We start from the raw sequence: 48815 nt of genomic DNA on the forward strand, positions 1-48815 counted from the left end.
ATCGCCGAGAGTTTGTCCTTCCATTCCGGGCGGACCTTGTAGACGATGATCATGAACGGCACCTCGTGATCCCCGCGGAAGCAGGTGCTCAGCTTTTCGAGCCGCACGACGGGCGCGAAGGGGCGGAAAGGCTCGCGGTTCTTGATGCGCGCGTTCAGCGTGGCCTTCATCCCCGGCCAGCCGGGGTGGCAGAGGATGCTGCGATTGCCGAGCGCCCGCGGGCCCCACTCCTCGCGCCCCTGGAACCAGCCCACGATCTTGCCCTCGGAGAGCGCCTGCGCCGCCGCCCCGAGCAATTCGTCCCGGCCGAGCTTGCGGAACGGGAGGCCCGAATTCACGAGCGCCGCCTCGATTTCGTCGTCGCGGAAGCTCGTCCCCCAGTACGCATGCCGCACCTCGGGTGTCCGCGCCTCGCCGTGCACGCCGTGCTTCACCCAGAGCGCCGCGCCCACGGCCGTGCCGTCGTCCGAGGCCGCAGGCTGGAAATAAGCCCGATCCACCCAGCCCTCGGTGATCATTCGACCATTGCCGACCGAATTCAGCACCGAGCCGCCTGCCATCGCCACGCTGCGCACGCCCGTGCGTTCGACCGCGTCCGCCACGAGCGCGAGATACACCTCCTCGAACCGCGTCTGCAGCGACGCCGCGACGTCACGCTCCCGATCCGTGATCGGATCCTCGCGCCGACGCGCCGGGCCGAAGAGCGAGGCCATCGCGTCCGACCAGAGCCGCGGGACCTGGATCTCCGCGCCGTCCACGGTCTCCATTCCCTCGCTCGTCTTGTGGTGCCTAAACCACGTCAAATCGAGCCGGATGCCCTGCTCCGGATCCCAGCGCACGACGCGGCGCATCTCCCGGGCGAATCGATTCACGCCGTACGCCGACAAACCCATCACCTTGTATTCCTCGCCGAACCTGTCGAAGCCGAGGAACTGGCAGACGGCCGTGTAAAACACGCCGAGCGAGTGCGGCCAGAGGTTCTTGCGCAGGATCTCGATGCGATTGCCCTGGCAAAGGCCGACGAGGCTCGTCGCGAAATCGCCGGCGCCGTCGCAGGTGATCGCCGTGGCCCGGTCGAACGGCGACCAGTAAAACGCGCTCGCCGCGTGCGCGAGGTGGTGCTCGACGCGGTGGAATTTCGCGCGGATCGAGGCCTCCGGGACGCCGAGCGCCTCGGCGACGAGCCCGCCGCTCGTCGCGACCTCGCGGTGCACCGCGAGCCGCTTCACCGCGCTCGGGACGCCCGTGAACGGCCTCGACGCGATGAACGCGACCTTCGACGCGACGTTCGCCCGCGGATCACGCGCGACGGCGATGTCCGTGAGGTCCCCCGGCGTCGCCCCGGCGAGGCGCAGGACCTCGGCCACGGCGAGGCGCGGGAAACCTGCGCAGTGCTTTTTCCGGTTGATCCGCTCCTCGGCGATCGCCGCGAGGATGCCCCCCTCACCGATGAGCGCCGCCGACGCATCCCCGTGGGCCGAATTGATGCCCAAGACCAGACGAGACATTCATTTCTCCGTTGCGCTCGCGTCGCGCGGAGGCGAAAGGTAGCGATCGAAAGCGGGCAGCGTCAAGCCGGCTCGGCCCGGGCCCGCGGGATCTCCTTCGCATGCGCGTCGTCGCCGTCAACCAATTTTATGCCCCCGACCACGCCGCCACCTCGCAGCTCCTCACCGAGCTCTGCGAGGACCTCGCCGCCGCGGGCGACGACGTGACGGTCATTGCGAGCCGCGGCGGATACCTCGGCGGCGAGGCGCTGCCCGCCCGCGAGCGCATCCGCGGCGTCGACGTCGTCCGCCCCTTCGCCACGCGCTTCGGCAAGGCCACGATGGCCGGCCGCCTCGCCGATTACCTGTCGTTCTGGGCCACGAGCGTGCTCGCCGCCGCCCGCGAAGCCAAACCCGACGTGCTCGTCGTGCTCACGACCCCGCCCATGATCGCCGCGGGCGGCGCGCTCGTCGCGCTCGCCCGCCGCCTGCCGCTCGTGACGTGGGTGCAAGACGTCTATCCGGAGGCGGCGATCCAGCTCGGCTACCTCGCGCCCCGCGGCCCCGCGTCGCTCGCGCTGCTCGGCCTCGGACACGCCACGCACCGCGCCGCCGCCCGCATCGTCGCGCTCTCCGAAGGCATGGCCGACCGCCTCGTCGCGCAGGGCGCGCCCCGCGAGCGTATCCGCGTCCTGCCGAACTGGTCCGACGGACGCCTCGTGTCGCCGCGCGGACGCGAGGACCATCCTTTCCGAAAAACCCACGGTTTGGACGGACGATTCGTGGCGATGTACAGCGGCAACCTCGGCATCGGGCACGACGTCCGGACGTTCGTCGAGGCCGCACGACGCTTGAAAGACAGGCTGCCCGAGCTCGTCGTGCTGTTCATCGGCGACGGCGCGCGGCGCGCCGAGGCCGAGGGACTCGCGAAAGGCCTCGAAAACGTGCGTTTCCTGCCGTATCAGCCCCACGACGCGATCGGCGAGAGCCTCTCGGCCGCGGACGCGCACCTCGTGTCACTGCGCGAAGATCTCGAAGGTCTGCTCGTCCCGAGCAAGCTTTACGGCGCGCTCGCCGCGGGAAGGCCGGTGATCTACCTCGGACCGCCGCGCTGCGAGGTCGCCCGCGTGGTGCGCGAGGACGATCTCGGCTGGACGGGCCGCCCCGGCGACGTCGAGGGCCTGTGCCGCGCGCTCGAGGACGCGGTCACGCGGAGGGCGGCGTGGGACGAGAAGGGCGCGCGGGCCCGCAGGATCTTCGACGAACGGTACGATCGTCCCGTATCCTCGGCCCGCTTCCGCGCCCTGTTGCAGGAGGCGTCGAAGGACAGCCCGTAGTAACCGCTCGGGGGCTACGCTCCGGCGAGCGGAGCTACGCCCCCGAACCCCCGTCGCCTCGCGCGCGTGAATGTGGAAGACCCACCGCACAACCAAGATCCAGCGATGATGGGAGGCATCGGCTCATGAGGACCTACCTGGCGGCGTTCGCGCTCTCGGCGCTCGTCAGTGGGATTTTCACGCCGCTCGTGCGCCTCCTCGCGTTCCGGCTCGGCGCGGTTTCACGTCCCGGCGGCAGGCACGTGCACCGCCACGAGACGCCGAGGCTCGGCGGCCTCGCGATTTGCGCGGGCTTCTTCGCGCCGCTCGTGGGCCTGTTTTTCGTGCAATCGGTGGTGGCGCAGGCGTTCACGCAGGACGTACGCAAGGTCATCGGCCTCTTCGCGGGCGGCGCGATCCTCTGCGCCGTGGGCGCGATCGACGACACGCGTGGCCTCCGCGCGCTGCACAAGCTTTACGCGCAGGTCGCGGTGGCCGTGCTCGCGTTCGCCTGCGGATTCCGGATCGAGGCGATCTCCTTGCCTTTCGTGGGCGAGCTCTCGATGGGCATCTTCGCCCTGCCCATCACGGTGCTCTGGATCGTGGGCATCGTGAATGCGGTGAACCTCATCGACGGGCTCGACGGCCTCGCCGCGGGCGTGGTGTTTTTCGCGGCCCTGACGAATTTCGTCGTCGCGTATCTATCGTTCGGCACGCTGCCCGCGCTCTTCATGGCGACGATGATGGGCGCGATCATCGGGTTTCTCTTTTACAATTTCAACCCCGCGCGCATCTTCATGGGCGACTCGGGGAGTTATTTCCTCGGCTACGTCATCGCCGCGACGTCGCTCATCGGCGCGACGCAGAAGGCGTCGACCACGGTCTCGCTGCTCGTGCCCGTGGTCGCCCTCGGCGTGCCGATCTTCGACACGCTCTTCGCGATGGTGCGGCGCTGGCTCGAGCGCCGGCCGCTGTTCTCCCCGGATCGCGGGCACATCCATCACCGCCTGCTCGACATGGGCATCACGCACCGCCGCGCGGTGCTCATCATTTACGGCGTGAGCGTGCTGCTCACGGTGGCGGCGATCGGCATCTCGCTCGGCCGGAGCTGGCAGGTGGGGCTCGCGCTCGTGGCGAGCAGCGTGGTGTTCATCGGGCTCGTGCGCACCGTGGGGTATTTCGAGCAGGTGCACGGGCGGCGGCGGCAAAAAGAACGGCTGCGCTCGCGCGACAGCGAGATCCTGCGCCGCCTCTTGCCCCGGCTTCCCGCGCGTTTCGAGGCGGCGCGATCCGAGGCCGACGTGCTCTCTACGATCGGGACCTTCGCGCTCGAAGGACATCTCGCATACGTCGAGATTCTCCCCGTGATCGAGGGCGAGCCCACGGCGTTTCGCTGGACGAACCCGACGGACGAGGATCCTTACGGCCGCGACGTGGTGTCGGCGCGTTATCCGATCGGCCGGGACGACGCGGCGCGCGCGGAGCTGAAATTCGGCCTGCGCAGCGATTTCGGCGACGTCTCGCCGCAGACCGAGGTGCTGCTCCAGGTCGTGACGGACATGGTGGAGGCGAGCCTCTCGCGCGTGAAGAGCCGCCTCGCGCCGCGGGTGCTCGCCGAAGCGGAGGCGGCCGAAGCGCCGGCGCTCGAGGCCGCGTCGGGGACCTGAGAGGGCTTGACGGCCGCTTTCGGATGGCCAACGCTGCCCCGCGGTGATTCTGCTTTATCATCATATCCTGCCCGAGGGCGACGCCGCGGGCCTCTCCGACGAGGATGGGCTCTTTTTCCGGCACAGCCCCGAGGCCTTCCGATTTCACCTGGAGGAGCTTCAGCGGCGGGGATATCGGTTCGGCTCGCTCGATGGCCTCGTCCGCCAGATCGACGACGGCATCGCGGAGGACGAGCGCTCGGCATTCGTGACGTTCGACGACGGATGGCGGAACCAGTACGAGCACGCCTTGCCGATCCTGCGGGCGCTCGGGATCCCGGCGACGTTTTTCGTCACGACGGACCACCTGCGGAAGGGCGTTTCGTGCACGAAGCGGATGGGCCCCGCGGAGCTCGGGGCGCTCGTGGATGCGGGCATGACGATCGGCTCGCACACGCGGACGCATCCGGATCTCGTGCGCCTCGACGATACGCGGCTGGAAGAGGAGCTCCGCGGCAGCCGGCAGGATCTCGAGGATCTGCTCGGCAGACCCGTCACGCTTTTCGCCTATCCGGGCGGCTCGCTCTCCGCGCGCGTGGTCCGCGCCGTGCGCCGCGCCGGCTACGAGGCCGCATGCTCGAGCTTCGGTCCGGCGCGGAACGACGCGACCTCGATTTTCTGGCTTTACCGCGACGTGATCAGCGCGTCGATGCAGAGCCCGCGGGATCGGTATCGTCTCTCGCCCGTCGCGCGGCAGCTCCTCACGTTCCGCGTCGAGCGCCGCTTGCGCGCGAGCCTGCACCGCCGCGCCTGAGGAGCCATGACGGAGCTTTTGGTTCGTGCATTCGCGCGTGACGAGGTGAGGGATCACGTCGCGTCGTTCGCGCTGCTCCACGGCGTGCGGCCGGAGGAATTCGACGCCGATTTCATGGACTGGTGGTTCTTCCGGAACCCCACGCACGAGGGGCTGCTCTCGGGCGCGTTCGACGGCGACGCGCTGGTCGGTTACGTGGGTTTCGCGGCGCAGCACCTCCGCGTGAACGGGCGGCGCGTCTCGGCCGCGATCCTGAGCAGCGCGTTCACGCATCCCGATCATCGCGGCAAGGGGCTCTTCCAGCGATTGATCCGGTTCCTCGTCGAGGCCGCGGGCGCACGGGGACACGAAGCCGTCTTCGGCTGGCCCAACGAGACCGCGCTGCGGATTTATCTGGGCCGCCTCGGCTTCTCGGCCATGTTCCCCGTGGACCGATCCGCCCGTCCGGTGTCCTTCGGCCCGCTCGGCGCGCGGTTCGGCAAGCCCGGCGTCTTCGTTGCGGAATGCGCGGGCGCCGCGTTCGACCGAGTGCTGCCGCTGCGCCTCGGACGCTATCGGTACGAGATCGGGCCGGCCAGCGAGCACGAATGGGAAGGCTTCATGGCGAGGGTGCTCGCCGCCTCCGATTGCATGCTCGAACGCCCGCACGCGTACGTCCGCTGGCGCCTGTCCCGTCCACGGCGCGAATACATCGAGGTGCGGATACGCGACGAGCGTGGCGTGCTCCGCGGCTGGGCCGCGGCCCGCCTGCCCATCCCGAGCGAGCCGCCGCGCCTGCACGTCGGCGATTTCCTCGTCGACCCGCGGAGCCCCCGCGCGCTTCGGGCGCTTTTCGCGGCCTGCGCGATGGAGGCTCGCCGCCGTTCCCTCGAGCAGGTTTATACGATCGCGCGCTCGGCCCGGATCGGGAGCACGCTCGCGACGCTGGGGTTTGTATCGCGGCGCTCCGCGACGCCCATCGTGGGGATCGCGACGTCGAACGCGGACCTCTCGCCCTATCACGCGTGGGAGTACCGCGACGCGGACATGGACATGTTCTGAGCCGCGCGCGGGCGGGTCGATCCGGGCGAGGACGACGGGACTACGGCCCCTCGCTCCGCCGATAGAGGTGATACTCGCAATCCGCGCAATCGCGCAAATACGGCGGATGGCTCCGATTTGCCTGAAAGACCGCCACGTGCTCATAGGTCGAGAGGGCATCGGGCGTCTCTCGGAGGATGGCGTCTCGCTCGGGCGGGCGCAGGCTCACGTACTGCGGCTTCAGCTGCTTCATGAGCTCGCCGTAGGACCAGACCCCGGAGCGCTGCACGATCGCGGAGACCTTCGGCTCCACGAGCCCCGGGAAATCGATCACCTTCCGGCCGCGCAGCCCCCACCCGACGTGACCGAGCGGCTCCAGCATCAGCACGTCATCCGGGGCCGCGTTCGCCTCGACGTATTTCACCAGCGGCCACTTCACCTCGTCGACCACCGTACGCTCCAGCCGATGGTGATGGTTCACCACGACGACCCCGGCGACCGCGAAGGCCACGGCGGTGAGCGCTGGCACGCCGAGCCTCACGCGGGGATGTGCGCGGAGCGCCGGCAAACCGAACCAGCCGATGGCGGAGAGGACCAGCACCGCGGCGCGTGTGGGGAGGAAATACCAGGCGTGCATGGCGCTGGTGAGGATCGCGTACACGGCGAAAAAAAGGATGTACGCGGCCAGCACGAACGCCACCCGGCGCGTCGGCTCGGGCAGGTTTTTCCAGGCGATGACGAGCGAGACGAGGCCGAGCGCGATCGAGAGGACCGCGCCCTGGTTGAAGAGAGAATGGTCCAGACCGGGCGCGCCGAGCCCGAGCGAGAGGGTCGACGAGAGAAAGCCCTTCGTGTTCGCCACGAGCTTCGACGCGTCGAGCGTCTGGGCCGCGAAATAGACGGCGCGTTTGGCCAGGACCGACTGGGGCACGGGCGTCCCGTACAGGAGCGTCGCGCAACCGATCCAGCCCGCGAGCAGCGGTAGACCCGCCGCGAGCACGCCGGCGAAGTAACGCGGGCTCCTCGTGGTCGAGAGCCGCGCCAGAAACCAGCCGGGGACGAACCATATCGTGTCCGGGCGCGTCAGGCCGAGCAGCGCGAGCAGGAGCCCCTCCGCGACGGGCCGCGGCTCACGGGTCAGGAGCAGGAGGCTCGACGCCATCAGCGCGAGGACGAGCGGCGTCTCCAGGCCCGCCAGGCTGCCCTCCAGGAAGGGGCCATTGCAGAGGAGGACGAACGTGGCGAGCGCGCGCTCGATGGGCCGGAAACCCAGCCTCGCGAGCAGGCGCGCGAGGACGAACACGAATGCCGCGAGGACGACGACCGCAAAAACAGGGCCGATCACGGGCATCTCGACCGGAAGCAAGGCGCGGAGCAGCGCGAGGCTCATCATGTGGAGCGGGGACGTGAAGCCCATGACGGGCTCACCCGCGTTGAACCCCGGTTCTCGGCGCTCCACGAGGTTCCAGACGTGACGATAAGTGATATAGGCGTCCTCGCTGGAGTCTTTCCACGCCGCAATGGCTCCGGCCATGACGAGGTACCCGAGCCCGATCCACAGAAAATCGCCCTCGAATACAAATTCACGGAGTCGCCGCGTGCTCGTGGATACCATTCTGGTACCGCCTCGCCCTTCCGCCAAGGTTTGCGCCGCCCCGAGCCGCGGACGCCGGCCGATTCAAGCCGGTGGAGCGCTTCCCGCGCCTTGCTCGTCCTCGGGGGCCGACGGCTGGGTCCTCTTCCGTGAGGGGCGCGCCGCCGGGACGGCGTCGTCCTTGTAATACCCGTCGCGGCGGTAATAATAGTATCGATACTTGTATTCGTGTTTGTTGAAGTTCACGGCGTTCAGCACCGCGCCCGCCTTCGTCGCGCCGATGTCCTGCAGCGCGCGCACCGCGTGCCGCGCGAGGTCCTTCGTCGTCTTGAACGCGCGCACGACGAGCACCGTGCCGTCGACCAGCGTGGAGAGGACGGCGGCGTCCGTGACCGGCACGATCGGCGGGCTGTCGATGATCACCCGATCGAAGCGCTTCTTCACGTCGTCGAGGAACTTCTTGAACTTCTCGCTATGGAGCAGCTCCGCCGGATTCGGCGGGATCGGGCCGGCGGGTATCACCCACAGATTCGGCACGTCCGTGTCGAGCACGGCCTCGTCGAGCGAATCTTCGAGCATCGCCGTCGTCACGCCGACCTCGGAGCTCTTGCGGAAGACGCGGTGCACGCGCGGCCGGCGCAGATCACAATCGATGAGCGCGACCTTCTGCCCCGCCTGGGCCATGACGATCGCAATGCACGTGGCCACCGTGGTCTTGCCCTCCGAAGGCCCCGCGCTCGTGACGAGCAGGGTGCGGTAGGGTTTGTCCGGGGCCATGAAGAGCAGGTTCGTCCGGATGGTGCGCGCCGCCTCCGCGATGCCGCTCGTCGGCTGCTCGTGCACGATGAGCTCGGAGTTCGTCAGGCGCACCGGCTTGCCGCGCTGCCGCCTGGGCGCATACGAGCCGGGCTTCCCCCCGTCGTCGATCTCGGGCAAAAGGCCGAGGAACGGCAGGCCGAGGTCCTTTTCGACCTCGTCGGGCGTCTTCAAGCTGCGATCGAGCAGGCCGCGGGCGAGCGCCGTCGCGATGCCGAGGAGGACACCGAGAAAAACCCCGATCGCAATGCTGCGCGTGACCTGCGGCCGCACCGGCGCGCGCGGGACGAGCGGCCGATCGAGGACGCGGATGTTGTTCACGCGGAGCACGCGCGCCAGATCGCTCTCCTTCGTGCGTTCGAGGACGAGCGAATAAAGCTTTTCGTTGTTCTCTTTCGAGCGGCGGAGGCGGTTGTACTCGATTTCGAGCAGGTTCAAATCGAGCGCCTGCTTCTTCGCCCGCTCGAAGAGCCCCGAGAGCCCCGCCTCCTGGCGCTTCAGGACGGCGAGATCCTTGTCGAGGGCGCGCTGGATGTTCTTCACCTCGGCGAGCAAGGCCTTCTTCGCCGCCTCGGCCCGCGCGTCGGCCTCCTTCACGTCGGGGTAATTGCGCCCCTTGCCCTCGCCGAGCAGGCCGTCGCGCGTGCGGATCGCCTCCTCGTACGAGGTCCGGAGGCCCATCAAGACGTGGCTCTCCAGAAGCTCGCTCGCCGGCAAATCCGTGGGGTTTTCCCCCTTCACCTTCGCGAGCTCGTCCCGCCGCGCCTGGACCTCTTCTTTTCGTGTACGGACCGACGTCAGCGTGTCATTGAGCTGCTTCATCTCCTCGCGCAGCATGTTCGACTGATCGTCGATCGCCACGGAGAGGATGTTCTTGTTCTCCTTGTATTCGTGCAGCGCCATTTCGCTCGACTCGAGGTCGACCTTGAGTTTGTCGAGCTGGCTGCGCAGCCAATCGGCCGCCGTCGCGGTCGAGGTCACCGCGTCATCGAGGTTCTGCTGGACGTAGGTATCGACGAGGACGTTCAGAATACGCTGGGCGCGCTGCGGATCGGCGTCCTCGAGCTTCACCACGGCGAGGCGGCTCTCCTTGACCGCGTCGACCTTGAGGCGGCCGCGAAGCACCTCCGCCGCGATTTCCTCGGACACGTTCGCGTCCGGCGCGGGCGTGCCCGGCGGGAGGTTGCCGAGAAAGCCGCCGTCGTGCTGGAGCCCGAGCTCGCTCACGACGGCCGTCGTGACCTTCATCGACTGGATGATCTTGTATTGCGTCTCGTAATACTCGCGGTTGTCCCAGAAGCTGCCCGCGCCGAGGTCCACGATGTTCTCGACCTTCTGGCCGAGGGGACGCGGCGGGTTCGGGTCGAAGAGGATCGTCGACTGCGCCTGGTAGATCTTGACCTGACCGAGGGTATTGAACGTCGCCGCGAGCGAGACCACGAGCGCCGCCCCGAGCGCCGTGGACCAGTACTTGCGGACCATCTGCCAGACGACGGCGGGGCCCAGGGCCCCCTCGGGCGCGCGCTCGACGGCCGCGGCGGGCTTGGGCGTCAGGGTCGAGGTTCGGGGGGCGTCCGTCACGGTGGCACGTCGAGGAGCGGCCGAGCTGGCCGGCTCCGCCTAAGGTGCGCCCACGTCCCCAGATGTTCAAGCGGGCCGCGATCGCGGCAAGAGCTTACTCCCTGGCGGGGATCGCGGCCGAAAATTGGGGGGATCGGGGCCTCGCGGGCTACGGTCGGCTTTGCGTGCTCGGTGATCTCGTCAAGCGCCTGGTGAACGGCGTGGTGCTCCTGCTCGGGAGCCTCGCGTTTTTCCTCGTCCCCGTCGGGGGCAAGACGTCGGCGCAGCACGTCGTGGCGATCTTCTCCACGAAGCCGGCGCGCGAGGCGGCGCAAGCCTTCGCGCACGCGGCGCGCGACCTCGCCCACGAGGTGGCCGCGAACGTCGAACGAGCCAAGCGCGCCCCGGCCCTGCCCGACGCGAAGCCGAAGCCCGCGCATGGGAGTGAGCGGTAGCTCTTCAGCTCTTCTTCTTGCGCGGGTCCGGGTACTGCGGGTGCTCGTTGTAGAAGGCGTCGAGGCTCTCGCGCGTGATCTCGGCCTCGATGTCGCCCTCGCGCCGGATCTTCGCCTGGCAGCCGAGCCGCGAGTTCAGCCGCACGTCGAAGGCCTTGTCGAGGATGTCCTCCTCGTCCTCCTCGGCCTCCGAGAGCAGCTCCTTGCCGCGCAAAACGTAGACGTGGCACGTCGAGCACGCGCACACGCCGCCACACGCCGAGCCCTCGGGCGCCTCGACCTTGCGCGCCGCTTCGAGGAGCGAAGTCCCGATCGGTACCTCGACGTCGTACGTCGACCCGTGCGCCAGAAACCGTACCTTTGCCATCAGCTCCCCGTCCCGGAGGCGTCGCCTTCCGGTGCGTTATGCCCCGCATGCTCGGCGAGGTGGGCCTCGACGCCCCTCGCCTGCGCCACGGTGCTCTCGATCGCCGCCACATCCTTGCCCGCGATCGCGCGGGCGATCGCGCGATCCATGCGCCTGCCGGCCCAGCCGTGCGTGACCTCGTCGAGGACCTCGGTGCGGCCGCGAATGATCGCCGCGCGCGTGCCGCGGATGGCCTCTTCGAGCCCGGCGAGGGCCTCGTCGATGCGCGCGCGCTCCTCGTCGCCTTCGAGCAGATCGGCGTCGGCGACGAGGGCCTTTCGCGTGGCGAGCACGACCCGCTCGGCCTCGACGCGCGCCTCGATGAGCTGACGTTTTTCGAGGTCCTCTTCGCCGTGATCGAGCGCGGCCATGAGCATCGCCTCGACCTCTTCGTCCGTGAGGCCGTAACTCGGTTTGACCTCCACCTTTTGCTCGACGCCGGTCGTGAGCTCCTTCGCGGTCACGCTGAGCAGGCCGTCCGCGTCCACGCGGAACGTGACTTCGAGCCGCGCGAGGCCCGCGGGCATGGGCGGGATTCCTTTGAGGACAAAGCGAGCGAGGGAGCGGCCGTCGACCGCGAGCTCGCGCTCGCCCTGGACGATGTGCAGGTCGAAGCCGGTCTGGTTGTCCGCGTACGTGGTGAAGGTTTGTCGCGCGCCAGCCGGGATCGTGGTGTTGCGCGGGAGGATCTTCTCGACCACGCCGCCCATGGTCTCGAGGCCGAGCGAGAGCGGCAGGACGTCGAGCAGGAGGACCTCGTCGGCGCGTTCTTTCGAGCCGGCGAGGATGTCGGCCTGGATCGCGGCGCCGAGCGCGACGACTTCCTCGGGATCGAGGTCGCAGAGCGGCAGCTTGCCGAAGAGTTTTTCCACGTACTGCCGCACGTACGGCACGCGGGTCGAGCCGCCGACGAGGATGACGCCGTCGAGCTCTTCAGCGGTGATGCCCGCGTCGCGGATCGCGCGACGGCAAGCGACGCCCGTGCGCTCGACGATGGGCTTGATCATCGCCTCGAACTCGTCACGTGTGAACGCGATGGGAATTTGCTTGCCGTCGCCGACGGGGATGTCGACCTCCACGCGCTCGGCATTGGTGAGCCCGTGCTTGATCTTGCGAGCGGTATCGAGGGCAAACCGCACGAGCTCGCGCGGTCGCTGCTCACCCACCTCGAGCTTCTCGAGGATCTTCTCGGCCAGCGCGCGATCCATGTCGTCGCCGCCGAGCGCGCTGTCGCCGCCGGTCGAGCGCACCTGGAACACGCCGTCGTCGAGCAGGAGGATCGTCACGTCGAACGTGCCGCCGCCGAGGTCGTAGACGGCGAAGAGGCCGTTCTTCTGCTTTTCGAGCCCGTACGCGAGCGCCGCGGCCGTCGGCTCGTTGAGGAGCCGCAGCACGTCGAGGCCCGCGAGCTTGCCCGCGTCCTTCGTCGCCTGCCGCTGCGCGTCGTCGAAGTACGCAGGCACGGTGATCACCGCGCCGCCGACGGAGCGCAGCTCGTCCTCGGCGAGCGAACGGAGGACCTTGAGGACCTCGGCCGAGACCTCGACAGGCGTCACGGAGCGATCGCGGACCTTGAACCGCACGCTCTTCGCCTCCTCGGGCGTCTTCGGCTCGGCGAACTCGTACGGGCCGAGGCGGCGCGTCTCGGGATCGTCGGCTCCGCGCCCCATGAAGCGCTTCACGCTGACGATGGTCTCGCGTGGAAAGTCGACCGCGAGGCGCTGCGCGTCGGCTCCGACGATCACGCGGCCGCGCGGATCGTAGTGCACGACCGAAGGGACGAGCTTCTCCGCGTTGCAGTCGGTGATGACGACGGGCTTGCCGTCACGGACACGCGCGACGAGCGAGTTCGTGGTGCCGAGGTCGATGCCGATCGGCCTCGGGGCTGCCTTGGGGTCGAAGATTTCGAGTAGAGCCATGGGGGTTCCGGTAGCCCCCATCGTTTCCATGAGGGCCTTTCAGGATCAGGAAGAGAGCTCTTCCTCGATCGCGCTCGCCTCGTCGAGGAAGCGCCGAAGATAACGGAGCTCGCCGAGCTCGGGCAGGACGGCCGCGAGCTTCGTCGAATCCGGATCGGAAACTGCAAACTGGCGGCCCATCGATGCGAGCACCTCGCGCTCACGCAAGCGGATCGCATCCGCGAGCGCATGGACGGCCGCGAGGTCCTTCCGCCGCCGCGCATCGCCGAGTTCTTCGCGCCGCTCCATCATCTCCATCAGGAGATCGGGCGACGGCTTGGGCTCGGCGGTCTCCCCGACGGGCACGCCGGCGCGACGAAGGAGCGCCTCGGCGCGGCGGATCGGGTCCTTCAGCACGCGGAAGGCGTCGTTCACTTCGATCGCGCGCGACAAGGACAAACGCCGCTCCGCCGCGGGCGCGCCCGCGTAGCGGTCGGGGTGGAGCGCGCGCGAGAGGTCACGATGCCGGCGCGCGAGGTCGTCCGGATCGAGGTCGAAGCGGGCCTCGACGCCCAGCGTCTGGAAGGGATCGATCATCGTGAGAGGAGCGGTGGAATGCAGCGTCCGCGCCGCGGCGCGCGGCGCGCGGTTCAGCCGACGGTGAAGGAGTGGCCGCAGCCGCAACGGCTCGCTTCCTTGGGGTTCTTGAACTTGAAGCCCTGGAACATCAGGGTCTTCTCCCAGTCGAGCACCGAGCCGCCGAGGTAAAGGATGCTCTTCTTGTCGCAGTAGACGCGGACCGTGCTCTTGCCCTCTTCGGGGAACTCGAGGACGAGGTCGCCCTTGCGCGGAGCGTCGTCGTCGAACTCGATGACGTACGAGAAACCCGAGCAGCCGCCGCCCCGGATCCCGACGCGGATCGCGGCGTCGGGCGTGCCCCGCTTGGCGAGGTTCGTCCGCATCGCCTCGACCGCCGACGAGCTCACGCCGATCGTCTTCTTCGCGTCGGCCGGCGCAGGCGCCCGCTGCTCCGTCTGGTTGCCCTGCGAAACTTCGCTACTCGCGTTCATCGTACGTTCTCCGTCCGCCGCCACGAAGGCGCCGTCACTGCCCCGCGAGGGCCTTCTTCGCCGCCTGCTTCGACCGGAAGTCGGCGATCGCGCTCTTGATCGCGTCCTCGGCGAGCACCGAGCAGTGGATCTTCACCGGCGGCAGGTGGAGCTCCTCCGCGATCATGCTGTTCTTGATCTGCTCGGCCTCGTCGATCGTCTTGCCCTTGAGCCACTCCGTGGCGAGCGACGAAGAGGCGATCGCCGAGCCGCAGCCGAACGTCTTGAACTTCGCGTCCTCGATGACGCCGGAGTCGCTCACCTTGATCTGGAGACGCATCACGTCGCCGCACGCGGGGGCGCCGACGAGCCCCGTGCCGACGTGTTCGTCGTTCTTGTCGAGCGTGCCCACGTTGCGCGGGTTCTCGTAGTGCTCGATCACTTTCTCGCTGTATGCCATGGCTCGAAACTCTCCTACCTCAAATCAATGCGCGGCCCACTGCACGGAAGCGAGATCGATGCCTTCCTTGTGCATCTCGTAGAGCGGGGACATCTCGCGGAGCTTGTTTACCTTGCGGATCACGAGGTCGGCTACGTAGTCGACCTCCTCCTCGGTGGTGAATCGACCGAGGCCAAAACGAATCGACGAGTGGGCGAGGTCGTCGCCGATGCCCATCGCGTGCAGGACGTACGAGGGCTCGAGGCTCGCGCTCGTGCAAGCCGAGCCGCTCGAGACCGCCACGTCCTTGATCGCCATGATGAGGGCCTCGCCCTCGACGAACGCGAACGAGACGTTGAGGTTGCCCGGGAGCCTGTGCTCGAGCGAGCCGTTCACGATGACCTCGTCGAGCTCGCTCGTGATGCGCCGGCGGAGTTTTTCGCGAAGCGCGAGGATGCGCTCGCTCTCCGCGCGTCCCTCCTCCAGCATGATCTCCGCGGCCCTCGCAAAACCCACGATGCCCGGCACGTTCAGCGTGCCCGAGCGCATGCCGTACTCGTGCCCGCCGCCGTCCATCTGCGCGACGAGGCGCACGCGCGGCTTCGACCGGCGCACGTAGAGCCCGCCAACCCCTTTGGGCCCATACATCTTGTGCGCGGTGATCGAGGCGAGATCGACGTTCATCGCCTCGACGTCGAACGGCACCTTGCCCACGCCCTGCACCGCGTCCGAGTGGAAGAGGACGCCGCGAGAGCGCGTGATCTTGCCGATCTCCGCGATCGGCTGCACGGTGCCGACCTCGTTGTTCGCGAGCATCACGGAGACGAGGATGGTCTTGTCCGTGATCGCCTTGGCGACGTCGTCGGGGCTCACGCGCCCGTCCTTGCCGACGGGCAGGTACGTCACCTCGTAGCCCTGCTTTTCCAGGCGCTTGCACGTGTCGAGCACGGCCTTGTGCTCGATCACCGTGGTGACGATGTGGTTGCCCTTCTCCTTGTAGAGCTCGGCGACGCCCTTGATCGCGAGGTTGTTGCTCTCGGTCGCGCCCGACGTGAAGACGATCTCCTTCGGGTTCGACGCGCCCACGAGCTTCGCCAGGATCTCCCGCGAGCGCGAGACCGCCTCTTCCGCCGTCCACCCGAAGACATGGCTCCGGCTGGCCGCGTTGCCGAACCGGGCGTTGAAATACGGGAGCATCGCCTCCACGACGCGCGGATCGACCGGCGTCGTGGCGTGGTAGTCCATGTAAATCGGGATCTGGATCGACATCGGTTTCGTCTCTCTTCGAAGCACCCTCTAGCGGTCCGCGCCACCTCGGGAATGCCCGTTTCCGCCGTGAATTCCGGCCACCAGCTCAGGCTCGGCCTGCGTCCGATCGTGCACGTTGCAGTCCGTACACGCGGCCACGATCTCGTCGGGAGCACACGTGTCGCACGTGTCGAGGTAGTCGATGCTCGCCTCGAGCTCCCGCTCGAGCGAAGAGAGCCGCGCGATCTGCGCGCGCGTCTCTTCGAGTTTCTGCAGGTAGATCGATCGGACCCGCGCCATCGCCTCGGGCGCCGAGGGCGCGCTCTCCCAGAACGCGACGATCTCCTGGATCTGCGCGAGGCTGAGCCCGAGATCGTGCAGCTTGCCGATCCACCGGACCCGCGTGACCGCCGCCCGATCGTAGAGGCGATACCGGCCCTTCGATCGCGCGTGCGGCCGGAGCAAACCGACTTCCTCGTAATGGTGAATCGCCCGCACCGTCTTGCCGACGGCACGCGCGATGTCCCCGACTTGGAGGAGGCGTTCGTGCCCGTCCCGATCGTCGTCGAGGTCCGGCGGTACGAGCCCCGCCTCGGCCCGCTGTACCCCATGCGCACGAATGCCATCCGGGAGAGGAAGGACACCTCTCTCGAATCCCCGCGCTAAAGGTAGGTGGCGAACCGGTCGCATCGGAAACTCCAACCCTCACGCACGCGTTAGGGTTACCTAACGGAAGGTTTAGGCGGGCCTCGGGAGGCTGTCAACCGGAGCAGGACGAAAATGCACGCGATCGAGCTGAAGAAGCGCGCGATTCCCGAAGCGCTCGCGCTCGGCCCCGCGCTTCTCGAGCAGGCCGCGCAGGCGCAGGCGGCGCATGTGGCGCTGAGCCTGGTCGATGGATCGGCCGTGGTGCTCGGCGCGGCGCAGCGCGCAGGCCGCGTCGTGGACCTCGCGGCGTGCGCGCGGAGAGGCGTCCCGATCTTGCGACGCGCGACGACGGGCACGGCTGCCTGGCTCGGCGGTCGCGGCCTCGTGGTGACGCTCGCGCTGCCGCACGTCGCGGCGCTCGTCGCCGACGCGACGCCGCGAACGCTGCTGAACCGGAACGTGCGCCCACTCCTCGGAGGGTTCACCCGCGCAGGGCTCATCGCGCATTACTTCGGTCGCGAATGGATCTCGCTGCGTCGTCGGCCGGCGGTGCTGCTCGGGTTCGACGTCGCGGAATCGGGCGCGGTGCTCGTGGAAGCGTTCGTCGGGTACGACGCGGCGATCGCGCTGCCGGAAGAGATCACGACGGAGAGCGAACGCGCGGTCGATCGGTTCCTCGGCAAGAAGCCCGCCTCGCTCGCCGAGCTCGCGACCGACGCACCACTCGACCTCGAGGGTTTTGCGCACGCGCTTCTCGAAGGTTTGCGGACACGCGCCCCGTCGATGAGCGCGACGATGACGATCACATCGGAGGAGCTCGACACGCGTCCGTTCGCTCCGATCGATCGCGCGCTCGACCCCGTCCCCGATGGCCTGAACCTTCGCCCGGCCGTGCGTGTCCCGATCGGCTGGATCGAAGCCGCGATCGAGCCCGAAGGCGGGCAGCGCGCCTGGCTTGGTGGAGACGTGCTCGCGCCGCGCTGGGCGCTCGCTCGCATCGCGGCAGGGGCAGGAGCTGGCCTCGCGGAGATCCCGCTCGAAGGCGCGACGATGGCGGATCTCCTCGCCTGCCTCGATCGATCGTAGGACCTCAAAAGAAAAACGCCCCGCGTGAGCAGGGCGTTTTCCCTCGGAGCAAGCCGTTCAGCTCACTTGGGATCTTCGATCGGATCCGTGCCGACGACGACCGTGCCGCCGTTCGCGACCCACTCGAACCCGTCGACGAGCACCGTCGAGTCCCACGAGGTGTCGCCCGTGTCCCAGATGGCCCAGCGGAGCGTCACCTCGTCGCCGCCCTTGATCGGGGCCTGCGTCTGCAGCCACGACGTGCCGCCGGCATCGCCCCACTGGTTGAAGCCCGTGCCGGCCATCTCGCCGGAGCCGAGCGCGCAGCCGTCGCATACGTCGAAGAAGGCGATGTTGACGCTGACGGGGTTCGTGTTCTGGTCGAACGAGATGTTGCCGTTGATCGAGCCCTGCGGCGCGGGGCTCGCGAGCGCGATGAACTGATCGTTGAACGACGAGCAAACCCACTCGGGGTACTCGAACGAGTAGAACTTGAATTTGAACTTGTAGCCCGTCGCGTTCTTCGGCGAGCGGATCGTCACCTGCAGGCCGACGTCGTCGTTGATGTCCGTGTCGCCCGAGCAACCCGGCACGTCCTGCGGGAAGCCCGACGGCGCGATGCCGCTGCCGATCTGGCTGCAACTGATGCCGCCGCAAGCGCCGACCTGACTCGGCAGACGCGCGTAGCCCGAGGAGAGCGTGAGCAGGCGCGTGCCCTTCTGCACGTTCACGTTCGTCCCGAAGTTGCTCTGGATACCGATGTGTCGCGAGTACGTGGCAGCGCTGCCGTTCGCGCGCACGTACTGCGCGTTGAGCACGCCCCACTTCTTCTCGTCCGGCGTGATGAACTGGCAGAGGTCGAGCGCGCGCGCGCCGTTCTGCGGATTCGAATCCTCGATCGCGATGTTGTCGTCGCACGACGCAGGCGCGACGTTGTCGACGACCATGTCGCAGTCCTCGTCCGCAGGCTTCGCCATCGGATCGTCCGGATTGGTGGCGACCTCGATCGAGCCCGGCGAGACGTTGGCGTCGCAGTCGTTGCAGTCGCCCGCCGCCTCCGAGAACCCGTCACCGTCGTCGTCGACGCTCGGATCGGTGCTGCACTGCGCTCCGCTGCCGCCGGAGCCGCTCGCGCCGGGGCCGACGAACGCGCCCACGCTGTCCTCCGACGAACCGCCGTTGCCAGCTTGCCCGGCCCCCGAGCCGCCCTTGCCGCTCGAGTCCTCACCGCCGGACCCGCCGTCGTTGTCGAAGACGCTGCGACCGCCGGTCGCCTGGCAACCCGCGGAGCCTGCCGCAGCGACGCCCAGAACTGCGGCGAGACCGAACAGAACGAGATGGCTACGCTTCATGATCCTTCTCCATCCCCCTCGCACGGAGGACAAGCCAAGCCGGACGCGAACACAGAGCCGTACACCCCGCGCGCGGACCGCATTCGAAAGTGTACCCATGCACGTCGGGGCGTGAAGAGAGATCGCGTCCGGAGCGACGCAGGATCAGGTCGCTCCGGGCACGTCCAGGCGCGTCACTTCGGGATGATGACCTCGGTCACCGTCGTCCCGGGCTTTCCCGACCAGCGCCAGTTGTCGATCAAGGTGGACGAGTCGACCTTTCCGTCCGTCGAGTCGTAGGTGACGAGGCGCAGCCGGATCGGGCTGCCAGGCGTCACGGCCGTCGTCGTACGCAGCCACCCCGTCGAGCCATGGCTCCACCCGGCGTTCGCTTCGTCCTTCTCGAAGGTGGTGCCGAGAAGCTGCTTCGTCTCGAGGGAGCACTTGAACGAGAAGGTGCTCGCGACGCACTCGCCGTTGGGCCCCACGGGGTTGCCCGGACAACCGCACGCCTCGAAGAACTTGTTGTTCACGCTGATCGGCGCGCCGAGCATGTCGAACGCGATGTTCCCGTCGCTCTGCCCCATCGGGAACGGGATCATGTAGGCGATGAAGAAGTCGTTGTACTCGCGGCACAAGAAGTCCGGCCACTCGTAGCTGAAGAACTGGAAGTCGAACGAGACGCTGAGCGCGTTCGAGGGGACGTCGACCTCGATCTCGAGGCCCGTCGCGTCGTGCGGGAGGCCCGTGATCACGTTGGGGCACGAAGGGCTCGCCTTCGGGAAGCCGAAGGGCGCGTTGCTCGTGTAGCCCTTGTCGAACGTGCGGTACGTGGCGTCCGCGTCGCCCTTGTCCCGCGCCTTGCCCGACGACAGGAAGAGCATCGAGCTGCCCTCCTGCGGGTTGTTGTTCGTCCCGAGCTTCGCGACGATGCCGTGCCCGAGGTGGAAGTTCGCCTTCTGCGTCTCGTTCACCGGCGGCGGGCTGCCGTCCGAGAGCACCCACTTCGCGGTCTTCAGGAACTTGCAGACGCCGATCGCCTTGGCCGCGTCGGCGGGATCGAGGCTCGCGAGCGCGAGGCCACTGTCGCAGGCCGGCGGCAGGACGTCGATCGTACCGTCGCAGTCCTCGTCCGCAGGCTCGGGGAGGTTGCCGTTCTCGTCCTCCTCGGCGATGACCTCGACCGCGCTCGGATTGACGAACTTGTCGCAGTCGTTGCAGTCGCCTTCGAGCTCGGTGTAGCCGTCGCCGTCGTTGTCCTTGTCGGGCAAGCCTTCATCACAAGCGCCGCCGCCCGCGCCGCCGGTGCCGGTCGACGAGCTGCTCGTCGTGATGAGGACGTCGCCGCCCTGGCCGTTGCCGGCGGTGCCGCCCACACCGCCGACGCCGCCGGATCCAGCATCCCCCCCGTTGCCCCCCATGTTTCCGCTGCCGCCGCCCGCGGCGCATGCGCCCGCCGCCGTCGCGGCGACGACGCACAACCCGACGAGCCCGAACCATGTGGATGTTCTCGACCGCTTCATGACGACGCCCTCGTGATGAAAAAGGATTCCTCGGGGACTCACGGTCGCCGTCGTCGACCCATGGCCCGCCGGATCGGCCACGTCGAGCGAGCGGTACCTCGGGGAAAGGAAGACGCGCGTATCGATGGACACGGCGAGCGCAAGCATGCCTAGCCTAGCCGAACGGCCGGCATGCTGTCACGCGCTCGGGGCGCTACCGTGGTGCTGGAGAAGAGAGCGTCAGGAGGACGCGGGAGAGGAGGGACGCAGCGCGAGCGCGCGTACTCAGGCTTCGGGCGAGGCCGAGGAAGCCTTCTTGCGCTTCTTCTGATCTTTCTTGCCGCTGCCGTTCGCGTGCGCGGAGCCGTTCGCGGCGGACACGCTCGGACGGAGCAGATCGTCCGCCATCTTCGCGGCGCGATCCGTCTTCTCCCAGGCGAACTCGTCCCGGCCGAAATGCCCGTACGCCGCGGTCTTGCGGTAGATGGGCTTGAGCAGGTCGAGCTGCTCGATGATCGCCTTCGGCCGCATGTCGAAGTTCTCGAGGATGTACTTCTCGAGCACCTCATCGGCGACGCGGCCCGAGCCGAACGTGTTCACGTGGACGCCGACCGGCTGCGCGACGCCGATCGCGTAGGCGATCTGCACCTCGCAACGCGCCGCGAGCTTCGCCGCGACGACGTTCTTCGCGACGAACCGCGCGTAGTAACAAGCCGAGCGATCGACCTTCGTCGGGTCCTTGCCGCTGAAGGCGCCGCCGCCGTGCCGGCCCATGCCGCCGTACGTGTCGACGATGATCTTGCGGCCCGTGAGGCCCGCGTCGCCGTAGGGGCCGCCGATGACGAACCGGCCCGTCGGGTTGATGTAGAACTTCGTGTTCTTGTCGACGAGCTTCTGCGGCAGGACCTTGTCGATGACGAGCGTGCGCATCGCCTCGACGATCTCCTTGTGCTTGACGTCCGGCCCGTGCTGCGTCGAGAGCACGACCGCGGCGATGCGCGCGGGGACGTCGTTCTCGTACTCGATCGTCACCTGCGTCTTGCCGTCCGGCCGCAGCCAGTTGACCTTCTTCGACTTGCGGACCTCGGCGAGCTTGCGCGCCATGCGGTGCGCGAACGAGATCGGCGCGGGCATGAGCTCGGGGGTCTCGTCCGTCGCGTACCCGAACATCAGGCCCTGGTCACCCGCTCCCTGCTCCTTGAACAGACCCTCGCCCTCCGTGACGCCGCGCGAGATGTCCGGGCTCTGCTTCTCGATCGCCGTGAGCACCGCGCACGTCTCGTAGTCGAAGCCCATCGACGAGTCCGTGTACCCGATGTCCTTGATCGTGCTGCGAACGACCACGGGCATGTCGACCCACGCAGAGGTCGTGATCTCGCCGGCCACGATCGCCATGCCGGTCTTGACCATCGTCTCGCAGGCGACACGCGCCGTCGGATCCTGCGCGAGGATACCGTCGAGGATGGCGTCGGAGATCTGGTCGCAAATCTTGTCGGGATGGCCTTCCGTGACGGACTCGGACGTGAACTGGTAACGGCGCATGGATGCTCCTTGGGGCGGACGGGGCGTACGCATACGCCGTGGACGATGCACCGTCAACGCGTCGAACAGGACAAAAGCGAAGCGCCGGGCCTCTCCAAAGCGACCCGGCGCACGCGAGCAATGACTCTGGAAATCTGTCAGCCGCCGAGCCCCTCGAGCTTGGTGATGACGTCGGCCGGGAACGTGCCCTGCGCGAGGCGCCCGCGCACCTGCTTGAAGAGGCCTTGCCACTTGGCCTTCTGATCGGCCGTCAGCTCGATGACCGTCATCTTGCCCTTCAGGCGGCCGAACGCGGCGTCGTCCTCGCTGCGGATGCGCTTCGTGAGCGCCGCGCTGGCGACCTTGCCCGTGTCCTGGAGGATGGCCTTGAGATCGGCCGGCAGCCCGTCGAGCTTCTTGCTCGTCAGGACGAGCGCGCCGACCGCGAAGCCGGACGCGTCCGCGACGATGTGGTCGAGCTTCGACGCCCACTGGAGCTGCTCGGCCACGACCGCCGGCGCGACGATCGCGTTGATCGCGCCCGTGTTGAGGTTCGGCAGGACCTCCGGGATGTTGGCCTGGAAGGGCGTGGTGCCGCCGACGACCTGGAAGAACACCGGCATCATCGCGTCGTCGCGCCACACGTAGGGCTTGGTGCCCTTGAAGTCGTCGGGCGTGCGGATCGCGACGCCCTTCGTCATGAGGTGCGCCTGTCCGACGTCACCCCAGCCGACGATGCTGAAGCCGGCGTCCGCCGCGCCCTTCTCGAACTCGGGCCGCATGGCCTCGCGCGCGGCGTCGAGCTTCGCCCACGAGGTGAAGAGACCCGGCATCTGGAGCGCGAGGATGGGCTTGTGAATCTTGCCGAGACCCACCGCCGTGACCGCGGCGCCGTCGAGCTGGCCGGCCTTCATCTTGCCGACCATCGCGCCTTCATCACCCTGCTGACCGTTGTAGAAGAACTGCAGCTCGAGCCGGCCGCCGCTCTTCTCCTTGACAGCCTTCTCCCAGACACTGAACACCTGCCCCCAGGGGCTCGCCTTCGGCGCAAGCGTGCCGATCTTGATCACTTCAGCCGCACTTGCATCCTGCGACGCGCCGATCCCCGCGAGGACCGTCAGGGCGCCGAGGAGTTTCACCATCGCTCTTCGCAGCATCATCAGAAGCCTCCGTCTCGGTTCTTCCGACCCTCGTACGCGACGTGTCTCGAGGGTTGCTCCTGGCCTTCGCGTGTTCGTATACCGGAGCTTGTCGTTCTCGAACAGTCGGGCTCGCCCCGCACGCATGCACGATGCACCGCAGCATCGAGCATCGCGTTCCAGGAAGAGGGCGTCACGGGACAGTGGACGTCGCGCTCACGACGTTATTCACGTTGCCGCATCGCGAAAAACCCTGATGATAGCGACCCGATGACCCTGGATGAGATCCGCGCCGTCCTCGAGGCGCAAGGATGGCCGGTCGAGCGGCTCTCCGAGGCCACGCTGCGCAGCCGCTTCCGCAGCAAGGACCGGATTTTTCCGCTGTTCGTACACCTCGAACCGCTGTTCGTGACGTTCGCAGTGATCCCCTACGCGCGTTTGCCCGAGGAGCCGGATACGGCCGAAGCGCTCATGACGCGCCTGCTCAAGCTCAACCGGGAGATCAACCTCGCCAAGTACTCGGTCGACGACGACGGCGACATCATCCTGAGCGTCGAGTACCGGATCGAGCACCTCGACCCGAGCGAGATCCGCGACGCCGTGGACGTGCTCTCGTTCTACGCCGACAAACATCACCAGGACGTGCACAAGCTCGCAGGTCCGTGACGCGTAACGCGCGGTGGCGTTCGGGACGAACCCCGGCGCGACGCTCCGCACGCCTCACTCGGTGATCGTCTCGGTGCGCGGACGTTCTTCCTTCTTCGCGTCGAGCAGGGCGCGGCGCTCGACGCGCACCCGGCGCACCTCTTCGCCGCGCACGATGGTGAGGCGCACGGACGTGCCGACGTCGCCGCGCAGGAGCGCGCGGATCTCCTTGGCGTCGAGGTCGCGCACGTAGCGGCCCTCGATCATGACGAGCTCGTCGCCCGGCAAGAGGCCCGCGCGCTCGGCGGAGAGTCCCGGGGACAGGTCGCGCACGTAGAGCGCGCCCGTGTCGTTGTCCCGCGAGAGCACCGCGCCGATGGAGCCCTTCTGCTCGGCCGCGCAAGCGAGGCCCACGAAGAGGAACGACGCGAGGAGCGGCGCTCGGGCGACGCGCATGCCCCGCATCCTAGCGGACGTCGCGACGAACGAGCCGGCTTGCAGCACGACGAGCGCTCGGGTGAGCCTTTCCGCATGCGCGCGCGACGTCTCCTCCTCCTGCTCGTCGCCTTCACGCCGATCGCCGCGGGCCTCGTCGCATGCACGCTCGGCGCGCCCGAAGAGCCGGGCTGCCAGAGCGACGCGGAGTGCGGCGAAGGGCGCGTTTGCCGGGCCGGCGCGTGTTTCCGTTTCATCGGGGAAGGCGCGCCGGCGACCGACGCGGGCGCGGACGCGAGCGAGGGTGCGTAGAGGATTTCCGAGAGCGTGGTGACAGCGCATCCGGCTACGCGCCGAGGTCCTTTCCGCCCTACGTCGTTCCCTCGAATTCGACAAAACCTCGACGTTTCGCGCACCTTCGATGGGCGCCGATCTTGCTTGAGACCGCCGCACGACCCATGGCGATGAAGCCTCGACCTGGTGAACCTTCCCCCCTAGACTCCGCCGCGTCATCTCCCGCGGCGTCGCGGTTCGTCGCTGGATCTCGGTCACGCGGAGAGAACAAGTGAGCACTTCCACGCACAACAACGGACTCTGGAGCCCGTCGGACATGCGTGCCTCCGAAGAGCACGTCGAGGGAGCCCCCGCGCAGATCACCGCCATGCAAGGCGGGTGGCTCAAGTTCTTGCTCGGTAGCTTCACCGTGCAAGACGTCATCCTGCTCGTTTACCTCACGGTCGTGCGGGTGCTGCTCGCGCAGCGGCAAGCCACGGCCGATCAGGCGTCGTGCGCGCGGACGACGGAGCTCTGCATCGGCGTCGTCCTCGGCGCCGTGCTGATCGGCCGCGTGATCCCCGGCATCCCGCCGCTCGTCCGGAAGATCGTCTACCGCGTGAGCATCGTCGGCGTGCTCCTGCAGAACTACCTCGTGCTGCGCTGGCTCTTGCCCGTGGTGCGGCCGGACTCGGTGGACGGGACGCTGCTCCGGATCGACGAGGCGATCTTCGGCCGCGAGCCGGCGCTCATGCTCGAGGCCTTCAACGTGCGGCCCGTGGTCGAGTGGTTCTCGTTCTTCTACTTCAGCTACTTCTTCATCGGCGCGACCTACATGATCGTCAGCGTGTGGCTGACGAAGCCGAGCCGCCGGACGACGGCGTTCGCGATCGGGACGCTGCTCGTCTTCGGCATCGGGCAACTCGGCTACATGGCGGTGCCCGGCTACGGCCCGCATCAGTACCTGGCCCAGCAGTTCAAGGGGCCGATCGACGGCGGGTTTTTCTGGGGCTGCGTCTGGGACACGGTGCAAGCCGGCAGCGCGATGAAGGACATCTTCCCCTCGCTGCACACGGCCGTGCCGACGTGGTTCACGCTGCACGCGCTGCACAACGCGAAGACGGATCGACGCTGGCTCTGGCCCGCGATCGTGACGGGCTTCTTCGCGGCGAACATCATCTTCTCGACGGTGTTCTTGCGCTGGCACTACGCCATCGACGTGCTCGCGGGCCTGACGCTCGCATTCACGGCCGGGACGCTCGCGCCCCTGATCGCGCGGCGCGAAGAAGAGTGGCGCCTCGCGCGAGGCCTGCGCGGCGCGTGGGTCTTCGACTGACGAAGACGCGAACGACGCGCCGCACCGTCGATCATTCGTCACTCCCCGCCCAGCGAAGCCGCACGAGCCCCTCCCCCCGAGCCACGAGACGCGCCGAGCAAGCGAGCCGCTGCGAAGGCGGCGCGTCGAAGACGTCGAGCACGTCGGACTCGTCGCTCGAAGGTGGTTCGAGGAGCGCGGCGCCTTCGAGGACCTCGACGAGGCAGGTTCCACAGCTCGCGGAGCGACACGAGAACGAGACGGGCGCGCGGCATGCGTCGCTGACGTCGACGAGCGCGTCGCCAGGCTCGGCGTCCGCGGCCGCGGCGGGGCCGAGCTCGTTCGCCAGGAACTCCACCCGGATCACGAGGCAGCTCTAACGGAAGGCGCGCGCGACGTCGACCCGCTGCCTCGGCATTGGCGAGGCCGAGCGACCGCGATATCCAGGGGCCATGTCGAATCATGGGTGGGATGCGTTGATCCTGGGGGGCGGGCCTGGTGGTTCCACGCTCGCCGCGAGCCTCGCGCAGCGCGGTCGGCGGGCGCTCGTGCTCGAGCGGGAGAAGTTCCCGCGGTTTCACATCGGCGAGTCGCTCCTGCCGCGATCACGCGAGGTCTTCGCCGAGCTCGGCCTGGAGGAGGAGCTCGATCGGAGGTTTCTGCGCAAGTACGGCGCGCGGTTCCTCTGCTGCACGACGAAGCGCGAGAGCACGTATCGCTTCGAGGAGAGCTTCGATCCGAAGTTCACGTACGCCTATCAGGTGCCACGCGCCGAGTTCGATCACGTGCTGCTCGAGCACGCGCGCAAGCTCGGCGCCGAGGTGCGCGAGCAGTGGGAGGCGACGGACGTGCTCTTCGAAGGCAGCCGCGCCGTCGGGGTGCGCGCGAAAAACCTCCTGAACCCTTCCGAGGTGGTGGAGCTCTTCGCGCCGGTCGTCGTCGACGCGACGGGACGCGACACGCTCCTGGCTTCACGCACGCGGCGGAAGGCGAACATCGCGCGGCTCGACAAGACCGCGCTGTTCTCGCACTACCGCGGCACGTTCCGGCCGAGCGGCCAGGACGAGGGGAACATCCAGCTCGTGATCTTCGAGCACGGCTGGTTCTGGTTCATCCCGTTCCGCGGCGACGTGACGAGCGTGGGCGTGGTCGTGTCGTCGGAGTGGATGCGGCAGAAGCAAAAAGGCGAGACGCTCGACTCGTTTTACGATCGTACGTTCGCGCGATCGCCGATGGCATGCGAGCTCTTGAGCGGCGCGACGCGGCTTCGGCCCGTCGGTGCCCTCGCTGATTTCTCATACCGGATCGATCAGCTCGCGGGTGATGGGTGGCTGTTCGTCGGCGACGCGGGCGGCTTCCTCGATCCGCTGTTCTCGACGGGCGCGCACCTCGCCATCAAGGGCGCCTCGCTCGCGGCCGAGGCGATCGATCACGCGCTCACGACGGGCGACGTGTCGCGCGCGGCGTTCGCCTCGTACGAAGCGAATGTGCGGTACGCGGTCGACCTGTTCCTGGGTGTCGTGCAGAGCTTCTACGCGGGGCAGTTTCGCGAGACGTTGTTCGAGCCGAACCAGCGGACGACGATCCGCAGGCTCATCACGTCGATCCTCGCGGGCGACGTGTTCCACGTGGAGCGACGTCCGCCATGGGCCGCGTTCCTCCGCGAGCACTACCCCGCCGAGGTGCCGACGTTCGCCTGAACGCGCGCTACTTCGAGGGCACGTTCGCGAGGTTCTCCTTGCACGTCGCGGCGAGCCCTTCCTTGCCGCCGGGCGCTTGCGCGGCGTCACGCCACGCTTGACGCATCGCCTTGAAGCCGGGCTCCCGCGCGGCGCGCGCCTCCTCGGGCAAACCGTCGAGGAAGGCCTCCATCTTCTTCACGTACGCGTCGCACTCGGCCACGCCGATCGCGCCCTCGGATTCGGCAGCGGTCCCCTCGCCGTCGCTGCCCTTGTTGCAGCCGAACATCGAAAGAGAAACCGCAAAGACCAACGCGACCGTCTCACTGCGCATCTCGAACGTCTCCGTGGGAAACCCGCGAGCATCCTGCCACACGAGGGCCGAGCGGGGACAGTTCGTGACGACGCGGCGCGGGCGCTACGAGCGGACGAGCAGGATCGCGTGCTCCTGTCGCGGGCGCGCGGCGAAGGCGCGGCGTGTGGGCGCGTGGAAGTGTGGGCGCGGCTGCGAGGCGACGGTGTCCACGCGGAGGCGCGCGCGCGGCGCGACGCGACGGATCACGTCGACGGAATAGACGGGGCGGCCCGCGACGACGCTGTCGGCGAGGAGGAGGATCACAGAGCCCTCGGGGCGCATGACGCGGCCGAGCGCGGCGAGGGTGTCGCCGATCTCGCGCTCCCAGCGAGCCACGCCTTCGTCCGGGCCCATGGGATCGAGCCGACGACGTGCGCCGATCTCGGCGCGCTCGAAGCGCTCGGGGCGAAGGCGCAGCCAGCGAAGGCGCGCCTCGTGATGCGCGAGGTAGTCGTAGACGCCCGGGTACGGCGGCGAGGTGACGACGAGATCCACGGAGCGATCGCCGATGCCGTCGAGACGGCGCGCGTCGCCTTCGAGGACACGCGCGGGCGGCGCGGCGGCGAGGCGCGCGGACGCCTCGGCGCGGCGCAGGGCGAGCTCCTCGGCCTTGCGCACGAAGAGGCGCGCGGCGTAGCCGGAAGCGATGCGTCGTTCGAGCTCGCGCTCGGAGGTGTCGGAGGTGCGGCGGCTGAGCTTCGTGAGCATCGACGAGAGCACGAGTTCGAGCTCGCCGCGCACAGCGGGATCTTCGATGCGATCGATCCCGGCGCGCACGCCGTCGAGCTCCAGAAGAACGTGACGATCGAAGAGGGCGAGGTCCTCGGGGCCATACCGCCGCGTGGGTCCGCTCTTCGCCTTGCGGCGTTCGTCCGCGAAGAGCGCGACCGCGCGTGCCGCTTCGACGAACGCAGCGCGCTCGGCCTCCGTGGTGTCGCGCAACTTGAGCGCGGCGAGGCGCACGGCGAGCGGGTTCGCGTCGACGCCGATCGCCTTGCGACCCACGAGGCGCGCCTCGACGAGCACCGTGCCGCTGCCGCAGAACGGATCGAGGACGGCGCCCCCGGGGCGCGAGAACGACTCGACGAGCCGCTGCGCGGTGACCGGGTGCATGCGCGCCGGGTAGCTGTGAAAGCCGTGCACGTGCGCGCGCGCGGCTTCCTCGGCGACCTCGGACGGAGGCACGTCGAGCGCTCGGACGAGCGCCGTGCCACGCGTGGGATCTCCCTCGACGGTGGTCTCTCCGCCGACGTGGGAGAGCGCGCGTCGCACGTTGGGCTTCGTCGGCTCGCTGGACGTCGGCTTCGTCGGTTCGCTGGGCCTCGGCTTCGTTCGCTCGCCGGGCCTTCTTCGCTCGATGGGCTTCGTCCGCTCGCCGGGCTTGGTCCGCTCGTTTTGCTTCGTTTGCTTCGTTCGCTCGCGCATCACACCTTCTCGCGCGTGACGCCGGGCGCGCGCGCCTCGGCCTCCGCCTCGGCTTCGGCCTCTGCCTCGACGGCCGCGAGGTCGGGTTTGTCCGGGGAGGCGCCGATCCGCATCCGCGTGAGGCTCCCGTCGTTGCGGATGATCTCGTGCGCTTCGAGCAGCGCGAGCATCTCCTCGGCCTGCGGCTCCTCGATCGGGAGCGCCTCCGCGAGCGCGCGCGCCGTGACGGGGCCCTTGATCTGCGCGGCCACGTCCGCCGCCACCGAGAGCCACGCCTCGTCGAGCGCGGGCTCGATCTCCTTGGCCTGCGCCCGCGAGCGCGCGAGGAACCAGGCGATCAGCGCGGCGAGCGGGCCGGCGGTCAAGACGCTTGCGAGGAAAAACCCGAGGCCCGGGTTCACGACGCCGATGACGCCGAGCAGCCCGTAGATCGCGAGGATGCCGATCGTGCCCGCGAGCGCGACGCCCGTGAACACCGCGGCCGCGCGGTTCTTCGCGCGCCCCTTCCGCGCGAGCTCCGCGCGCGCGAGCGCCGTGACCTCCTTGCCGCTCCGCCGCACCTTCTTCGTGTCGAGCGGCACGCGCGGGCCGCCGCAGACGTCGCAGCGGAACCGGAACTCCGCGTCGCGCGTGGCCCCCGCCGTGGCTCCGCAGTGCGGACAAACCTCCATGCGTTGCGAGGTTCCGCAGCGCGTACAAACCGCAGCTCCCGCGGCGACGCCCGCGCCGCAGGCGACGCAGCGACCTTCGGCTGATCCGGTGGTCATGACGACACGCGAGCGATCCGTCCGCGCGTCGCCCTCGCGCCCTTCAGACCCGGCATGATGAACACGGTCGCGTGCATCAGGGGCGCATCTAATCCGGGGCCGGTCCCACGGCCAGAGGAGAGCGCACCGATCGACGCGGTAGGCGAGGCGGATGCGGACGGGCGCACGGTCAGGACGGCTCGGCTCGCTTCACGGCGAGGCGCGGACGTGCCAACATGCTGGACATGCGGGGACGGTGGACCCGGACGGGCCGGAGCGCTGCAGCGTGGAGCGTGGCCGCCGGTTATGCGCTCCTCGCGTGCCTCGCGACCGCGCTCGCCCTCGCGCTCCGGGACGGTGCGCCCTGGATGTACCCGAACCCGTGGCTCGGCCTGACGTCGACCGTCGGGACGCTCGCGAGCGCGCTCTCCGGTATCATCCTCGCCACGATCCTCGTGGTCACGACGCGCTTCGCCGTCGGCCGGTTCGGCTGGGCGCGAAGGCTGCACGGCGAACTTCGTCCGGTCGCGAAGGATTTATCCGTCGGACAGATCTTCATCCTCGCGGGCCTGTCGAGCCTCGGCGAGGAGGTCCTCTTCCGCGGGCTCCTCACGCCGGTGATCGGCGTCGTCGGATCGGGCGTGCTCTTCGGCCTCTTGCATCAGATGCGCGGGCCGAGTCGCTGGGTGTGGACGGGGTGGGCGACGGCCGTGGGCCTGATCCTCGGGGCCATCTTCGCGGCCACGGGCTCGCTCGTCGGGCCGCTGCTCGCGCACGCGATCGTGAACGCGGTGAACCTCGGTTACCTGCGCGATCACGATCCGGGAAACGATCCCGAGCAGAACCTCGCCTGAGAAAGACCGCGCGCGGCGAGCGCGCTCAGCGCTTCTTGTCGTTGAACGGGCCCGTCTGGCGCGGCGGCAGCGGCGGGGGCGCCGGACGAACGCCGCTATCGCTGAGATCGGGCCGCGTCTGCACGGCGTGCCGCGGCGGCGGCGTGGGCGAGCGCGGCATCGGGCCCGTGCCCGGGTTCGGCAGCGGCGGCGGCGTGCTCTTCGAATGGCCCTGCGGAACCGGCGGGCGCGCCGCAGGCGCGGGGCCGGGGAACGACGGGCGCGTGTACTCGCCGCTCGCACGTGCAGGCGCGACCGGTTGTCGCGGCGGCGGACCGGGCAGCCGCGTCGCCCCGCCGGGCGCACGGGGCGGTGGTCCGGGCAAACCTCCCGCGGTCCGCGTCGGCACGGGCTGACGCGGCGGCGGACCGGGCAAACCCGGGGAGACCGCAGGTCGACCCGCCGGCGTGAGGCGCGGCGGAGGCTGATGGGGCGATCGTGGCGCCATGGCGCCCGGACGAACCGGCCCCGCTGCGTACGCCCCCGCCGGCCGCTGCTGACCGCCTGCGGGCGCGGGCCTCGCGCCGGGTTGCTGCCTTTGCGCGGTGCCCCAGTTCGGGCGATACGCCGGCGCGCCATCGAGGTCTTCCTCTTCGAGCTGGTACTCGGACGCGGGCGAGACATCGACCTCGTCGAACGCTTCCGCGGAGAGCTCGGTGAGCTGCTCGGGCTCGTCGACGAGCTGCGCTTCGTCGCCGTATGCGGACTCGGGCACGAGCTCCTGCGAGCCCGGCACGGCTTCCGCGCGGCCTCCGCTCTGCGGTGGCGCCACGGGCTCGTCCATGCCGAAGTCGGCCCAGTCGTAGTAGGCCTTCCGATCGGTCTCGTCGTCGTGCGCGGCCGGCGCAGGGGCGGCCTTGATCGGCTTCGGCGGCTCGGCGATCGCTTTCGACGAAGGAGGACCGAGATCGGTGCGACGCGACGGAGGCCCGCCCATCGCGGGCGCGGCGAGGCGCGTGGAGGGCGCGTTGTTGCTCGAACGAGGTTGCTCGCCGTTGTGGATGCTCTCGTCTTCGAGGCGCACGGCTTCGAGCAAGAGGTGACCGATCGGCTGCGCGCTTCCGGTCGGCGGGCGATCGGGCTGCGGCACGAACGAGAACCGACCGACCTTCCAGCCGAGGATGCTCCGCAGGATCGTGATCGCGTCGGTCGTCGTGCCGCCGATGCTCCCGGTGACGATGAAGCCGGAGGCGACCTCGAGCTGCGCCTTGCGCTTCTTGCTGATGACCTCGACGATGCCCGTGCGCCGCTCGAGCTCGAGCACCGTGAGGACGGTGGCGATCGACATCTGACTGAGATCGCCCTGGATCGCCGTCGTCTCGCTGGTGGACGAGGGCGGCACGGAGACGAGCGAGTTGCGACGCTGCCGCAGGCGCCACGCCATCTGCACGAGCGCGCCGACCTGCGCGACGACCTCGTCGACGCGAAACGGCTTCGTCATGTACGCATCGGCGCCGACGTGAAACCCTTCGAGTCGCGCCTCTTGATCGTCGAGGGCGGAGAGGAAGAGGAACGGCGTCACCGACACACGCGACGGCTGCGTGCGCACGTTCCGCGCGACCCAGTAGCCGTCGTTGTCGGGCAGATCGATGTCGCAGATGATGCAGTCCGGCTCGCGATCGCAGGCCGTATCGAGGCCTGCCTGCGCGGTGTTGCAGACGATGACGTCGTAGCCGGCGTCACGGATCGCGCCCGAGAGCAGGCTGCTGACCCACTCGTCGTCTTCGATCACGAGCACGAGCCCTCGGGGCATTGGCGAAACCGTATCACGTGCGCTCGCCGGGGGGCCAAGTCGCAAGGGGTCCGCCCGGTCGGTTTCGTCCCGGGGGCGTCGGGGCCCACGTCTCGGCCCGGCCGGCCGGAGGGATTCGCCCGCGCGCGGCCGGCTTTTCGGCGCTAAGCTCAGCCCCGTGACGAAAGGAACGCGGATCGTGGTCGCCATGAGCGGCGGGGTCGACTCCTCCGTGGCGGCGGCGCGCCTCTGCGACGCCGGTTATGACGTCATCGGGGTGACACTCCACCTCTGGGACTACCCCGACGACCGGAGCGAGCGGGGTCGTTGCTGCGCGCCCGAGGATCAACACGACGCCCGGCGCGCGGCGGATCACCTGGGCATCCCACACTACACGTTCGACCGGCGCGAGCTCTTCCGCGCGCACGTGGTCGATCCGTTCGTCGACGCGTACCTCGAAGGCGAGACGCCGAGCCCCTGCGTCGCCTGCAACCGCTCGGTGAAGATGCGCGAGCTCTTCCCGCTGGCCGAGCGGCTCGGCGCGTCGTTCGTCGCGACCGGCCACTACGCGCGGACGGAGATCGGCGCCGACGGACGCGGGCGGCTCTATCGAGGCAAGGATCGCGTCAAGGATCAGAGCTACTTCCTGCACATGCTGCGCGAGGACGAGCTGCGAAAGCTCGTCCTGCCGCTCGGGGACGCGACGAAGGAAGAGGTGCGCGCCGAAGCACACGCGCGGCGGATCCCGCGCGCGGACAAGGGCGAGAGCCAGGAGCTTTGTTTCGTCCCGGCCGGCGGCTACGGCGCGTTCGTCGAGAACCGGGCGGGGCGCGAGCGGGTTCGTCCGGGCCCGATCGTCGACGACCGAGGGCGCACGGTGGGGCACCACGAGGGCGTGCATCGGTTCACGATCGGCCAGCGCAAAGGTATCGGCGTGGCGCTCGGTCGGCCTGCGTTCGTCGTGGGGATCGACGCGGAGTCGGGCGCGGTGCGTCTCGGCGGCGAGGACGCGCTGCTCGCGACGGGCGCGCTGCTCGAAGCGGGCGCGTGGAGCGACGACGTGACGTTCCCGCTCGAAGCCGACGTGCGGGTGCGCGCGCGTCACGAAGGCGAACGCGCGACGATCGAGCGCATGCAGGATCCGGAGCAGGGCGAGGTGCTCGTCGCGCGCTTCCGCACGCCGGTGAAGGCCGTCTCTCCCGGGCAGGTGGCGGTCGCGTACGACGGCGATCGCGTCTGCGGCGGGGCCACGATCAAGGCCGCGATCCACGCGAGCGCGGGAGGCGCGGCGTGAGCGCGCGTCTTTGCCTCGCGGTCGCGTCGCTGCTCGCGCTCGGCGCGATGGGTTGTTCGCTCGGGCAGGGCGAAGGCGAGGTCAAGAGCGACGCGCTCGTCGCGAAGGACTGCTGGTTCGACGCCTACGATCTGCGCCCGGACTTCTTCGCGGCGGTGCCGTACCGCTCGACGCTGCAGATGCGCGTGCAGCGCGGGACCGATCTGCAAGAGGTATCGGACGGGCTCGCGGTGCTCGTCGAGGACGTGAGCCAGGTCCGGGAGGAGCTCCTCGGCAAGCCGCTCGACGTGACGCTCTCGCCGGGCGTCTTGCCTCCGGGCTCGGATTTCCCGACGCCGCCGCCTGCGGATCAGCCGGCGATCCACGTCGCGCTCTACCTCCAGCGCTCCTGCCACAACCAGAACGTGATCCTCTATGCCGTGGATGGCTCGATCACGTTTCATTCGCTGTTCAGCGGGGACCCGAACGAGGCCGAGGCCGCGGAGAAGTACACGGACGCGGAGTTCGACGTGTGGATGGGTGATCCGCGCGACGCTCCCGTGGACGCGCCCGCGAACGAGATCCCGAAGGAACTGCAATCGCGTGTGACGGGTTTCTTCCGCTTCTACTTCGAGCGCGGCCAGCCTGGGCAGCCTTTCCCCTGAAGTTCGAGCCACTTCGGTAGGCTCCCTACCTCTGGCCTCGGAGAGGCGTGCTCGCCCGCTGAACATCCGGAAGCGTCCACGCGCTCTCTCCGGCGCATGGAAAGTGGAATCGTTTTCGCGGTAGGATTCAATCAACGCGTCATGGCTCAACCTCCGCCTCGACCCGCTGCTTCGCGACCGGGCGGTCCGGCACCGGCGAACAACAGGAGCGCGCCCGCCTCCTCGTCCGGTCCCCGCCCGAAGGAACCGGAAAAGCAGCAGCCGCCTGGGACCTTCTTCCTCGGACGATACCGCGTCGTCGACGAGATCGGCGTCGGAGGCATGGCGAGCGTGCATCTGGCGCGCATGGACGGCCCCGGGGGCTTCCAGAAGTGGGTCGCGATCAAGCGCATCCACCCGCACCTCGTCGAGGACGATCAGTTCGTCGACATGTTCCTCGACGAAGCCCGCATCGCGGCCGGGATCAACCACGCGAACGTCGCGCAGGTCTTCGATCTCGGCAAAGACGACAACACGTACTGGATCGCGATGGAGTACCTCCACGGCGAGCCGCTGCGCGAGGTCATGCGGCGGGCCGAGGAGAAGCGGATGAACATCAGCCCCGAGCTCGCGGCGCGCATCTGCGCGGACGCGGCCGAGGGCCTCCACGCGGCGCACGAGCTGCGCGGCAAGAACGGCCAGCTCCTCGGGCTCGTCCACCGCGACGTGACGCCGCACAACCTGTTCGTCACGTACGACGGCTACACGAAGGTCGTCGATTTCGGCATCGCGAAGGTCGCCGATCGGCTCGCGTCGACCCGCGCGGGCACGCTCAAGGGCAAACTCGCGTACATGTCGCCCGAGCAGGTGCGCGGCGCGGACGTCGATCGCACGACGGACATCTTCGCGCTCGGTGTCGTGCTCTGGGAGCTGACCACGAACCAGCGCCTCTTCCGCATGGATACCGATCTCGACACGCTCGAGAAGGTGCAGGCCTGCGTGGTGCCACTGCCCTCGACGATCGTCCGCGGTTATCCGCAGGGGCTCGAAGCGGTCGTCATGAAGGCGCTCGCGAAGAACAAGAAGGACCGCTACCAGACGGCCCGCGAGTTCTCCCGCGCCCTGCAGGTCTATCTGAACCAGAGCGGAGCGTTCGTCGGACCCGAGGAGGTCGCGCAGTTCGTCCGGCACGTCTTCACCGATCGCATCGCCAAGCGCGAGGCGCACCTCGCGTGGGCCGCCGAGGTGACGTCGACGGTCAACGTCGATCAGCTCCGCGCGCAGGGCGGCCTGAACGATGATTCGCTGCTCGAAGACGAGGACGACGATCGTCGCGGCCGCGCGAGCGGGACGGCGCCGTCGAAATCGGCAGCGCAGCCGATCGCGAACCGCGCGCCCGCGGCGATGCCGCCGCCCGAGGATCGATCCGCGTCGCAGCAGATGGCCGCCACGTCGCTCATGGACGACGACGAGGACGTGCCGACCACGGTGGCGACGCGCGAGCACCTCGAAAAGTCCCAAGGTGGACCGCTGCCGAGCGCAGGTCGTCCGGCCATGCCGCAGGCGCAGCATCGGCCGCAGCTCACGACGCCGCTCCCCGCGGCGGGCATGCCCGGTCCGGGGCAGAACGAGCGCACCGCGGCGCTGCCGAACAGCGGATATCCGGGCGACGCGGACGATCTGAACGCGACGATCGCGCTCCCGGCGAACACGAAGATCCCGGATCCCGGGCCGCCGCGGCCAGGGTTCGGCGCGCCGCAACAACCTGGATTCGGCGGTTATCCCGCGCCGCAGCAGCCGGGCTTCAACGGCGCGATGGCGCCGCAGCAGCCGGGCTTCGGCTTCGGGCAGCAGCCGCCGCAACCGCAGTACGGGCAGCCGCAGCCGCAGTATCCGATCAGCAACCCGAACGTGCACGTGCCGCAGCAATACGGCCAGCGCGTGGCGCAGTCGCAGATCGAGACCGCGATGTCGCTACCGCGCCCGGATCCCGCCGCGCTGTGGATGGCGCAGCAGGAGGCGGCTCGTCAGCAAGGCGGGCCGAAGCGCAACACGGGCGTGTTCGTCCTCGTGGTCGCGCTCGTCGCGCTCAGCGTGATCGGCATCGGCGTGCTCGTGTATTTCAAGCTGAAGCAGCCGCAGGCAGCGACGCAGCCGCAGGGAACGGCCGTCCCCGAGGCGCCGGCGATCCCGAGCACGGTCGCCGTGCCCGCGCCTGCGCCGGCTCCCGCGCCCGCGCCCGCGCCGACCGAAACGGCCGCGGCCGCGCCCACGGAGACGGCCGCGCCCGCGCCCACGCCGGGCCCCGCGACCGGGAACGCGCCTGCCGCCGCGAAGACGGCCGCGACCGCGCCCACAGCCGCGCCGACCGCAACAGCGAGCACGGCGGCCGCGTCCGGCGAGCCGGGCTTCCTGACGATCGTGTGCAACCCGTTCTGCGACGACGTGCTCGACAACGGTCGTTCGCTCGGCCCCTCGCCGATCGTGCACCTCTCGGTCAAGCCGGGCTCGCACCGGGTCACGCTCAAGAAGGGCGACATGACGAAGGTCATCTCGGTCATCGTCGTGTCCGGTCAGGTGACGGCGCAACGCGTGTCGATGAAGTGACGAACACGGCCGCTCGCCCTTCCGACGGGGCGGGCGGTGCGCGTGCGTTCGTCGTGACGTAGTCTCCTTCGATGCCGCAAGGAACGCGTCCCGCTGGAAAGCCGGACCGCAGGGACAAACCGTCGAGGCCGAAGCTAGCGCCTCGCCCGGAGATCCTGCACATCGAGAACCTCGCCGTAGGTGGAGCGGGCGTGGCTCGGCTCGCCGATCGCACGGTCGTGTTCGTGCCGGGCACCGCGCCGGGCGAACGCGTGGAGGCCGAGGTCGACAGGAACACGCGCCCCGCGCGAGGGCGGCTCCTGCGGGTGATCGAGGCGAGCCCCGATCGCGTGGAGCCCGCGTGCCTGCATGCGGATGCGTGCGGCGGCTGCGACTTCATGCATCTGTCGCAGCACGCGCAGGAAGCGGCGCACGCGGAGATCGTGCGGAGCGCGGTCGCGCACGCGACGGGCGAGACGCCGCCCGCGATCCAGGTGCACGGCGCGCCCGAGCCGCTCGGCTATCGCACGCGCGCGCGGCTGTACGTGCGCGGCGAGCGAGGTCGGGTGCGGATCGGGTATCGCGCGCCGGGCTCGCACGCGCTCGTCGCGACGCCCGCTTGTATCGTGCTCGCGTCGTCGATCGCGGGCGCGCTCGACGAGATCCCGACGGTGCTCGCGGGTTCGTCGGGCGATGGCGACGTGCAGATCGCGCGAGGCGCGGGCGGGAGGCTCGTCGTGGATGTGACGTGGCGCGGCGAGATCGCGCCTGCGGCGTGGGCGTCGATCGATCGACGCGTCGCGGAGGGCGCTTGGGCCGGCGCGCGCGTGCGCATGGAAGGCGCGAAGACCCCGGCCGTGTTCGGTGATCCGCGGCCGATGCTCGAAGGCGCGGACGGCGCGCCGCTCGTCATCGCGGCGGGCTCGTTCGCGCAGAGCTCGGATCGCGGCGCAATACTGCTCGCGCGTCGCGTGGCGGAGCTCGCCCGCGCGGAGGTGGATGCGCCGCGGGACGGCGCGAACGAGAAGGCGAACGGGCACGTGCTCGAGCTCTTCGCGGGCAGCGGCACGCTCTCGATCCTGCTCGCGCGTGGAGCGGCGTCGTTCGTCGCGGTCGAGTCGGACGAGGGAGCTGCGCGCTCGGCCCGGGAAAACCTCGCGGCACGGGATCTTCCGGGCAAGGTCGTCGTCTCGGACGCGGACGCCTACCCGATCCCGCCGCGCGTCGAGGTCGTCGTGCTCGATCCGCCGCGGGCCGGCGCCGAGGGCGCTACGGCTGCGATCGCGGCCTCGCGGGTGCATCGGATCGTCTACGTGGCGTGTGATCCGGCCACGCTCGCGCGTGACCTCGGCGTGCTCGTGCGCGCGGGCTTCGAGCTCACGCACCTCGAGACGGTCGAGCTCTTCCCGCAGACGAGCCACGTCGAGACCGTGGCCCGCCTCGTGCGTCGTCGCGGCGCGCGCTGAGCGGTCGCGTGCGCTAGGCTTTCGCCGGATGATCCACCGCGTCGACGAACGGCTCCGGCAGGAGGCGCGCCGCTTTCGCCTCGTGTTCACGTGCGGCGACTGCGCGCAGTACGATCCGGAAGGCGATCGTTGCTCGCTCGGCTACCCGCACGTGATGCACCAAGAGCCCGACCTCGACGCGCGTGACGAGGTCGTCTTCTGCAAGGCCTTCGAGCTCCGTTGACCAAGTCCTCGCACTCGCCTTCGTTACGGCGCCTCGCCGAGCGCACCGTTCGCGATGAAGCGCTCTTCGATCGCGGCGATCGCGTGCTCGTCGCCTGCTCGGGCGGCCCCGACTCGACGGCGCTCCTGCACGTGCTCGCGCTGCTCCGACGCACGATCGGCCACGAGGTGATCGGGCACGGCGTCGACCATGGATTGCGCCCCGAAGCGACGAACGAGCTCGCGCTCGCGGCCGAGCTCGCGGACAAGCTCGGTGTTCCTTTCGAGGTGACGCGCATCGAGGTCGAGCCCGGGGGAAACCTCCAGGCGCGGGCGCGTGAAGCGCGTCATCGGGCGTTGCAGGACGCTGCAGCGCGGCGTGGCGCCGCCGTGATCGCCACGGGGCACACGGCCGACGACAAGGCCGAGACCGTGCTCCTGCGCCTGTTACGCGGCGCGGGCCCGCGTGGTCTCGCCGTGCTCGAACCCCGCGCGCCTGCGCCCGTGCCGCCGAGCAGCGGTGAAGCCCCGCGCGACCTCGTGCGACCGCTCGTCCGCGCGCGCCGCTCCGACGTCCTGCTCCACCTCGATCGCCACGCGATCGCCCATGCCCGCGACCCTTCGAACCTCGACCCTCGCTTCACGCGCGTCCGGGTACGCCGCGAGCTGATCCCGCTCTTGGAAGAGCTTTCACCGCGGATCATCGACCATCTCTGTGCCCTCGCGGACATGCTGCACGACGTCTGTCCAGTGGAGGACCCGATGAGCGGGCTCGGCCGGGCACAACGGACGACGATCGAGCGAGCGCAGAAGAAAGGCGCTCGGATTGTGAAGATTCGTATGAAGGGGGGGCGGGAGCTCGACGTGACCTTCCCAGCGGGGAAGATCGTCCTTAACGAAAAGAAATGATCGAACCGCGTCCTTCCCGAATGGACGGCGCGGCTTGGCTTCCATCGACGGGCATGCCACCGCGTGGCATGCTGGTGCAAAGAAGCGTTACATTTGGACGCAGTCTGCTCGTCCCGAGGAGATCGGGCCGGGCAACCCGAGGATCCTCGTGAAGCAATCGCACAAGACGCTCCTGCTTTGGGTCCTGCTGATCATGATGTTCCTCGTGATCTGGCAGTTCCTGAGCCCAGATCGCCCGCCCGCAACGCAGGTCTCGTTCAGCGAGTTCATGAGCCAGGTTCGGGCCGATCGAGAGAAGGACCCGCACGTCGACTCCGTCTCGATCAAGGATCGTGAATACACGTTCTGGGTGAAGGACCCGAAGAGCAACTCGAAGGTCAAAAAGGTCACGATCGGCCCGGACAACGCCGACGAGATCACGAAGACGCTGGTCGACAACAAGGTCGCCGTCACCTTCGAGAAGGAGGACGCCTCGCCGTTCTGGTCGGGCGCGCTCGTGACCATCCTGCCGATGGTCTTCCTCCTCGTCATGTTTTACCTGTTCATGCGGCAGCTCCAGGCGGGCGGCGGCAAGGCGATGAGCTTCGGCAAATCGCGCGCGCGGCTGCTCTCGGAATCGCAGAACAAGGTGACGTTCGCCGACGTCGCCGGCATCGACGAGGCGAAGGACGAGCTCGAAGAGATCATCGCCTTCCTCAAGGATCCGAAGAAGTTCCAGAAGCTCGGCGGCCGCATCCCCAAGGGCGTGCTCATGATGGGCCCGCCCGGCACGGGCAAGACGCTGCTCGCGAAGGCGATCGCCGGCGAGGCGGGCGTGCCGTTCTTCTCGATCTCGGGCTCGGACTTCGTCGAGATGTTCGTGGGCGTCGGCGCGAGCCGCGTGCGCGATCTCTTCGAGCAGGGCAAGAAGCACGCGCCCTGCATCATCTTCATCGACGAGATCGACGCCGTCGGCCGGCACCGCGGCGCGGGCCTCGGCGGCGGGCACGACGAGCGCGAGCAGACGTTGAACCAGTTGCTCGTCGAGATGGACGGCTTCGAGTCGAACGACGGCGTGATCATCATCGCCGCGACGAACCGGCCGGACGTCCTCGACCCCGCGATCCTGCGGCCCGGCCGCTTCGATCGCCGCATCGTGGTGAACCGCCCCGACGTGCGCGGCCGCGAGGGCATCCTCCGCGTGCACACGAAGAAGGTGCCGCTCGGTCCGGACGTCGACCTCGACATCATCGCCCGCGGTACGCCCGGGTTCGTCGGGGCCGATCTCGAGAACCTCGTCAACGAGGCCGCGCTGCTCGCCGCCCGTCAGGACAAGGACCTCGTCTCGATGGTCGACTTCGAGATGGCCAAGGACAAGGTCCTCATGGGCACCGAGCGCCGCAGCATGGTGATCAGCGAGGAGGAGCGAAAGACGACGGCGTGGCACGAGGCCGGCCACGCGCTCGTGGCGAAGCTGCTCGAGAAGAACGCCGACCCCGTGCACAAGGTGACGATCATCCCGCGCGGCCCGGCGCTCGGCATCACGCAGCAGCTGCCCAAGGAAGACCGCCTGAGCATGTCGCGTGACTTCGCGAAGGCGCGCCTGGCGGTGCTGATGGGCGGCCGCGTCGCCGAGGAGATCGTGTTCGGCCAGTTCACGACGGGCGCGGGCAACGACATCAAGCAAGCGTCGAACCTCGCCCGCCGCATGGTGACCGAGTTCGGCATGAGCGACGTCATCGGCCCGATCTCGTACGCCGCGAACGAGGAGAGCGTGTTCCTCGGCCGCGACTTCACGAGCCAGCGACGTGACTACTCGGAGACGGTCGCCAACCAGATCGACGACGAGGTCCGCAAGTTCGTGTTCGACGGCCACGCCGAGGCGCGCCGCCTGCTCGAGGAGCACCGCGAGGCGCTCGACAAGCTGGCGAACGCGCTGCTCGAGCGCGAGACGCTCGACGCCGAGGAGGTCGACGCGATCGTGGCCGGGCGCGAGCTGCCCGAGCGGCAGAAGGTCGTCATCCCGACCTACGCCGACCGCGAGCGCGCCGCGAAGGAGAAGCGTCGCGCCGCGAGCATCTTCGGCGCGCCGAAGCCCGCTCCGAGCACGTGAGAAGCAGGGCGATCCCGGCCCTCGTCGCCGCGGCGTTCGCCCTGCCCGTCCCCTCTCCGCTCTCCGAAGCTCCCCTCCCTTCCCCACGCAAAAGCACCGCCTCCGTGATCGAAGCGGCGGCGGTGCCTGCTCCATCGAGCAATCCGAGCGCCGCCGATCCCGCGGCGAACGCCGCTCCCGCGAAGAAGACGCTCGCGACGATCGTGCACGGTCACACGCAAGAGACGCTCGCGCTCACCGAGGACGAGCCCACGATCGAGCGCTTCTCCACGTTCCTCGCGGATCACGGTTACGAGCAGGAGACGCGCATCGATCCGCGGCTGCTCGATCTCCTTCGTACGATCGCGAAGAAACATGAGGGCGCGCGGATCGAGATCGTGAGCGGCTACCGGAGCCCCAAGCGCAACGAGGTGATGCGCAAGAAGGGCCGGCACGTGGCGTCGCACAGCCAGCACACGCTCGGCATGGCGATCGATTTCCGCGTCGACGGGCTCACCGTGCCGAAGCTCGCCGCCGAGATCCTGCAGGCGAAGTGGCAAGGCGGGCTCGGCACCTACGCGGGGAGGCGCGACAGGTTCGTGCACGTCGACACGGGGCCGAAGCGGCGCTGGAGCGGGTTCTAGGGCGCGCGCAGCACGGCCTGGAGATAGGCGAAGTGCTGCATCTCGGGGCGGCCGCGGCTCGATGCTTCGAGGATGTTCTGCGCGCCCTCGCCGGTCAGGAAGAGGCCGTAGGAGGCCTCGATCGCGAGCGGATCCCAGACGCGCAGGCCGAAGGTCGCGTCGATCTGGTGGCCGAGGATGTGCGATTCGTTCGTGGCCGAGGCGCCGATCGGGATCAACGACGCGCTCGTCCAGCGGCCCTTCGGATCGGCGAGACCGACGAAGCGATAGCCGAGGTTCACCGAGAACGCGTCGGCCGGGCGCGCCGCGATGTCCGCGCCGGCCTCGATGAGGTTCGACCACGCGTAGAGGCCCATGCGGCCGTGCATCGGGCGCTCCTCGGGGAGGATCGGATCGAAGCGCGTCTGCACGGCGAGCGGGTCGGTGCTGCCATTGTCGCCCGAAGCGTACGCGCCCGCCGCGCCGAACGTGAGGTGCCAGGGGAGCGCCGTCTCCCACGTGACGCGCGCGGCGCCCGCGAAGGCGCGGAGATCACGGTTCGCGCCGAAGCTCGAGATGCGGCCGAGCTCGTACGCGCCTTCGACGGCGTACCGCACGCCGCGGTAGTCGCCCGAGAAACGCGCGTCGAACACGTACGTGTCGCTCGGCGTGAGATCGAGCGCGGCCGGCGGTCGGACGATCCGCGCGAGCGCCGTGACGTCGATCGCGAGCAGCGGGAAGATGCGGAAGACCGCGTGCGCGCCGTAGAGCTGGCTGCCCGTCTGCGGATGGACCGTCGTGGGCACCGGCGTACCCGTGCTGCCCGCCGATCCCGAGCCGGTCGTCCCGCCCGCCGCCCCGAGGCCACCGAGGCTGCCGAGCGGCGAGGTGCCGATGAGCGCCGCGAGCAGCTCGACGTCGATGTTCTTCCACGACAAACCGAGCCGCGCGGCGTCGAGCGATCGCGGCCGTTGCGTGAAATCGCTCTCGCCGAGGAGGCGCCCGTCGCCCCACACGACGCGCTGTCGGCCGAGGCGGAACCACACGCGGCGGTTCTTGCGGTGCACGTCGAGGTACGCCTCGAAGAGGCCGAGGCCCGTGCCGAGCTGGCTACTTTGCAGCACGCCGGTCCCCGTCGATCCCGCGATCGGCCGCGCGTCCTGCAGCACGATCGCCGCCGTCACCGGGCCGCGATCCACCGCGAGCCCGAGCCGCGCGCGGCTCGTCGCGGCCCACTGCGACGAGTAGATCGGCGTCATGTAGGTCGGCGCGTCGAAGCGCGGCGGCAGGTTCGTTCCGTACGCATCTTCGAGCACGGCCCCGCGCGTGAAATTCACGCCGCCGATGTCGAACGGATCGGTGCGGAACTCGCCGCGCACGCGGAGCTCGAACGACGGGCGGAAGGTGAAGGACCCGACGGGGATCGACTCGGGCAGGGGCGTCGCCTGCGCCTCTGCGGAGGGGCTCGCGAGCGAGAGCGCGAGCGCGGCCGCCGCGGCGAATACGGAAGGATTCGGTCTCGTCATGTCAGGGCTCGAAATCGTCGCTCGGCTTGGGCTTCGGCGCCGGCGATGCTCCCGCGGGCGCGCCGCCGCCACCACCACCGCCGGGCCGTGGGCGCGGCGTCTTGCCGGTGAACTTCGCGAGCGCCGTGTCGGCCGCGCCGGTCTCCAGCGCCATCGCCAGGCCCACGACGAACGACGACGCGAGCCCCGCCTCCGTCGTCGCGCGCCCGCGCAGATCGGCGAGCACGACCCGCGCGCCCTCGAGCTCGCGCGGAGCGTCGCCCGACTTCGCCGCGGGCGTCGTGGAGAGCTCCGTTCGTTTCGTGTCGAGGAAGCGCGCGCGCTGCTCGAGATCGCCCATGCGCCGCGCCACGTCGAGCGACGCCTTCACCGATTGCTCCACGGCCTTCGCGAGCGCCTCGGGATCCTCGCTCGACTTGCCGCGTTTCTGCACGAGCACGATGAGCTTCGCGTCAGGCGTGAGCTCGAGGTGCAGCGCCGTGCCCGCCTCGTCGAGCGTCTTCGCCTTCTTCGCGGCCGCCTCCAGCGCGGCGCTCGCTTCCGCCGTCTCCGCGAGGCCGAGGGTCTTCATGAGCTCGGCGCGCGCGGCCTTGCGATCACCCTCGGCGCGATCGACCTCGCTGCGCAGCGCGACGACGGACTTGAAGAAGTCGTCGAGCGCGGGCTCCTTCGTGGTGATCGCCTTGCCTTGCTCGATCTGCGACAGCGAGGGCCCGCAAGCAGGGAGCGAGGACAGGCTCGCCGCCACGACGAAGGCCCACGCGAACGATCGCCTCGACGACAGTCTCATCCGCACTGGAGCACGCCTCCCCAAAGCTCGTAACTCGACTTGCCCCTCTGGAGGAAGACCGTGGTCACGTACGCGCCGGCCACGGCGGCCATGCCCTGCCCGAAGTTGCCCGCGGGCGGCGAGAGCGCGATCGGATCGCCCACGGGCACGAAGTCCGGGCCGAGCGTCTGCGCACGCACGGCGCGCGCGCCCGACGATCCCTCGGTCCAGACGAGCACCCATCGACCATCGGGCAAACCCGCGATCCCGGGCGCGAACGCGTCGCCGCCGGGGCCTCCGGCCGGCAGCTCGATCACCTGGGTCGACGACGGGATCGACCCGGCCGGCGCATGGCCGAGCCGGATCTTCCACGGGCTCTCCTCGTTCTCGCGATCGGCGAAGAGGATCGCGACCTCGCGGCCGTTCCATCCGCTCATGGGCTTACCGACCTGACCGCCGGATCCCACGACCTTCACGAGCTCGCCGATGGGCTTGCGATCCGGGCCGATGAAGCCGCCCATGACGGCGCCGTCGCGACGGAACGAGAGCGCGTAGCCCTTGTCGTCGGCGACGACCACGCGCGCGGCGTCGAGCGGCTCCGATCCCGCGATCGGCCAGAGCGCCTGCGGCGCGGCGTCGACACGATCGGCCGTCGCGAGGTTGCCTTCGGCGACGCCCAGGAAAAACGGCGTGGACGCGGGCACCTGCACGAGCGACTTCAGCGCGCCCGACGAGTCCTTCGCGGCGACGAAGTAGCCCTTGTCGGTGCCGGTCGGCGCGACGCGATCGATCTCGCCGCTGACCTTCTCGACGAACCCTTCGTTCACCTGACCGCTCGACGGCGTGACCTCGATGCCGACGGCCTCGTCCGAGCTCTTCGCGTAGCCGATCGAGACGTTGCCCGAGGGGAGCGGCAAGAGCTCGAAGGGGATCTTGTTCGAGACGACGGGCGCCCAGCGCACGGGCTGCTTCGCCACCCAGCAAGGCTTCGGCGGTTGCGGCAAGGCGTCGCGGATCTCGCGGACCGTGTTCGCCAGGACCGAGCGCGCGCCGCCGCCGGCCACCGTCGGCTTGACCGAGCAACGACCCACGAAGAACGCCGAGATCACCATCATCACGAGCAAGCCGCTGCTCGTGGCGATCACCTTCAGCGGCAGCGTGCTCGGCGCTTGCTCGGGTTTGACCGCGCGCAGGCCCTCCGACGTCGCGTCGAGCGCGGCACGTTCACGCGGCGCCTCCGCGTACGTGTACGGCGGGTTCGGCGCCGCGGGAGCGCGCTCTTCGACCGCCGACGGCAAGGTCCTCACCTCGTCGGACGCACCCCTCGCGGACGCTTCTTTTTCGGGCAGCGGCGCGGTCGAGGGATCGACGAGCAGAGAATCGATCCGGATCGTCCGCGTGACCTCGTGCGGCAGCTTCACCGCGCCGGCCATCGACGGACCGGTGTACCCGCCGGACGCGGCGGCGTACGCGCCCGTGGTGAAGTCGGGCGGCAAGATCGCGGTCGTGCTCGGCTCGCGTGGAGGCGGCGCCGGGGGCAACTCGTCGACGCGGGAGGGCGCCGTCACGGGCGCGAGCTCGGGCGACGGCGCGAGCTCGGGCGGCGTGACGAGGGGCGGCGGCGGCTCGGTCGGGGCAAGCGGCGGACCCGCCGCCGCGGCGGGTGGATCGGCCGGAGGTTCTGCGGCCGGAGGCTCGACCGGCGCGGCAGGCGGCGGCGTGCTCGGCGGGAGTTTCGCCGTCGACGTGGTCGACGTGCCCGGAGCCGCGCCGGCGCGTGGCACCGGGGCAGGCTTGAGCAGCGCCGACGGCTTCAGGATCGCCGAGGGCTTGTCCGCGCCCTTGTCCGCGATCGGCCGCGGGATCGTCGGCGACACCGCGGGCTTCGCGGCTGGCTCCGTCGTGGGCTTCGTGAGGATCTTCGACGGCGCGCGCATCGGGCTCGGGCCCACCGTCGAGTACTCGGACGTCTTGGGGCCGAGGGGCTTCGGCGCAGGGCCGATCGACGTGTTCTCCGCGCCGCCTGCCTTCCCGCGCGAGCCCTCGGCGGGCTTGGCGGGCGCGGCGATCGGCGGCGGCGGGTTCGATCGAGGCGTCGCGGCGGGCGGCTTCGCGGGGCTCTCCGCCGCGCGAGGTGCGACCATCGCGGGCTTCGGCAGCGCTGCGGCCGTGGTCTCTTTCGGCGGCTTCGCGGCGGGCGGGGCGAGATCACCGACGTTCGTCGTCTCGTCGTCGTTGACGTCGCCCCAGAGCTCGTCGATCGCGTTCGCGCTCGTCGGCGGGGGCTTCGGGGCTGGTTCGGCGACGGGAGGCGGCAGAGGGCCCACGGGCGGGGGCGGTCGAACGACGGCCGGCGGCTCGGGCGATGCGGTCGGGCCTCGGGGCACGGCGGCTTCGAACGCCGCTCCGCCGTACTCGGGCCGCAGCGTGATCGGCGCGGCGCCCGGGGGTACGGCTTCCGTGCCTGCGCCCGAGGGCACCACGATCGGCACGCCCTGGGCGCCCTTCTGCGGCGCGGCCGGGCCCGTGATCCCGAGCAGCGTGCCCATCTGGCCGCGCTTCTCGGGCAGCGGCCCGCCGAAGCGAGGCGGCGCGACCGCGGCTGGCTCGTGCTGCGGCGCGATCGGCTCCTGCGCGGTGGGCGTGACGTCGGCGAACTCGGCCACCGTGAAGGCGGGGACCCACGCCTCCATGCCCTCGCGCCAGACGAGGACGGACGACGGAAGCACGCGGGTCGCGATGGCTTCCCGCAGCTCGTCGGTTCGCACGAGCCGCTGCACGCCTTGCTCGTCGGTCCAGCGCCACTCGTCGCGGCCGGTCAAGCGGGCCTCCGCGTGGAGCAGGTCGTGCGCAGATCGTGTTCGTGTCGGGCGAGCACCTCGCCGCGAATCGTACAGCGACCCCCGCGACGTTGCGCAGAATTTCGTTCGCCCTCACGCAACTCTGGGTCGTTGGCTTCGATGTTCGGGCATGTCCCTCTCGCGTCCCTTCGTTCTCGCGTTCCTGGCCGCACGCGCGATCGCCCGCGCCCTGCTCGACACCCTCAGCCCTCCGGCCTGCGCGGCCTGCGATGCGCCCGTGCGCCGCGACCGTGTCTTTTGCCCGCCGTGCGCGGCGACCGTCCTCCGAACCGCGAACACGCCCGGCGAGCCGCTCGCGTTCGCGACGTTCGGAGGCGCCATCGCGGCCGCGCTCAGGCGGTTCAAGTACGGGGAGCGGCCCGATCTCGGGCGCCCGCTCGGCCATCTCCTGCGCGGGCTCGTGCGGGAGGATGCGCCCGTCGTGGACCTCGTGATCCCCGTACCGCTACATCCGCGAAGGCTCGCGGAGCGCGGGTACAACCAGGCGGCGCTGCTCGCGCACGCGGCTTCGGACGAGCTCGGCGTGCCTCTCGCAGCGCGCGCGCTGGTGCGGCTTCGGGACACGCCGCAGCAGGCGACGCTCGGGCGCGTCGAGCGACTCGCGAACGTCACGCGGGCCTTCGTCGTGCGATCCCCTCGAGCCGTACAAGGACGCAGGGTGCTCCTCGTCGACGACGTCGCCACCACGGGATCCACGCTCTCGGCCTGCCGCGACGCGCTCGTCGAGGCGGGCGCGCGCGACGTGATCGCGTTGTGCCTCGCCCGCGCCGGCGAGCCTTCCCCCGCGAATCCCGCTGCCTAGCGCTTCTTCTTCCGCGGCACTTGCAGCGGCGGCTTGCCAGGAACGACCTCGATCCGCAGCGAATCCTGGCAAGGCACGAGCACCGTCTCTCCTGCCGAGAGCCACTCCGGATAGCGCCCTTCGGCCGAGCTCGACACGCGCACGAACTTGCTGCCGCACGGCGCCTGGAACGTCTCGTTCGTGCGGCCGAGCTTCTTTCCGCTCACGTACACGTTTCCCTCCGAGGGAAACACCACCGTCAAGAGCCCGTATCCCGCGGGAGGCGCGGAGGGCGCCGTGGACGGCGGCACGGCGGCGGAGTCGGACGGCTGGGTCTCGGGCGTCGCGAGCGGAGACTTGGCCGAGGTCGACGCCGAGGCGCCGGCGTTCGGATTCGCGTCCGGATCCGAGCCGCCCGTGAACATCACGACGGCCCCCGCGGTGATCAACGCGACCGCGCCACCGGCGATCGCGAGCGCAAGCGGCGGCGGTCGCTTCTTCCGGCTGGCGGGTTGCGCCGGCGCGAGCGCGGGCTCCGCAGCGGGTGCGGCAGGGGGCGCGGAGGCGGAGACGGCCCCCGGCGCGGGCGGCGCCGCCGGCGTCCCGAACCGAGGCAACCCGGGAGGCGCGCCCATCGGCGGCGCCACGGGCGG

Annotated in this window: 43 protein-coding genes and 1 pseudogene (1 of these 44 only partly in view); 20 read left to right on the forward strand and 24 right to left on the reverse strand. The window is 69.5% G+C overall.

Annotated features, from left to right (window positions below; genetic code table 11):
* Nucleotides 1–1508: the 5' portion of a carbamoyltransferase C-terminal domain-containing protein gene (locus QHF83_RS26785; RefSeq protein WP_282420789.1), read on the reverse strand. It extends 244 nt beyond the left edge of the window; the window shows 1508 of its 1752 coding nt (coding positions 1–1508); its start codon is at nucleotides 1506–1508; the stop codon falls past the left edge of the window.
* A 101-nt stretch (nucleotides 1509–1609) separates the two neighbouring features.
* On the opposite strand from QHF83_RS26785, the gene QHF83_RS26790 reads away from it, so the two are divergent.
* From QHF83_RS26790 to QHF83_RS26805, 4 genes are all read left to right on the forward strand, one after another.
* A complete protein-coding gene (locus tag QHF83_RS26790) occupies nucleotides 1610–2824 on the forward strand; it encodes a glycosyltransferase family 4 protein (RefSeq protein ID WP_282420790.1) in 1215 nt (404 codons plus the stop codon).
* Between the two features lie 125 nt (nucleotides 2825–2949).
* Entirely contained in the window at nucleotides 2950–4470 is a 1521-nt protein-coding gene (locus tag QHF83_RS26795) for an MraY family glycosyltransferase (RefSeq protein WP_282420791.1), read from the forward strand.
* A 43-nt stretch (nucleotides 4471–4513) separates the two neighbouring features.
* Nucleotides 4514–5263, forward strand: a complete 750-nt coding sequence (locus tag QHF83_RS26800; protein WP_282420792.1) for a polysaccharide deacetylase family protein — start codon at nucleotides 4514–4516, stop codon at nucleotides 5261–5263.
* A 6-nt stretch (nucleotides 5264–5269) separates the two neighbouring features.
* Complete coding sequence (locus tag QHF83_RS26805; RefSeq protein ID WP_282420793.1) at nucleotides 5270–6304, forward strand: GNAT family N-acetyltransferase; 1035 nt, start codon at nucleotides 5270–5272, stop codon at nucleotides 6302–6304.
* A 40-nt stretch (nucleotides 6305–6344) separates the two neighbouring features.
* On the opposite strand, the gene QHF83_RS26810 is transcribed toward QHF83_RS26805, so the two are convergent.
* Nucleotides 6345–7898, reverse strand: a complete 1554-nt coding sequence (locus QHF83_RS26810) for a hypothetical protein (protein ID WP_282420794.1) — start codon at nucleotides 7896–7898, stop codon at nucleotides 6345–6347.
* A 63-nt stretch (nucleotides 7899–7961) separates the two neighbouring features.
* Nucleotides 7962–10274: a polysaccharide biosynthesis tyrosine autokinase gene (locus QHF83_RS26815; protein ID WP_282420795.1), complete on the reverse strand. Its 2313-nt coding sequence runs from the start codon at nucleotides 10272–10274 to the stop codon at nucleotides 7962–7964.
* Nucleotides 10275–10318: 44 nt separating this feature from the next.
* Between QHF83_RS26815 and QHF83_RS26820 the strand changes: the two genes are divergently transcribed.
* Nucleotides 10319–10708, forward strand: coding sequence for a hypothetical protein (locus tag QHF83_RS26820; RefSeq protein WP_282420796.1), 390 nt, complete (start codon nucleotides 10319–10321; stop codon nucleotides 10706–10708).
* 4 nt (nucleotides 10709–10712) lie between these two features.
* Here the strand turns inward: QHF83_RS26820 and QHF83_RS26825 are convergent, their stop codons facing one another.
* From QHF83_RS26825 to QHF83_RS26855, 7 genes are read right to left on the reverse strand one after another with little or no spacing between them, the layout of a single operon-like run.
* A complete protein-coding gene (locus QHF83_RS26825) occupies nucleotides 10713–11075 on the reverse strand; it encodes a 2Fe-2S iron-sulfur cluster-binding protein (protein WP_282420797.1) in 363 nt (120 codons plus the stop codon).
* Nucleotides 11075–13033: a Fe-S protein assembly chaperone HscA gene (hscA, locus tag QHF83_RS26830; RefSeq protein ID WP_282420798.1), complete on the reverse strand. Its 1959-nt coding sequence runs from the start codon at nucleotides 13031–13033 to the stop codon at nucleotides 11075–11077. Before hscA ends, QHF83_RS26825 begins: the two co-directional genes overlap by 1 nt.
* A 45-nt stretch (nucleotides 13034–13078) precedes the next feature.
* On the reverse strand, nucleotides 13079–13609 hold the full coding sequence (hscB, locus tag QHF83_RS26835) for a Fe-S protein assembly co-chaperone HscB (protein WP_272418549.1): 531 nt from the start codon (nucleotides 13607–13609) through the stop codon (nucleotides 13079–13081).
* Between the two features lie 53 nt (nucleotides 13610–13662).
* A complete protein-coding gene (locus tag QHF83_RS26840; RefSeq protein ID WP_282420799.1) occupies nucleotides 13663–14082 on the reverse strand; it encodes an iron-sulfur cluster assembly accessory protein in 420 nt (139 codons plus the stop codon).
* A gap of 34 nt (nucleotides 14083–14116) precedes the next feature.
* Nucleotides 14117–14521 (reverse strand): Fe-S cluster assembly scaffold IscU, encoded by a 405-nt coding sequence (gene iscU / locus QHF83_RS26845; RefSeq protein WP_272418547.1) that lies wholly within the window; start codon nucleotides 14519–14521, stop codon nucleotides 14117–14119.
* A 24-nt stretch (nucleotides 14522–14545) separates the two neighbouring features.
* Nucleotides 14546–15763 (reverse strand): IscS subfamily cysteine desulfurase, encoded by a 1218-nt coding sequence (locus QHF83_RS26850; RefSeq protein ID WP_348980471.1) that lies wholly within the window; start codon nucleotides 15761–15763, stop codon nucleotides 14546–14548.
* 33 nt (nucleotides 15764–15796) lie between these two features.
* Complete coding sequence (locus QHF83_RS26855) at nucleotides 15797–16438, reverse strand: MerR family transcriptional regulator (protein ID WP_282420801.1); 642 nt, start codon at nucleotides 16436–16438, stop codon at nucleotides 15797–15799.
* Nucleotides 16439–16528: 90 nt separating this feature from the next.
* On the opposite strand from QHF83_RS26855, the gene QHF83_RS26860 reads away from it, so the two are divergent.
* On the forward strand, nucleotides 16529–17482 hold the full coding sequence (locus QHF83_RS26860) for a hypothetical protein (RefSeq protein ID WP_282420802.1): 954 nt from the start codon (nucleotides 16529–16531) through the stop codon (nucleotides 17480–17482).
* A gap of 62 nt (nucleotides 17483–17544) precedes the next feature.
* Here the strand turns inward: QHF83_RS26860 and QHF83_RS26865 are convergent, their stop codons facing one another.
* The 4 genes from QHF83_RS26865 to dctP form a co-directional block, all read right to left on the reverse strand.
* On the reverse strand, nucleotides 17545–18813 hold the full coding sequence (locus tag QHF83_RS26865; protein WP_282420803.1) for a choice-of-anchor L domain-containing protein: 1269 nt from the start codon (nucleotides 18811–18813) through the stop codon (nucleotides 17545–17547).
* 173 nt (nucleotides 18814–18986) lie between these two features.
* A complete protein-coding gene (locus QHF83_RS26870; protein ID WP_282420804.1) occupies nucleotides 18987–20462 on the reverse strand; it encodes a choice-of-anchor L domain-containing protein in 1476 nt (491 codons plus the stop codon).
* A gap of 117 nt (nucleotides 20463–20579) precedes the next feature.
* Nucleotides 20580–21836: a methionine adenosyltransferase gene (gene metK, locus QHF83_RS26875; RefSeq protein WP_282420805.1), complete on the reverse strand. Its 1257-nt coding sequence runs from the start codon at nucleotides 21834–21836 to the stop codon at nucleotides 20580–20582.
* 137 nt (nucleotides 21837–21973) lie between these two features.
* Complete coding sequence (gene dctP, locus QHF83_RS26880) at nucleotides 21974–22975, reverse strand: TRAP transporter substrate-binding protein DctP (RefSeq protein ID WP_282420806.1); 1002 nt, start codon at nucleotides 22973–22975, stop codon at nucleotides 21974–21976.
* Between the two features lie 249 nt (nucleotides 22976–23224).
* On the opposite strand from dctP, the gene QHF83_RS26885 reads away from it, so the two are divergent.
* Complete coding sequence (locus tag QHF83_RS26885; protein WP_282420807.1) at nucleotides 23225–23620, forward strand: YbjN domain-containing protein; 396 nt, start codon at nucleotides 23225–23227, stop codon at nucleotides 23618–23620.
* 54 nt (nucleotides 23621–23674) lie between these two features.
* Here QHF83_RS26885 and QHF83_RS26890 read toward each other — a convergent pair whose 3' ends face one another.
* Nucleotides 23675–24055: a PDZ domain-containing protein gene (locus QHF83_RS26890; protein WP_282420808.1), complete on the reverse strand. Its 381-nt coding sequence runs from the start codon at nucleotides 24053–24055 to the stop codon at nucleotides 23675–23677.
* Between the two features lie 75 nt (nucleotides 24056–24130).
* On the opposite strand from QHF83_RS26890, the gene QHF83_RS26895 reads away from it, so the two are divergent.
* Entirely contained in the window at nucleotides 24131–24346 is a 216-nt protein-coding gene (locus QHF83_RS26895; protein ID WP_282420809.1) for a hypothetical protein, read from the forward strand.
* Between the two features lie 253 nt (nucleotides 24347–24599).
* Nucleotides 24600–25643, forward strand: coding sequence for a phosphatase PAP2 family protein (locus QHF83_RS26900; protein WP_282420810.1), 1044 nt, complete (start codon nucleotides 24600–24602; stop codon nucleotides 25641–25643).
* Nucleotides 25644–25674: 31 nt separating this feature from the next.
* Here QHF83_RS26900 and QHF83_RS26905 read toward each other — a convergent pair whose 3' ends face one another.
* Complete coding sequence (locus QHF83_RS26905) at nucleotides 25675–25989, reverse strand: 2Fe-2S iron-sulfur cluster-binding protein (protein ID WP_282420811.1); 315 nt, start codon at nucleotides 25987–25989, stop codon at nucleotides 25675–25677.
* Between the two features lie 85 nt (nucleotides 25990–26074).
* On the opposite strand from QHF83_RS26905, the gene QHF83_RS26910 reads away from it, so the two are divergent.
* On the forward strand, nucleotides 26075–27322 hold the full coding sequence (locus tag QHF83_RS26910) for an NAD(P)/FAD-dependent oxidoreductase (RefSeq protein ID WP_282420812.1): 1248 nt from the start codon (nucleotides 26075–26077) through the stop codon (nucleotides 27320–27322).
* 7 nt (nucleotides 27323–27329) lie between these two features.
* Here the strand turns inward: QHF83_RS26910 and QHF83_RS26915 are convergent, their stop codons facing one another.
* The 3 genes from QHF83_RS26915 to QHF83_RS26925 form a co-directional block, all read right to left on the reverse strand.
* Nucleotides 27330–27635 (reverse strand): hypothetical protein, encoded by a 306-nt coding sequence (locus tag QHF83_RS26915; RefSeq protein WP_282420813.1) that lies wholly within the window; start codon nucleotides 27633–27635, stop codon nucleotides 27330–27332.
* Nucleotides 27636–27719: 84 nt separating this feature from the next.
* Nucleotides 27720–29081: a DNA methyltransferase gene (locus tag QHF83_RS26920; protein ID WP_282420814.1), complete on the reverse strand. Its 1362-nt coding sequence runs from the start codon at nucleotides 29079–29081 to the stop codon at nucleotides 27720–27722.
* Nucleotides 29081–29848, reverse strand: a complete 768-nt coding sequence (locus QHF83_RS26925) for a zinc ribbon domain-containing protein (protein WP_282420815.1) — start codon at nucleotides 29846–29848, stop codon at nucleotides 29081–29083. The genes QHF83_RS26920 and QHF83_RS26925 overlap by 1 nt, the downstream gene beginning before the upstream one ends.
* Before the next feature lie 224 nt (nucleotides 29849–30072).
* On the opposite strand from QHF83_RS26925, the gene QHF83_RS26930 reads away from it, so the two are divergent.
* Nucleotides 30073–30681, forward strand: a complete 609-nt coding sequence (locus tag QHF83_RS26930; protein WP_282420816.1) for a CPBP family intramembrane glutamic endopeptidase — start codon at nucleotides 30073–30075, stop codon at nucleotides 30679–30681.
* Between the two features lie 25 nt (nucleotides 30682–30706).
* Here QHF83_RS26930 and QHF83_RS26935 read toward each other — a convergent pair whose 3' ends face one another.
* On the reverse strand, nucleotides 30707–32473 hold the full coding sequence (locus QHF83_RS26935; protein WP_282420817.1) for a response regulator: 1767 nt from the start codon (nucleotides 32471–32473) through the stop codon (nucleotides 30707–30709).
* A 157-nt stretch (nucleotides 32474–32630) separates the two neighbouring features.
* Between QHF83_RS26935 and mnmA the strand changes: the two genes are divergently transcribed.
* The 8 genes from mnmA to QHF83_RS26975 all read left to right on the forward strand — a co-directional run bounded on the left by mnmA (nucleotide 32631) and on the right by QHF83_RS26975 (nucleotide 42246).
* Complete coding sequence (mnmA, locus tag QHF83_RS26940; protein ID WP_282420818.1) at nucleotides 32631–33746, forward strand: tRNA 2-thiouridine(34) synthase MnmA; 1116 nt, start codon at nucleotides 32631–32633, stop codon at nucleotides 33744–33746.
* The gene (locus QHF83_RS26945) at nucleotides 33743–34390 is read left to right on the forward strand and encodes a hypothetical protein (protein ID WP_282420819.1); all 648 of its coding nucleotides are present in this window, start codon (nucleotides 33743–33745) and stop codon (nucleotides 34388–34390) included. Before mnmA ends, QHF83_RS26945 begins: the two co-directional genes overlap by 4 nt.
* A gap of 141 nt (nucleotides 34391–34531) precedes the next feature.
* Nucleotides 34532–36976 (forward strand): serine/threonine-protein kinase, encoded by a 2445-nt coding sequence (locus QHF83_RS26950; RefSeq protein ID WP_282420820.1) that lies wholly within the window; start codon nucleotides 34532–34534, stop codon nucleotides 36974–36976.
* Nucleotides 36977–37047: 71 nt separating this feature from the next.
* Complete coding sequence (locus QHF83_RS26955; RefSeq protein ID WP_282420821.1) at nucleotides 37048–38421, forward strand: RsmD family RNA methyltransferase; 1374 nt, start codon at nucleotides 37048–37050, stop codon at nucleotides 38419–38421.
* A gap of 28 nt (nucleotides 38422–38449) precedes the next feature.
* Nucleotides 38450–38644 (forward strand): hypothetical protein, encoded by a 195-nt coding sequence (locus tag QHF83_RS26960; RefSeq protein WP_282420822.1) that lies wholly within the window; start codon nucleotides 38450–38452, stop codon nucleotides 38642–38644.
* Nucleotides 38641–39531 (forward strand): tRNA lysidine(34) synthetase TilS, encoded by an 891-nt coding sequence (gene tilS / locus QHF83_RS26965; RefSeq protein WP_282420823.1) that lies wholly within the window; start codon nucleotides 38641–38643, stop codon nucleotides 39529–39531. The genes QHF83_RS26960 and tilS overlap by 4 nt, the downstream gene beginning before the upstream one ends.
* A 148-nt stretch (nucleotides 39532–39679) precedes the next feature.
* Nucleotides 39680–41623 carry an ATP-dependent zinc metalloprotease FtsH gene (gene ftsH, locus QHF83_RS26970; RefSeq protein WP_281320697.1) on the forward strand — a complete coding sequence of 648 codons (1944 nt, stop codon included), beginning with the start codon at nucleotides 39680–39682 and terminating at the stop codon, nucleotides 41621–41623.
* A gap of 104 nt (nucleotides 41624–41727) precedes the next feature.
* Nucleotides 41728–42246, forward strand: coding sequence for a DUF882 domain-containing protein (locus QHF83_RS26975; RefSeq protein WP_282420824.1), 519 nt, complete (start codon nucleotides 41728–41730; stop codon nucleotides 42244–42246).
* Here the strand turns inward: QHF83_RS26975 and QHF83_RS26980 are convergent.
* The 3 genes from QHF83_RS26980 to QHF83_RS26990 are packed head-to-tail and all read right to left on the reverse strand — an operon-like array spanning nucleotide 42243 to nucleotide 47342.
* Nucleotides 42243–43751 (reverse strand): alginate export family protein, encoded by a 1509-nt coding sequence (locus tag QHF83_RS26980; RefSeq protein ID WP_282420825.1) that lies wholly within the window; start codon nucleotides 43749–43751, stop codon nucleotides 42243–42245. The two genes, QHF83_RS26975 and QHF83_RS26980, sit on opposite strands and share 4 nt — an antisense overlap.
* Nucleotide 43752: 1 nt before the next feature.
* A complete protein-coding gene (locus QHF83_RS26985; protein WP_282420826.1) occupies nucleotides 43753–44541 on the reverse strand; it encodes a hypothetical protein in 789 nt (262 codons plus the stop codon).
* Nucleotides 44538–47342, reverse strand: a complete 2805-nt coding sequence (locus QHF83_RS26990; RefSeq protein WP_282420827.1) for a GYF domain-containing protein — start codon at nucleotides 47340–47342, stop codon at nucleotides 44538–44540. Before QHF83_RS26990 ends, QHF83_RS26985 begins: the two co-directional genes overlap by 4 nt.
* 148 nt (nucleotides 47343–47490) lie before the next feature.
* On the opposite strand from QHF83_RS26990, the gene QHF83_RS26995 reads away from it, so the two are divergent.
* Nucleotides 47491–48183: a ComF family protein gene (locus tag QHF83_RS26995; protein WP_282420828.1), complete on the forward strand. Its 693-nt coding sequence runs from the start codon at nucleotides 47491–47493 to the stop codon at nucleotides 48181–48183.
* On the opposite strand, the pseudogene QHF83_RS27000 reads toward QHF83_RS26995, so the two are convergent.
* Nucleotides 48180–48815 (reverse strand): annotated as a pseudogene (locus QHF83_RS27000) (hypothetical protein); the annotation flags it as partial. The gene QHF83_RS26995 and the pseudogene QHF83_RS27000 overlap by 4 nt on opposite strands.

The sequence above is a fragment of the Polyangium sp. 15x6 genome (assembly GCF_029960785.1).
Lineage (GTDB): Bacteria > Myxococcota_A > Polyangia > Polyangiales > Polyangiaceae > Polyangium.

What these genes read in the sequence shown, in the direction of transcription:
- QHF83_RS26790 (WP_282420790.1), top strand. Translation starts at nt 1,610, where the DNA reads ATGCGCGTCGTCGCCGTCAACCAATTTTATGCCCCCGACCACGCCGCC.
- QHF83_RS26795 (WP_282420791.1), top strand. Translation starts at nt 2,950, where the DNA reads ATGAGGACCTACCTGGCGGCGTTCGCGCTCTCGGCGCTCGTCAGTGGG.
- QHF83_RS26805 (WP_282420793.1), top strand. Translation starts at nt 5,270, where the DNA reads ATGACGGAGCTTTTGGTTCGTGCATTCGCGCGTGACGAGGTGAGGGAT.
- QHF83_RS26810 (WP_282420794.1), bottom strand. Translation starts at nt 7,898, where the DNA reads ATGGTATCCACGAGCACGCGGCGACTCCGTGAATTTGTATTCGAGGGC.
- QHF83_RS26825 (WP_282420797.1), bottom strand. Translation starts at nt 11,075, where the DNA reads ATGGCAAAGGTACGGTTTCTGGCGCACGGGTCGACGTACGACGTCGAG.
- hscA (WP_282420798.1), bottom strand. Translation starts at nt 13,033, where the DNA reads ATGGCTCTACTCGAAATCTTCGACCCCAAGGCAGCCCCGAGGCCGATC.
- hscB (WP_272418549.1), bottom strand. Translation starts at nt 13,609, where the DNA reads ATGATCGATCCCTTCCAGACGCTGGGCGTCGAGGCCCGCTTCGACCTC.
- QHF83_RS26840 (WP_282420799.1), bottom strand. Translation starts at nt 14,082, where the DNA reads ATGAACGCGAGTAGCGAAGTTTCGCAGGGCAACCAGACGGAGCAGCGG.
- iscU (WP_272418547.1), bottom strand. Translation starts at nt 14,521, where the DNA reads ATGGCATACAGCGAGAAAGTGATCGAGCACTACGAGAACCCGCGCAAC.
- QHF83_RS26855 (WP_282420801.1), bottom strand. Translation starts at nt 16,438, where the DNA reads ATGCGACCGGTTCGCCACCTACCTTTAGCGCGGGGATTCGAGAGAGGT.
- QHF83_RS26860 (WP_282420802.1), top strand. Translation starts at nt 16,529, where the DNA reads ATGCACGCGATCGAGCTGAAGAAGCGCGCGATTCCCGAAGCGCTCGCG.
- QHF83_RS26865 (WP_282420803.1), bottom strand. Translation starts at nt 18,813, where the DNA reads ATGAAGCGTAGCCATCTCGTTCTGTTCGGTCTCGCCGCAGTTCTGGGC.
- QHF83_RS26870 (WP_282420804.1), bottom strand. Translation starts at nt 20,462, where the DNA reads ATGCTTGCGCTCGCCGTGTCCATCGATACGCGCGTCTTCCTTTCCCCG.
- metK (WP_282420805.1), bottom strand. Translation starts at nt 21,836, where the DNA reads ATGCGCCGTTACCAGTTCACGTCCGAGTCCGTCACGGAAGGCCATCCC.
- dctP (WP_282420806.1), bottom strand. Translation starts at nt 22,975, where the DNA reads ATGATGCTGCGAAGAGCGATGGTGAAACTCCTCGGCGCCCTGACGGTC.
- QHF83_RS26885 (WP_282420807.1), top strand. Translation starts at nt 23,225, where the DNA reads ATGACCCTGGATGAGATCCGCGCCGTCCTCGAGGCGCAAGGATGGCCG.
- QHF83_RS26890 (WP_282420808.1), bottom strand. Translation starts at nt 24,055, where the DNA reads ATGCGCGTCGCCCGAGCGCCGCTCCTCGCGTCGTTCCTCTTCGTGGGC.
- QHF83_RS26895 (WP_282420809.1), top strand. Translation starts at nt 24,131, where the DNA reads ATGCGCGCGCGACGTCTCCTCCTCCTGCTCGTCGCCTTCACGCCGATC.
- QHF83_RS26910 (WP_282420812.1), top strand. Translation starts at nt 26,075, where the DNA reads ATGTCGAATCATGGGTGGGATGCGTTGATCCTGGGGGGCGGGCCTGGT.
- QHF83_RS26915 (WP_282420813.1), bottom strand. Translation starts at nt 27,635, where the DNA reads ATGCGCAGTGAGACGGTCGCGTTGGTCTTTGCGGTTTCTCTTTCGATG.
- QHF83_RS26920 (WP_282420814.1), bottom strand. Translation starts at nt 29,081, where the DNA reads ATGCGCGAGCGAACGAAGCAAACGAAGCAAAACGAGCGGACCAAGCCC.
- QHF83_RS26925 (WP_282420815.1), bottom strand. Translation starts at nt 29,848, where the DNA reads ATGACCACCGGATCAGCCGAAGGTCGCTGCGTCGCCTGCGGCGCGGGC.
- QHF83_RS26930 (WP_282420816.1), top strand. Translation starts at nt 30,073, where the DNA reads ATGCGGGGACGGTGGACCCGGACGGGCCGGAGCGCTGCAGCGTGGAGC.
- QHF83_RS26935 (WP_282420817.1), bottom strand. Translation starts at nt 32,473, where the DNA reads ATGCCCCGAGGGCTCGTGCTCGTGATCGAAGACGACGAGTGGGTCAGC.
- QHF83_RS26950 (WP_282420820.1), top strand. Translation starts at nt 34,532, where the DNA reads ATGGCTCAACCTCCGCCTCGACCCGCTGCTTCGCGACCGGGCGGTCCG.
- QHF83_RS26955 (WP_282420821.1), top strand. Translation starts at nt 37,048, where the DNA reads ATGCCGCAAGGAACGCGTCCCGCTGGAAAGCCGGACCGCAGGGACAAA.
- QHF83_RS26960 (WP_282420822.1), top strand. Translation starts at nt 38,450, where the DNA reads ATGATCCACCGCGTCGACGAACGGCTCCGGCAGGAGGCGCGCCGCTTT.
- QHF83_RS26980 (WP_282420825.1), bottom strand. Translation starts at nt 43,751, where the DNA reads ATGACGAGACCGAATCCTTCCGTATTCGCCGCGGCGGCCGCGCTCGCG.
- QHF83_RS26985 (WP_282420826.1), bottom strand. Translation starts at nt 44,541, where the DNA reads ATGAGACTGTCGTCGAGGCGATCGTTCGCGTGGGCCTTCGTCGTGGCG.
- QHF83_RS26995 (WP_282420828.1), top strand. Translation starts at nt 47,491, where the DNA reads ATGTCCCTCTCGCGTCCCTTCGTTCTCGCGTTCCTGGCCGCACGCGCG.